Source organism: Pseudorhizobium tarimense, assembly GCF_022968135.1.
Taxonomy (GTDB): domain Bacteria; phylum Pseudomonadota; class Alphaproteobacteria; order Rhizobiales; family Rhizobiaceae; genus Neorhizobium; species Neorhizobium tarimense.
Genome location: NZ_JALJRA010000002.1, coordinates 220924 through 277391 on the forward strand (window position 1 = coordinate 220924; position 56468 = coordinate 277391).

A 56468-nucleotide genomic window follows, 5' to 3' on the forward strand; every position below is an offset into this window, starting at 1 on the left:
GCCAGACCAACATCTTCATCTTCGGCCGCAATGGAGAGGAGATCGTCAGCCTGGATCTGGAGATCGAGCGCGACATTTCCGGTCTGGAGGCAAATCTGCGCCGGTTCCTGCCCGACTCCAACATCAGGGTCGAGATCATCTCGGACAACATCGTCCTGAGTGGCACGGTCAGAACCCCGCAGGACGCCACGCAGGCGACCAAGCTCGCCAACATCTTCCTCACGGGGGGTGAAGCAACCACACGAACGGAAGTCGCAACCAGCCAATCCGCCGGCGACGGTGCCGTCGCGCTTTATGCGGAAGGTCGCCAGAAATCGCAGGTCGTCAACATGCTGACGATCGAGGGCGAGGACCAGGTCACGCTCAAGGTGACGGTCGCCGAAATCCGCCGCGAAGTCCTCAAGCAACTCGGCTTCGACAACACCTTTACCCGGCAGCCCTCGGGCACGAGCTCGGGACTGGATGTGCTGACGATCGGCGCCGGTAGCGCCGGCCTTTCCGGCAACATCGCCGGGACGGTCGGTCGCCTTGGGATCGAGACCGCCTTGAGCGCACTGGAGCAGGCAAAGGCGATCCGAACCCTTGCCGAGCCGACGCTGACGGCAATCTCCGGCCAGTCCGCCACCTTCAACTCCGGTGGCGAACGCCTTTATGCAACCACCAACTCGGACGGCGACACCGAGATCGTACCCTATGAATACGGCATCTCGCTCGGCTTTACGCCGACCGTCCTGTCCTCCGGCCGCATCAGCCTGCGCATCCAGACGCGCGTCTCGGAACCCATCAGCACCGGCAGTGGCGTGGAGTTCCGCAAGCGTGACGCAGAGACGGTCCTGGAGCTCCCCTCGGGTGGCTCGATTGCGCTGGCGGGCCTGATCCGCGACGACATCCAGCAGGGGATGAGTGGTACGCCCGGCGCATCCAAGCTGCCGCTCTTCGGTGCCCTGTTCCGGGCTAAGACGCTGGAGCGGACTGAAACGGAGCTCGTCATCATCGCCACGCCTTACCTCGTCCGGCCGGTCGCCCGCAACGAGCTGTCGCGCCCGGACGACAACTTCAATCCCGCAAGTGACGTCGCAAGCGTCTTCCTCGGGCACGTAAACCGCATCTACGGCCGCAAGGACGCACCACCTCCTGCCCTTCCCTATGAAGGCAATGTCGGATTCATCTACAAATGACGCGCACCGAAGGACACGCCGCGATCGCTCCAATGGGAGCACAGGAGAAACGGCAGAGCATAACCGCCGGGCACGACACTTCGCGAATCGCCAAAGCGAGTCGGATTTCGGCCGCTGCCGTCTTCCTCGGCATCTCCACCCTGCTCGGCAGCTGCGCCAACCCTGACGGCGTGACCACCGGCTCGCTTCCCGACGATTACCGCACGCGCCACCCGATCATCGTCGGCGAGGCGGAGAAGATGATCGACGTTCCCATCGCTCCCGGAGACCAAGGCCTGACGCGGGGCCAGAGCGAAGTCATCGCTGGTTTCGCTTCGGACTACATCAGTTCGTCCAAGGGCATCATCCGCATTATGACGCCGCAAGGGGCGCTGAACTCAGGCGCCGCGGCGGCTGCGGTGGGAGACGTTCGCCGGCTGCTGGTCAGGATGGGTGTGCCGAAGAACCACATTCTCCATGTCGGCTATGCAGCCGCCGGCTACGGCGCATCGGCGCCGATCCGGCTGAGCTATGTTGCCATCACCGCCCAGGCAGGACCTTGTGGTGAGTGGCCGGCCGACCTCACCCTGAACACGGCTGAAAACAAGAACTACTACAATTTCGGCTGCGCCAGCCAGCGCAACCTTGCAGCCCAGATCGCCAACCCGAACGACCTGCTTGGCCCGCGGCGGATGACGCCGCCGGACGCTGAACAGCGCGGCCAAGCGATCCAGCGTTACCGCGAGGGCTACACCGAACTGCAGGACTTCCGGTGATGAATTGTGAGCGTCGACATCAGGAGTGGCCGGTATGAGCGCCGTGGACTACAGCATCCGCAGCCCCGAACCTGACGAGCTGCCGCACAGGGAGGAGAGCTCTGCGTCGGACTTCTCCGCTTTGCGCCCGCTGCCGCGCATCTCCATCCATGCCTTCTGCGAAAGCGAGCAGATGCTGCGAACCATGGATCGCATGGGCCAGGACCGCCGCATGGCCAAGGTGAACATGCGCATCACCAATGGTGGCACAGAGGCGGCGGCAAACATGTTTGCTGGCAGCCCGACGCCGAACCTGATCATTCTGGAAACCGATGCCAACCCGCGCAATCTGATGGCGGAACTGGCGCCGCTGGCCGAGGTCTGCGATCCTTCGACCCGCGTCATCATTGTCGGCCGCTACAACGACATCGCGCTTTACCGTGACCTGATCCGCAACGGCATTTCCGAATATCTGGTGGGGCCGGTCCAGATGGTGGATATGCTTTCCTCCATCGCATCGATTTTCGTCGATCCAGAGGCAGAGCCCCTCGGCAAGTCGATCGCCTTTGTGGGCGCCAAGGGTGGCGTGGGTTCGTCCACGCTTGCGCATAACTGCGCCTTCGGCATCTCCAACCTGTTTTCCACCGAAACCATCCTGGCCGATCTCGATCTTCCTTTCGGCACGGCCAATATCGATTTCGATCAGGATCCGGCCCAAGGCATTGCCGAAGCCGTCTTTGCGCCCGAACGGCTGGATGAGGTATTCCTCGACCGCCTGCTGACCAAGTGCTCGGAACACCTGTCGATGCTGGCGGCTCCTTCGCTGCTTGATCGCGCGTATGATTATGAGGGATTGGCCTTCCAGCCGGTCGTCGAGATCCTGCAAAGAAGCGCCCCCATTGCGGTACTCGACCTGCCGCACGTCTGGTCGGAATGGACGCGGTCTGTTCTTGCCGATGCGGATGAGGTGGTGATCTGTGCGGTCCCCGACCTCGCCAACCTGCGCAACACCAAGAACATGCTCGACGCGCTGAAGAAGCTGCGGCCGAACGACCATGCACCGCACCTGATCCTCAACCAAGTCGGCATGCCGAAGCGGCCGGAGATCGCACCAGCCGACTTCTTTGAGCCGTTGGAAATCGAACCGATCGCGATCCTGCCTTTCGACGCGCAGCTGTTCGGCAATGCCGCCAACAGCGGCCGGATGATTGCCGAGATGGATGGCAAGTCCCCCGTGGCGGAAACCTTCTCCCAGGTGTGCCACATCGTCACCGGCCGCTCGGGGGTGAAGAAGGCGAAGAAGGGCGGCCTGGGCAAGATGCTCGGCCTGCTCGGCCGGAAATAGGGCCGGACCTCTCGGCAGGTCTGGCGACAGCATGAAGACTGGATAGGCAATGTTTGGAAAACGCGGCAGCGAAGGTTTCGGGAAAAGCGCAGGTGGTGCAGGCCAGGCTGTGGCCGCGCCGGCCGCCCCGTCGCCCGCGGCAGCGAAACCCGCTGGTCCGGAGGTTTTCGCAGAGCCGCTCCAGGACAAGAACACGCCCCGCCAGCAAATGGCGCCCCCACCGATCACGCCGCCCGCTGCCCGCAAGAAGCCCGCACGTACCGAGCACTATTACGATACAAAGAGCCAGGTCTTCTCGGCACTGATCGATACCATCGATCTATCGCAGCTCGCCAAGCTGGACGGCGAAAGCGCGCGTGAGGAAATCCGCGACATCGTCAACGACATCATCACCATCAAGAACTTCGCGATGTCTATCTCAGAGCAGGAAGAGCTGCTCGAGGACATCTGCAACGACGTTCTCGGTTATGGCCCGCTGGAGCCACTGCTTGCCCGCGACGACATCGCCGACATCATGGTCAACGGCTCGGGCCAGACCTTCATCGAAGTTGCCGGCAAGACCATCGAATCGGAGATCCGCTTCCGCGACAACGCGCAGCTCCTGTCGATCTGCCAGCGCATCGTCAGCCAGGTTGGGCGCCGCGTCGATGAAAGCTCGCCCATCTGCGATGCACGCCTTCCCGACGGCTCGCGTGTCAACGTCATCGCTCCACCGCTCGCGATCGACGGCCCGGCCCTGACGATCCGCAAGTTCAAGAAGGACAAGCTGACACTCGAGCAGCTGGTCAAGTTCGGCTCGATCACCGCAGAAGGCGCAACACTCCTGCAGATCATCGGCCGCGTCCGCTGCAACGTCGTCATCTCCGGCGGTACCGGCTCGGGTAAAACGACGCTCCTGAACTGCCTGACGCGCTACATCGACGAAGACGAGAGAATCATCACCTGCGAGGATACGGCCGAACTGCAGCTTCAGCAGCCGCATGTCGTCCGCCTCGAAACCCGCCCGCCCAACATCGAGGGCGAGGGTGAGATCACCATGCGCGACCTCGTCAAGAACTGCCTGCGTATGCGTCCCGAGCGGATCATCGTCGGCGAAGTGCGCGGGCCGGAAGTCTTCGACCTCCTGCAGGCGATGAACACCGGCCACGATGGTTCCATGGGCACGATCCACGCCAACACGCCGCGTGAATGCTTGAGCCGTATGGAGTCGATGATCGCCATGGGCGGGTTCAACCTTCCCGCCAAGACGGTCCGCGAGATCATCTCCGGCTCCGTCGATGTCATCATCCAGGCCGCCCGCCTGCGGGATGGCTCACGCCGCATCACCCACGTCACGGAAGTCATCGGCATGGAAGGCGATGTGATCGTGACCCAGGACCTGATGCGCTATGAAATCGAGGGCGAAGACGCCAACGGCCGTTTGATCGGGCGGCACATGTCGACCGGCATCGCCAAGCCGAACTTCTGGGATCGCGCGCGCTACTACAACGAGGAACGTCGACTGGCGATCGCACTGGACGCCATGGACCAGGTTGCGGGGTAGCGGGCGATGTTCGGTCTGGATCTCAACGTCGTCCTGATCATCATGCTGGCTTCTGTGTCCGCGGCGGCGATGTCCTACGCCCTCCTGTTTTCGCGCATCGAAACGGAAAAGAAGACGAGCGCCCGCATCAGCAGGGTCAAGTCTGCCGAATCCGACCTTGCCAAGGTCAAGGCGGCGCGGGATCGGGTGCAGGAGCTTTCCAAGCGCCGGAAGTCGGTGCAGGATTCGCTGAAGGACCTTGAGAAGAAGCAGCAGGAACGTTCGAAGAAGATGGCCGACCGCAGCCTGAAGTCGCGCCTCGTCCAGACGGGCCTGCCCTTGACCCTGCCGCGGTTCTATATGCTGAGCGCCGCCCTCGGCCTTGTCTCCTTCCTCGTTGCGCTTCTTGCCGGTGCTCCATTGATCGCCGCCGTCGGTTCGGGTTTTGCCTCCGCGCTGGGCGCGCCGCGCTGGATCGTCGGCTTCCTGATCAAGCGGCGCCAGAAACAGTTCCTGACGGAGTTTCCGAATGCACTCGACGTCATGGTGCGCTCGATCCGCTCTGGCCTGCCGCTCAACGATGCCCTGCGGCTGATCGCCTCGGACGGCCAGGAGCCGGTCAGAACGGAATTTCGCCGGGTGGTGGAATCCCAGCAGGTCGGCCTGAGCATCCCGGAAGCCTGCATGCGCATGATGCAGACCATGCCGTTGCCGGAGGTCAACTTCTTCGCGATCGTCATTACCATCCAGAGTCAGGCTGGCGGCAATCTCTCCGAAGCGCTCGGCAATCTCGCCAAGGTACTGCGCGAGCGAAAGAAGATGAAGGCGAAGGTCCAGGCCTTGTCAATGGAGGCAAAGGCTTCCGCCGTGATCATCGGCGCCCTGCCGTTTATTGTAGCACTGCTCGTCTACCTGACGTCGCCAGACTATATGACCATCCTTTTCACCGATCCGCGCGGCCACATGATCATGCTGTTTTCCGCCGTATGGATGTCGATCGGGATCTTCATCATGCGCAACATGATCAACTTCGACATCTAGAGGGGCGGCCGTGAAAGATCTCTCCACCACGCTCACGGATCCCGCTCTTCTCTTCGCGGTCTTCGTCGCCATTGCCGTCTTCGCCACCTTCTATTCGCTGGCGAGCCCCTTCCTGGAGCGTGGCAATCTCGACAAGCGCATGAAGGCCGTCTCAACGGAACGCGAGCAGATGCGTGCGCGAGAGCGGGCGCGAATGAATGCGGAGGCTTCGAAGGCGACACTGCGCACGCAGAACAACCAGTCGGTGCGCAACATCGTCGAGCGCTTCAACCTTCGCCAGGCCCTGGTGGACGACAAGACCGTAAACCGCCTGCGGGCTGCAGGCCTGCGGTCGCAGAACGCTCTCAACATCTTCCTCGTGGCGCGTTTCCTGCTGCCCTTCGTTTTCCTCGCTCTGGCGGTGATCTGGATCTTCGTCCTCGGCAACCTCGCCGAGCGCCCTTTCGCGATCCGCATGCTCGCCGCCATCGTCTTTGCCTATGTCGGCTTCTATCTGCCTAACATCTACGTGACGAACCGTGTCAACAAGCGTCAACATTCGATCAAGCGCGCGTGGCCGGACGCCCTGGACCTGATGCTGATCTGCGTTGAGTCGGGCATCTCGATGGAGGCTGCCATGCGTCGCGTTGCGGAGGAGATGAGCAATCAGTCTCCGGAGCTGGCAGAGGAGATGGTGCTAACGACCGCAGAGCTGTCATTCCTTCCGGATCGCCGCGTGGCGCTTGAAAACCTCGGCATCCGCACGCAGCTCGACGCGGTGAAGAACGTCACGCAGGCCCTCATCCAGGCCGAACGCTACGGCACTCCCATTGCTCAGGCTCTGCGGGTGCTGGCACAGGAAGGGCGCGACGAGCGGATGAACGAGGCCGAGAAGAAGGCGGCAGCCTTGCCGCCGAAGCTGACGGTGCCGATGATCCTTTTCTTCCTGCCGGTGCTGGTGGCAGTTATTCTCGGACCGGCCGGCATCCAGGTGGCTGACAGGTTCTAGCCGCTCAGCTCGGTAGGCCGATGATCTTCTCGAACTGCTCCCAGCTTTCGTCCATTGGATAGGCATAGCTCAGGAAGGGCACGCCCACATGCCCGTAAAGAAGCGAAAGCTGCCATTCCGCAGTCTCTTCGTCGACGTTTGCGATCTGCTGCAGATACATGACGGACGCAAGGCCGGTACGGTCTGATCCACCCTGGCAATGGATGAGGATCGGTTTCGGTGCGTCGCGCAGAAGCGAGATGAGCTGGAAGCTCTCCTCCGGCGTCAGCTCCCGGCCGGCGGACATCTTGAAGTCGAGGTGGTTCACGCCGAGCCGCGCGGTGACGGACTTTTCGTCTCGGTACCAGTCGCGCGAGCTTTCGCCGCGAAGGTTGACGACCGTCTTGATGCCATAGGACTGGATGTAGCGTTCAAGCGCCGCGGCCGTCGGCTGTGCGGAGCGGTAAAGCTCACCGGCGATCACTTCATGGAAGTTCCCGGTCAACTGCAAAATCCCGAGATAACTGCCGATAGCCAGGGCAGCCGAAAGGCTGAGCCTGACCGACCACTTCAGAAACCGCCTCATCCATAGCTCCCGCGTCCGTCCGAGGCCATTGTTGAAGCGATTGCGGCAAAGTTCAAGCGGCTCAGTTCGCGGCCGGCTTCGCCTTGGCGTCCTTGTCGGCGAGCTTCGCCCAAGAGTTCTGCTGCGAGAGCATGGAGCGCAGATAGGTCACGTTTGCATCGGCCTGCTGCTGCGACAGTTCGCGCTTGGCGATCTCTTCGGCTTCCGCAAACCGCCCCTGCAGGCCGACGACGAGTGCGAGGTTCTGCCTCACCCGGCTGTCGGCTGCCGGCTGCTGTGCGGCGGAGCGCATATAGGTTTCTGCCGTCCGCAGGTCGCCGGTCAGCACGTAGGACATACCGAGATTGGAGATGATCGTCGGCTCGCTCGGCTGGGCATCGAGTGCCATGCGGTATTTCTGCCGGGCCTCGTCCGACCGCCCGAGCTGGTCGAGCACGGCACCCTCGGCCGAATAGAGGCGCCAGTCGGGACGGTCGGGCGTCTGCGCCCGGCGGATTGTCTCAAGCGCTTGCTCCAGCTGTCCGGCCGCCGCCTGGGCTTTTCCATAGGCAGCCAGAACCTCGCGGTCACTGGGGCTGGCGATCACCACTTGCCGCATGACTGCGAGAGCCTGTGTGTGCTTGCCGGTCATCCCGAGCACCTGTGCATATCGAAGCCCGGTATTGCGGTCTTTCGGGTTGCGTTCATATGCGGCCCCGACGGAGCGCTCGACATCGTCAAGCTGACCGGCACTCAGCGTTCCGAGCGACGCGGCGGAAACCGGAATGGAGCCTGTCGTGGTGGCATCCTTTTTCGTCGCACAGCCCGCCAATGCCACCGCAAGCAGAACGGCAGCCGTGCTTATAGCAAGGCCGATCGTGCGGGTGAGGGAGTGGGTGCTGGCAGTCATGGCAATCGTTCTCGTCGCTTGCACGCCGTAACCCTCTGATCGTTCGGGTGGTGGCGCATTGCTTCCGACAGCAATAGACTGTTAACCCTAACGGAATGTTAAGACCCTGATTCCTCACAAGAAGGTATCCATGACCAGCTATCGTTACATCGACCGCCCCGCCGTTCTCGTGGAACCGTCGGCGGCATCTCTGCCTGTCTACGCAGTCACGCCGGCGGATCTGGAGCGGGCGGCGGTGGAGCCTGCGGCGCTGGCATGGGCGAAGGCCGCAGGGTTCTCGGCAGAACCAGGAAGCCTGCTTCTCATCCCGGGGAAGGATGGGCGTCTTGCAGGTGCATTCTTCGGGGTGGATGGTGAAGGCGAGGGCGCCTTTGCCGCCGGCAAGCTCGCAAAGTTCCTGCCGGAAGGAGACTGGTACCTGGAGACACGCTTCCCGCAAGAAAAGATCGCGCTCGGCTTCGGGCTCGGAAGCTACGGCTTCAGCCGTTACAAGGAGGACAGGCAGAAACAGGTTCGGCTGGCGGTTGCCGGCGATGTGCGGGCGGAGGTCGAACGGCAGCTTGCGGGCATCTTCCTCGCGCGCGACCTGATCAACGTGCCGACGAACGACATGGGCCCCGAGAACTTGGAAGCCGCCTTCCGCGCCCTCGGTGAACACTACGGTGCGACGGTATCGTCCGTCGTCGGCGACGAACTTCTGGCTCAGAACTTTCCGCTCGTCCATGCCGTTGGTCGCGCAAGCATGCAGGCACCGCGGCTTCTGGAAATGCGCTGGGGCACGCAAGGTGCGCCACGAGTCACCCTCGTCGGCAAGGGTGTCTGCTTCGACACGGGAGGCCTCGACATCAAGAGCGCGGCCAACATGGCCCTGATGAAGAAGGACATGGGCGGAGCCGCTAACGTCATGGGTCTGGCGCTGATGATCATGGATGCCGGGCTGGACGTGGAACTGCGTGTACTCGTTCCGGCTGTCGAAAATTCGATCGCCGGCAACGCATTCCGACCCGGCGACATCTACCGTAGCCGCAAGGGCGTAACGGTCCAGATCGACAACACTGACGCCGAGGGCCGCCTCGTGCTGGCTGATGCCTTGGCCTATGGCTGCGAAACGCCGTGCGACCTCCTGGTCGACATGGCGACGCTGACCGGAGCTGCGCGGGTTGCCCTTGGTGCGGAAGTCGCGCCCTTCTTCACCTATGACGATGCGCTCGCCGGCCGTCTTGCGGCGATTTCGGTCGAAGAGCACGACCCGATGTGGCGGCTGCCGCTCTGGAAGGGTTATGACAAGGATCTTAAGTCGCGCGCTGCCGACATCACCAACGCGCCGTCCGGGGGCATGGCCGGATCGATTACGGCGGCCCTCTTCCTCAAGCGCTTCGTTGAAAGCGAAACGCGCTGGGCCCATTTCGACATCTATGGCTGGAATCCTTCCGAGAAGCCGCACGCGCCTGTCGGCGGGGAAGCCTTCGCCATCCGCACGCTCTACCGCTACGTCAAGGAGATCGCAGCGCAATGATCCGGTAAGGCCTCAAGCTTACAATCGCTCCCTCAACGTGGAGGCGCGGCGATGCCGGTGGAACTGACGGCGACGGAAGCACTGACGCTGTGGCATCGCGTGACGCTGGAACAGGTGCGGCGGGAAGGGCCAGACCTCAGCCTTCGGCAGCTGGCGATCCTGCTGCAGGTCTACCTGGTCCCGCCGCCGCACACCGTACGCGGGCTGGCGGCGGAGCTCGGAGTGACGAAACCGGTGATAACACGCGCGCTCGATACCATGGGCGAGCTTGGCCTTGTCGAGCGGGTGCGCGATGAGCAAGATAGGCGCAACGTCGTCGTGAAACGAACGGTGGCGGGATCTCTCTACCTCGAACACTTGGCGGACATGATCCGCAGGGAAGGCAGGCGCTAGCCTGAAGTGCAGATGACGGTGACATTGGACAGACGGCTGCATGCGTTTCGTCCGGATCTCGCGGATGAAGGTCTTCGCGGTCAGGTCGAGGCTGACCGGTTCGTCACCGGCACCGCGGCCCGGATCGGAGTGCCGGTGGCGGCTCTTCGCCCCGCGCCCGACATGAGCCGCGGCATCGATACCGAGCTGTTGCTCGGTGAGACGGTGCGCGTCTTCGACCGGCAGGACGGCTGGGGCTGGGTGCAGGCAGACCAGGATGCCTATGTCGGCTACCTGCCCGAAGCCCATCTTGGCGAACCCGAAACTCCCACGCATATAGTCACTGTTCAGCGCACGTTTCGATATCCGGAGCCGGAACTGCGCCGTCCGCCGGTATCGGTTCTCTCCATGGGAAGTCGTGTGCGCATCACAGGGGAGGCCGAAACCCGTGGGACGCGCTATCTCACGCTCGCTGACGGCTCGGCCTTGATCGCCTCCCACTGTCTTCCCATCGGCGCCAAGACGGCGGAGGACTACGTCGATGTCGCCGTTCGCTTCGTCGAAACACCCTATCTCTGGGGCGGGCGTTCCGGCTTCGGGATCGATTGCTCGGCACTGGTGCAGCTGTCGCTGATGATGACCGGACGCAGCGTCCCCCGAGACTCGGACATGCAAGCGGAGATTGGAGCACCCATCGAACGAGAAGAACTGCGGCGCGGCGATCTCGTCTTCTGGAAGGGCCATGTCGGCATCATGGAGGATAAGAAGACCCTCCTGCACGCCAACGGCCACACGATGACGGTCGCGCGGGAGGATCTTGCAGCGACAATCGAGCGTATCGCCTGGCTCTACAGCCGGCCGACCGCATTCCGCAGGCTCTAGACGATCACGAAAACGTGGCGCCGGCCCGATGGCGCTACAATCGGTCAACTCTTATCTTCAGCGCGAATCGTCGAGGGATTTCCCATGATCAGATCTGCCTGGATCCTGCCCCTGCTGATGCTGCTGGCTATCGTTCTTGCCGCCCTTGCGCCGGCCCGAGCGGCGGAGGATGTCTTCCGCAACCTGTCCGCAACCCACTTCCACGATCTGCCGGGGGTCGTGCCGGAGGCGGAGCGCGTTGAGCGGGACAGCTACACCTGCACGAGCACGATCGAATATGTCTATCGGGGCCACGGCCGCTACGACATCCTCTACGGCGATACTTCGCCCCGCCGCGTCTACCATTGCAAGACCGAGAATGGCCTCACCTATTCCGGTACCGATCTGCCGAACACCCATTGGGTGCCGGGCCTCAACCCGCACCATCTGCCCAAAAATCCCTAAGGTCTCGTCGCTCTTGGGCATCCTACGTCCGCGCATGGCCCAGCCGCTTATGTAAGCCATCACTTGTCTGATGACTTGACAACGCAGGCCCTGCAGTGTCCATGACGGGCCTTGTTTGCGGAATGAAACCGCGTAAGGGAGGCCACCATGTCTGCACAACTCGTCATTCCTGATCTTGCCGGCAAGTCCGTTCTAATTACCGGTGCATCGACCGGCATCGGCGCGGCCCTTGCCCGTGCTTTTGCCGCTCAAGGCGCTTCCGTCGGCCTCCATTACAACTCGAGTGTCGATGCGGCCAAGGTGCTGGCCGGCGAGATCGAGACGGCTGGCGGCAAGGTTGTGCTCATCCGCGGCGACGCCTCCAAGTCGGGCGAGATGACGCGCGTGGTCGAAGAGGCTGCAGGCGCCTTTGGCGGGTTGGACGGCCTCATCAACAATGCCGGCGGAATGGTTGCCCGCGTCCCCTATGCCGAGATGACGGACGAACATTATGATGCGGTGATGGACCTCAACGCCCGCTCGGTGCTGGCCGCGTCCACGGCAGCAATCCCGCACCTGAAGCAGCGCGGCGGTTTCATCATCAACACCACCTCGATCGCCGCCCGCAACGGCGCCAGCAACGGCGCCGGCATTTACGGCTCGTCGAAGGCCTTCGTTTCCAATGTCACCCGCGGCATGGCCAAAGAGCTCATCCCCTTCGGCATCCGCGTCAATGGCGTGGCGCCCGGAGTCATCACGACGCCCTTCCACGATCGCTATTCCACGGCGCAGCAACTGCAGGCGGCACTGGCAACGATCCCGCAAGGGCGGCTGGGAACGGCGGAAGAATGCGTCGGCGCATACCTCTTCCTCGCCTCCGAAATGCTGTCCAGCTACATCATCGGACAGGTGATCGAGGTGAACGGCGGCCAGTTGATGCCGTAAGGCCAGACATTAAGCGCAGGCATGGGAGGAGCAGTCTGATGGGCAGGAGAATCATTTTCACCGGCGGCAGCGGCAAGGCAGGGCGCCATGTCGTGCCGTACCTTCTGCAGCAGGGCCATGAGGTTCTGAATGTCGACCTGGCGCCGCTGGATCATCCAGGCGTCAACACGCTGACGGCCGATCTCACCGACAGTGGCGAAGCCTTCAACGCCCTGTCGATGCATTTCGGCTTCGAAGGGCTGGGGACCGGAAAGGGGCCGGCTCCCGTTGATGCCGTCGTGCACTTCGCCGCCGTGCCGCGCATCCTGATCCGGCCGGACAACGCCACCTTCGCAGCCAACACCGTCTCGACCTACAACGTCATTGAGGCGGCGGTGAAGCTCGGCATCCGCAAGATCATTATCGCCTCCAGCGAAACGACCTACGGCGTCTGCTTTGCCGAAGGTGACAAGGATTACCATTCCTTCCCGCTGACGGAAGACTACGATGTCGACCCGATGGACAGCTACGGCCTCTCCAAGGTGGCCAACGAAAAGACCGCCCGCGCCTTCGCTATGCGGTCGGGGTCGGACATCTACGCGCTTCGGATCGGCAATGTGATCGAGCCACACGAATACGACAAGTTCCCAGGCTTCATCGCGGATCCTCCGTCACGCAAGCGCAATGCCTGGAGCTATATCGATGCCCGCGATCTCGGCCAGATCGTGCACCGTTGCGTCGAGAAGGATGGCCTCGGCTTCCAGGTCTTCAACGCCGTCAACGACACAATCACTGCTTGGGAGCCAACGCGAACCTTCCTGGAAAGGTGGGCGCCGGGTACCCCGATCAAGGGCGAGATCGGCGAGTACGACGCGCCAATCTCCAATCGGAAAATCCGCGAAGTCCTCGGCTTCCGCGAGGAGCACGACTGGCGGAAATACATCCCCAAACCCTAAGCGCACGTGGTTGCGGCGGAGACTTATTCCGCCGCAACCGCCACGGGCGCAGGCTCCTCGGCTTCCGGCTTCACCTTGATCGGCATCGTCCGGCGAGGGGACTGCGCATCGCGGGCGTTGCTCTCCTTCAGCAGCTTGACCAGCCAGTCGACGAAGACTCGCACCTTGTTGCCCAGATGGCGGGTTCGTGGATAGACGATGTAGAGCGGCAGCGGCTCGCGGTCCCAATCCGTCAGCACTTCCACGAGGTCACCCCGCTCGACCGCATCGCGCACCATGAATTGCGGTGCCTGGGCAACGCCCATCCCGGAAAGCGCGGCCGCCACATAACTTCGGCTGTCGTTCACCGAAACGGCATAGCGCGGCGTGATCTCCAGGCTTTCGTCGCCGCGCCTGAACTCCAGCGGCAAGACCTTGCCTGCCTGGGCATTGAGATAGCCGACGGAGAAGAACTTGTCCTCAAGGTCACGCGGGTGCTGCGGTGCCCCGAACATTTCGATGAAGCCGGGCGAGGCATAGGTACGCAGTCCGATCTCACCCACCTTGCGGCCGATCAGTGACTGATCCGTCGGCGCGCCCGCTCGCAAGGCGCAGTCCACATTTTCGGCGATATAGTCGACCAGCCGGTCGCCGACGCCGATGTCCAGCGTGATTTGTGGATAGGTGCAATAGAAGTCGCAGAGCGAAGGGATGACGATGAGGTCCGCAAAGGCACCCGCCATCTCGACGCGCAGCCGGCCGGAAGGCTGGGCTTGCGAGGACGAAATGCTTCCGTCCAGCTCATCGAGGTCGCTGAGGAACTGCGAGGCGCGCTCGTAGTACAGCGCGCCCTCGGTCGTCACAGCCACCTGGCGTGTGGTCCGGTTCAGGAGTTTCGCCCGCAGGTGACCTTCGAGATTCTGGACGAGATTGGTGACCGTCGTCTTTGACATGTCGAGCGACCGGGCGGCGCGGGTAAAGTTGCCGGTCTCAACGACTCGGACGAAGGCGCGCATGGCAGAAAGTTGGTCCATTGTAGCAACTCCGTTGCATTGCAACATTGTCCTGCGATAGTGGACAGTGAAGTACGAATTGCAAGCTTGTGCGGTTTATGCGGAACAATAATATCAGGTGGCGTCACGGAAACAAGAAGCTGCCTTGGGTAAAGAGCAGGCAGAGGTGTGATGGAGATGCGATGGGAACGGGTCGAGCTGGATACGAAGTCCTCCATGCCGATGCGGCTTTACCAGCCTGTGGCGAAGGAGAAGGCTCCCCCTCTCGTCCTCTACCTTCGCGGCGGTGCCTTCCAGCAGGATGAACCTGCGGCCAGGGAGACACCGATTGCCAAAGCCCTTGCCGAAACGGGTGCCGTCGTGGTCGAGGCCGATTATGGCAGCATCTCGCAGAACATGTTTCCGGGGGCGCTGGACTTCGGCCTGGCGGCTCTGCGCTGTCTCGCGTCGCGACGGAAAACATTGGGGGGGGCGAAATCGCCCATCCTGATCGCCGGCGAGGAAGCGGGTGGCAATGTCGCCGCAGGCATCGCACTGAAGGCCCGCGACCAGATGCCCGGCCAGTTGCACGGCCAGGTACTCTTGTCGCCTCTGATCGATCCGACGATGAGTTCGGTATCGATCCGCAAGGCGGATGCCATCGGCATGCGGGATCGCTGGTCCGATGGCTGGATGCACTACCTGCGGGGGTTCTGCGGGTTTTCGCATCCCTATGCGGCACCGTGCATGTGCTCCCGGCTCGGCTCGGTGGCACCGGCGCTGGTGGTGACGTCGGAAGACGATCCGCTGCACGACGAGACGGTCGCCTATGCGGCGCGGCTCTCGGAGGCAGGGGTGAAGGTTCGCCAGCATGTCTTTACGGCAGGCTGTGGCTGGGCAGGAATTTATAACGAGGAAGGCGGCACCTGGCTTCAGGAGCTCTGTTCGCAGTTCGGCCTCTTCGTTCAGGATTTGCGTAAGTAAGTATTTGTTCTTGAAAGCATCTATGGCGGCCTGATCTGGCCGCAAGGAGACTGACCGATGACATCGAAAAACCGTGGCTGGGCCCTGTGGGGCACCGGATTGATCTTTGCTGCCGCCGTGGCGGGATCCGGTCTGTATTTCGAGCTTGGCCAAAGGGCTGAAGCAACGCCGGCCGAGGCCGCGCCGACGCCAGCAATCCCGGTGACGGTGGCGGATGTGAAGCCATCGAGCGTCACGACTTGGCAGGAGTTCTCCGGTCGCCTGGAAGCCGTGGATCGGGTGCAGATCCGTCCCCGCGTGGCCGGCACCATCCAGAGCGTGCACTTCCGTGAAGGTGGCCTCGTGGCTGCAGGCGATCGTCTGATCACCATCGATCCCGCACCTTATGCTGCAGCCGTTGCGCAGTCTGAAGGGCTGGTTGCGTCTGCACAGGCAAGGCTCGAACTTGCGAGCACCGAACTGGAGCGTGGCAAGGTCCTGCTGGCTCGCAAGACGATTTCCGAAAGCGAGCTGGCGCAACGCCAGAGCGCCCAAAGGGAGGCGCAGGCGTCCCTGCAATCGGCCGAGGCTGCGCTCAGGATTGCGCAGCTGAACCTCGATTACACGGAGATCAAGGCGCCGATCGCCGGGCGGGTGGGTAAGTTGGAAGTGACGGCAGGTAACCTCGTCGGTGCCGGCGACGCCGCCCAACCATTAACCACACTAGTCTCCGTCGACCCGATCTACGCAAGCTTCGACGCAGGCGAGGAACTGGTGGCGGGTATCCTCGCCAAGCTTCCGGTCAAGGACGGCGTTCGTGCTCTTGACCAGGTGCCGGTGGAAATCACCACGCTCGCCAAGGAAGCACCGGTGCGCGGAAAGCTGCAGCTGGTTGACAACGAAGTCAGTGCCACCAGCGGCACGATCCGGCTGCGCGCGGTCTTCGACAACCCGGAAGGCCGGCTGATCCCGGGCCAGTTCGTCCGCGTCCGTCTCGGCGAGCCCCGTCCCCAGGAACACCTTCTCGTCAGCGAGCGGGCCGTTGGCTCCGATCAGGACAAGAAGTTCGTGCTGGTTGTCGATGAGGCCAACATGGTCGCTTATCGGCAGGTGGAGCTCGGTGCCGCAGTTGATGGCAAACGGATCGTAGAAAGCGGCCTGGCTGCTGGTGATCGTGTCGTCGTCAATGGTCTGCAGCGCATCCGGCCCGGTGCCGTGGTCGACCCGCAGGCAGAAGCCGAAGTCGCCCACAACTAGATGACATCCGGGCGGTGCTCAGTCGCCGCCCGTCAATTCCCGATGATCGTCCACACCGCTCGCAGCATCCTGCTGCGGGTGCGGACGGCCTACGCATGGTCTTCAGCCCTGGAGAGAGGGTTTACAACATGAACATCTCAAGATTCTTCGTCGACCGCCCGGTCTTTGCGGCGGTTCTGTCGATCCTGATCGTCGTCGCCGGCCTGATCGGCGTCCGTGCTCTGCCGATTTCCGAGTATCCGGAAGTCGTGCCCCCATCCATCGTCGTCCGCGCCACCTATCCCGGTGCCAATCCGACCGTGATCGCACAGACGGTGGCAACGCCGCTGGAGGAGCAGATCAATGGTGTCGAAGACATGCTCTACATGTCGAGCCAGGCAACGTCGGACGGCGTACTGACGCTCACCGTCACTTTCAAGCTCGGCACCGATGCCGACAAGGCGCAGCAGCTCGTTCAGAACCGGGTGTCGCAGGCTGAACCCCGGTTGCCGGCGGAAGTGCGGGCGCTGGGGATCACCACCGTGAAAAGCTCGCCGGACTTCATCATGGTGGTCAATCTCGTCTCCACCGATGACAGCTACGACATCACCTACCTGCGCAACTACGCGACCTTGAACGTCAAGGACCGGCTGGCGCGCATCGAAGGCGTCGGTCAGGTTCAGGTTTTCGGCGCCGGCGATTACTCCATGCGGGTGTGGATCGATCCGCAGAAGGCGGCCGAACATTCTCTCGCCGCAAGCGACATCACCAATGCCATCCGTGCTCAGAACGTGCAGGCGGCGGCCGGCATCATTGGCGCTGCCCCAAGCGTGCCGGGCACCGGGCTGCAGCTGAACGTCAACGCCCAGGGACGCCTCGAAACGCCGGAAGAATTCGGCAACATCATCGTCAAGAGCGGTGCCAACGGCGAAATCACCCGGCTGCGCGACGTCGCTCGTGTTGAATTGGGTGCCGCCGACTACACGCTGCGCTCCCTGCTGGACGGCCAGCCCGCAGTCGCCGTCGCCGTTCTCCAGGCGCCGGGTTCCAACGCCATCGACATCGCCGACAACGTCCGCAGCACGATGGACGAGCTGCAGCTCGCCATGCCGGAGGGCGTGAAGTACGAGATCGTCTACGACACGACGAAGTTCGTCCGCGCGTCGATCGAGAAGGTCATCGAAACGCTCCTCGAAGCGATCGCGCTCGTGGTCCTGGTGGTGATCCTGTTCCTGCAGACCTGGCGCGCCTCCATCATCCCCCTGATTGCCGTGCCCGTCTCCATCATCGGCACCTTTGCCGTGATGTATGCCTTCGGCTTCTCCATCAACGCGCTCACCCTCTTCGGCCTCGTGCTGGCAATCGGGATCGTTGTGGATGATGCGATCGTCGTGGTGGAAAATGTCGAGCGCAATATCGAAAACGGCCTGTCGCCGCGCGATGCGACCTACCGTGCCATGCGGGAGGTCTCCGGCCCGATCATCGCAATTGCGCTGGTGCTCGTGGCGGTCTTCGTGCCGCTCGCCTTCATCACCGGCCTGTCCGGCCAGTTCTACCGCCAGTTCGCTCTGACGATCGCGATCTCGACCGTCATCTCGGCGATCAACTCGCTCACCCTGTCCCCGGCGCTTGCGGCGCTGCTGCTGAAGGACCACCACGCGCCAAAGGACTGGCTGACCCGGCTCATGGACACATTGTTCGGCTGGTTCTTCCGTGGCTTCAACCGGGCGTTCGGGACCGCCTCCAACGGCTATGGACGCACTATCGGTGGCCTCTTATCGCGTAAGAGCCTAGTGATGCTAGTCTACCTCGCGCTTGTGGGAGCGACCTACAGCCTCTTCACCGTGGTCCCCGGCGGCTTCGTGCCGGCGCAGGACAAGCAGTACCTGATCGGCTTTGCGCAGCTCCCGGATGGCGCCACCCTCGACCGCACGGAAGAGGTGATCCGCAAGATGAGCGATATCGCCCTGGAACAGCCGGGCGTCGCGCACGCCATTGCCTTCCCCGGGCTTTCGATCAACGGCTTCACCATCGGCTCCAATGCCGGGATTGTCTTTGCGGTTCTCGATGATTTCGAGGAGCGCGAGACACCGGAGCTTTCCGGCGGCGCCATCGCCATGGCGTTGAACCAGAAATATGCCGGCATCCAGGAAGCCTTCATCGCAATGTTCCCGCCGCCGCCGGTCAACGGCCTCGGCTCGACCGGTGGCTTCAAGCTGCAGATCGAGGATCGCGCCGGCTACGGCAACCAGACACTCGACGAAGCGACGAAGGCGGTGCTTGCCAAGGCCTACCAGACACCGGAACTTGCGGGCATCTTCTCGAGCTTCCAGATCAACGTGCCGCAGCTCTATGCCGATGTCGACCGGGCCAAGGCGGAGCAGTTGGGCGTTGCCGTGACGGATGTCTTCGAGACGCTGCAGATCTATCTCGGCTCATTCTACGTCAACGACTTCAACGCCTTTGGCCGCACCTACAGCGTCCGGGTCCAGGCCGACGCCAACTTCCGCGCCGAAGCAAAGGACATCGGTCAGCTGAAGGTCCGCTCCGCATCAGGAGAGATGATCCCGCTTTCAGCGCTGCTGAAGGTGCAGGAAACGACAGGGCCGGAACGGGCGACACGTTACAACGGGTTCCTGTCCGCCGATATCAACGGTGGCCCAGCGCCGGGCTTCTCCTCCGGTCAGGCCCAGGCGGCGATCGAGAAGATCGTGCGTGAGACGGTGCCGCAGGGGATCGATTTCGAGTGGACGGATCTCACCTATCAGGAGATCCTGGCCGGCAACTCCAGCATCGTGGTCTTCCCGCTGGCGCTGCTGCTCGTCTATCTCGTGCTCGCCGCCCAGTATGAAAGCCTCACTTTGCCGATCGCGATCATCATGATCGTCCCGATGGGTGTGCTGGCGGCTCTGACGGGCGTCTGGCTGACTGGCGGCGACAACAATATCTTCACCCAGATTGGTCTCGTCGTCCTGGTGGGGCTATCAGCGAAGAACGCCATCCTCATCGTCGAATTCGCCCGCGAGCTCGAACTGGAGGGGAGGACGCCTTTCGAGGCCGCGGTCGAAGCAAGCCGCCTGCGCTTGCGCCCGATCCTGATGACCTCGTTGGCATTCATCATGGGCGTCGTGCCCCTGGTGATCTCCACCGGCGCCGGTGCAGAAATGCGCTCAGCCATGGGTGTCGCCGTCTTCTCCGGCATGATCGGCGTCACCTTCTTCGGCATCTTCATGACGCCGGTCTTCTACGTCCTCGTCCGCATCCTGACCGGAAGCCGTCCCCTGCGGCGGTCCGGGATGGAGGAGGTCCCCGCTCTCTCTCCAGCGGAGTAGAACCTCCAGGCCGCGCGGGTCAGGCCCTTCCCGCGCGGCCCCTTGATGACCAGTCCGGCAGTGTCTGCCGTGCAACAGTTTACTTGTCTGGGGCGTTCTGTAGTCTTCGATCAAGCGCAAAGGCTTCAGGTTCTACGAATGAGCGATATTTCAATCATTGCAAATACCGTCTCGGATCTCGCGACGCCGGGCATGACACCCAAGGAACTCCTTCGGGCCGTCCGAAAACACCATCCGCGTGCTTCCAAGAAACAGGTGACGCGGGCGGCTTTCTACGCCCTCATCATCAGCGCGGAACAAGGCAGCCAGCATGCCAAAGACATCCACGGCGTCGCCATCCGAACCCGCAACAGCCCGGAACCGGAAGCGTCCGAACGAATCTGAGCGGATGAGCCGGCGCAGGCTGCCGGCCTAGCCGGCGCGGACGCTCGGAGCCTGGGCGATGTCGTTGCCAGGGCGGCCCAACCGCTCTCGACCAAGTGGGATCGGCTTGCCGTAGAGATAGCCCTGGAAACGCCCCGCGCCCGCAAGCTTTGCCAGCATGGCGTGCTCCTGCGTTTCCACGCCTTCGGCAACCACAACGTAAGACAGAAGCTTTGCAACCTCCCCCACGGCGGTCACGAAAACCTGCGAAATGCTGTCCGTCTTCAGCTGCTGGGTATAGCTCTTGTCGATCTTGATGATGTCGACCGGCAGCGTCCGAAGAAGCGAGAACGAGCTGTTGCCCGTGCCGAAGTCGTCGAGCGCGATGAGGAAGCCCATCTCCCGCAGCTCGCGGACAGTCGAAAGCACCTCCGGTGTCGCGTTCATGATCACCGTTTCTGTGATCTCGAGCGCGAAATCGGACGCCGAACGCCGCGTCTCCCGCAGCACTTTGCGCAGCATGGGAACGAGCTTGCCCCGCTTCAGCTGTGCGCCCGAGACGTTCACGGAGATCGTCCCGAACCCGCGGTTCGCGTCGCTCTCGCAGACGCGCCGGAACACCCACTCGCCGAGCCGGTCGATCAGCTCGGATTGTTCGGCCACCGGAATGAACCGATCAGGCGCAATCGCGCCGCCCACCGGATGGTTCCAGCGCACCAGCGCTTCCGCCGATACAGTCCGGCCACCAAAATCCACGATCGGCTGGTAGTAGACGTCGAGCTCGTTGAGCAGGATTGCGGCGTGGAGATCGCGCGCCATCTGCCGCGCATCCGTCTGCTTGCGCTGCATCTCCTGGTTATAAAAGGCGATCTTGCCGCGGCCGTTCCGCTTGCAGTCGTAAAGCGCGACGTCGGCGCAGTGCAGGAGCTCGCGAGCGGATGTGGCGTCGGAGGGCGCCGTTGCAATCCCGATCGAGATGCCTTGGTAGCCTTGCGTCCGGTCGCTCGTTCGCAACACCTTCATCAGGCGTTCGGCATAGCGGCTCGCATCGTCGTAGAGGGCGCGGTGGTCGGTGCTTCCCACCAGCATGGCGAATTCGTCGCCACCCAGCCGGCCGATGATCCAGTTCGGCTGCTCCGCGGCGCAGGCAACGAGCGTCCTCAGCACCTCATCCCCGACGCTATGACCGAAGCTGTCGTTCAGATGCTTGAAATGGTCAACATCAAGCAGCATCAGAGTGAACTCGCTGGACGGTTTTCCCGAAAACTGCGCGGCGCGGATGCGCTCCAGCCGACCGTCCAGTTCCTCCAGAAAGCTGCGCCTGGAAAGTGCGCCCGAAAGCTCGTCGATATTGAGCAGCTGGTCGAGCTGCCGCTCGCTTTCCTCAAGCCGCGTCCCGGCCTCGCCCATCAGCTTGGTGGCGGACGCCAATGCGGCGAGCGTCAGCAGCATGAGCAGGAGGGCTGCTCCGCCCATCAGCCGCTGGTCTTGCGCGGGCAGTCCTTCCGCAAGCCAGGAAGCGCCCAGCAGCGCCGTTGCGGGCAAAAGGGCAACAAACTCAAGAAGCTGGCGTCGGCTGATCTTGGTCAGAAGCTGATGATGTCTTTTCATGAATGAAGTCGCGCACGGCTGGCGTCATCGGGCATTCCTCGGAGTGCCGACGTCATGCCGGCCACTATTCGCTATCAGGCACAGTTTGAAGGGAGGTTAATGCCGCAGGAGTGTCGGTGGACTGCGGCATCAGCGAACCTCGCTCGCCGGAGCAGCCGCTCTCAAGGAGGAGCAATCCGCGAATGATTTCTTACTGCAGCGAATGTATCGGAGTTTGATCGTGGCAATGATCAAATGGAATGGTGCCCAGAAGAGGACTCGAACCTCCACACCCTTGCGAGTACCAGCACCTGAAGCTGGCGCGTCTACCAATTCCGCCATCTGGGCGACGGAGAGCCATGTACGGGGGCGGCCACTGAGTGTCAACTGGCATTCGTGAACTTTCTGTGGCGGCAAGGATAAAAGTTTCGAAGTCCAGATTTAGGCGTCTCCGGCATCGCCGTCCGGCGCTGCCGCGCGGTCGAGATGGCCAAGGTCGCGCTCAGGATCGATCAGGTTGCGCACCCGCTGTTTCAGCTCCTTCGGTCCGGGAAAGCCGCCGTCGCGCTTGCGCTCCCACAGCAGTTTGCCGTCGATCCTGATCTCGAAGCTGCCGCCCGTGCCGGGCAGCAGCGCAACCTCTCCCAGGCTGTCGGGAAACGTCTGCAGCAGTTCCTGCGCCATCCAGCCGGCGCGCAGCAGCCAGTTGCATTGCGTGCAGTAGAGAATGGTGATGCGCGGCTTTGTCATCTGTCCTCCAGAAAAGAGCGTCCGGTTCCCATGGCCATTGCCGCATCTTATCGAGCGGGTTGCGCGGGCTCCGCAAGCGCTTTCTGCGAACTTCCAGATGGCGATGGAGCGCACGCGGCAGGCAGATGACGTCTAACGGGTAAAGCCCGTTGCGGCCACCACGTAGGCTAGACGCGAAAAAAGGCTCCCGCAGCCACGCGGGAGCCTTTTCCTAGTAACGGTCATTCTACGCCTTAGTTCGCGCGCGTGTCCCGGCCGTCGCCGTTTGCACGCTGGTAGTTGCGTGCTTCGTCGGCGATGCGGTCACGGGCCGTGTCGTGCATCTCCGACGCAACATTGGAGGCACGGTCATAGACATCGGCCGCAGCCTCCTCGACCTTGTGCATGGCCTTGGATGCTTCGCCCGCCATCTGCTTGCGGACACCTTCCGCCGTTTCGCCGAGAGCCTCGTTTTCGCGACGGGTGTTCGGCAGGGCCGCGCCAATCGCAGCGCCGAGAGCGAAGGCGAGTGCCCCGCCGATCAGCGGCTGATCCTGGAACTGCCGTGCAATGGTGTCGTTCAGGTGACCCGCCTGACCCCGGACGGAACTGCCCATCGACATGGCGCTATTGCCGACGGATCGGGCGCTGTTGCCCACGGAGCGGGCGCCGCCCATGACGGAGCTGCCGGCGCGGCTCGCTGAAGAGCCCATTTGCCGCCAGGTCTTGGAGATCCAGCCGGAGGCCTCGTCGAACAGACGACCCGCTTCGTCGCGGATATCGTGCACCTGACGGCCGGTCGCGTCGGCAAAGCCGCGATAGGTCTTGCCGGCTTCGTCCATGAAGTGGCCAGCGCGTCGTCCGCTCTCGTCGGTGAGCGCACGGTAGCGTTTGCCGGCTTCGTCGGTGAAGTGGCTGTAGCGGCTTTCGCCGTCGTGCTTCACCGGGCCGACCCGACGCACCGTCCCGGTGACCTGCGCCAGCGGATACTCGTCGTCATGGTACTGAACTTCCTCGGTCCGCCGGGTAGCGCCGGGATTGGCCATCAGCCAAGCCATGCTGATGCCCATCAGGGCGACAGGAATGGGATTGGTCTTCATGGCATTGCCGAGGTTGGAGATGTATTCGCTGCCACCGCTCGACTTGGCATACTGGATCGCTTCGTCGAGTATCTGGCCGGGCGACATCTTGGCCTGGATCGCGTCCATACGCTCTTCGATGCGGAGACGGTCCTGGGCGATCTCGTGTTCGAGCTCTTCTGCCCGTTTGGTGTCACTGCTGGTCATCAGACACGCTCCTTGATCATCTGTGCATCTCGACGAAGCGACGACGAGGTGCGGTCAAACTTGAGATTTTCGCCACGCAAGGTGGAAAGGCCGCGCTTGATCATGCCATAGGCAAGCAGCGCAACGATCACGCCGACGATCACGGACGAAAGCGCGTCCGCACTGGTCTCACGCATGCCCTGCGCCACGAAGAAGGCGGCTAGGCCGTTCACAAGCGCGGCAAGCAGAACGCCGACGGCGGCGATGGCAAACACCAGACCGGCGGCGAATGACTCGATCCCGGTAATCGCCTGCGACATCTTTTCGGACGCCTCGGTCTTGGCAAGATTGATTTCCTTGCGGAAGAGACCGGTGATGTCCGAAACAAGCCCGCTGACCAGTTCGGAGAGGGGCCGGTTTTCCATTTCATTAGCCATTGCGGTTACCCTCCGGAGAATAGCCCGTCGGATAGCCGGCCCCTGTGGCCGGGCGGACAGGCGTCGCTGCTGTGGTTGTTGTCGTTGCAGTCGGCGTCGTGGAGACGGTCGACGGTGTCGTGACCGTTGTACCGGCGCTCGCTGCCCGGGTGCTGGCGGACGTATCGACGCTCGCGCGGCGATCGGCGGAAGCGGTCAGGAAGCGGCTGGCGGCAAAACCGGCCAAAGCTGCAAGGCCGATGAAGGCTGCGGGTTGGCGGCGGCCGAAATCCTCGGCCATACCGGCAATCTCGCCCATGTCCTTGCCCTTCATGTCATCGGCGAAGCTATGAATGCTGGCACCGATCTGCTTGGCATAGCGGCCGATTTCGCGCTGGGCGCGCTCATCACCCTGTTCAAGCTCGTCGCCCACCTTCTCGATCGCGGATGCAAAGCCGCTGACGCGCTCGGCTGCAAAGTTCTTCTGGTCGTCCGCGGCGTCGCGCACGCGGTGCGTGGCGTTGCTGATCTGGCCTTGGGCTGCGGATTTGGCATTCTGCCAATCTTCGTTCACCTTATCCTTAAAGCTGCCGCTCGTCTGCTTGGCGGCCGAGGAAGCCGCATTGCCGGCATCGGACGCAGCCGCCTTCATGTCGGAAGACGGCGATTGGGCGGTCTTGCTGCCGCCCGGGGGGGTGCTGGAGCCGGGGTTGAATCCGGATCCTCGATTCAAATCTCGTTCGGTCATTGGACTCTCCCAGTGGTAAGGGTCGGCGTCACGTCATCATTTCGATGCGATCCGACTCTGAACCTTCCTTGGGGCCAAATTGTTCCGAAAGTGTCGGTTGTTCGGCATGCAACAGGCATTCGCGCCCTACGTTCACGTTTTCGCGAACGCGTCCTCATATCCGCGGATAGAGCTATTGGGCTGGTGCCGGATTAAGATTGGATTCAGTCTTTCCCGGTAATGTTCCGTTAGTCTTTCCGCTTGGTGACGAACCGAAGCGGGCTCCCAAGGTTCTGTTTTGCGTACGGGTTCTCATGCGTCTCTCGGCTTTGCCTGCACTTCTCCTTGCCGGCCTCACTCTCACCGGCTGCACATCGAGCGCCGGTCCGGAAAGCCTGGTTGCCGGCCTGCCGTCGCAGGAAATCGCCAATTCGGTCGCACCCGCGGTTCCAGTCCCCCAGCCAACGGTCGCTGACGCCAGCCCCGTGCAGGAGGCATCCCCGCAGGAGGCGCTGGCCTGGGCAGGCGAGGTGCCGCAGCCTCAGGCCTTCGGGCCGATCACGACCACGGTCGGAATGCCGGTGCCGAGCGAGCGTCCGGTTGCCATGCTCTCGCCGCAGGATCCGATGGGCACTGCACCGCAGACCCGCGCGCGCATCTACAGCCAGCGTTTCCGCGACGCCAAGCCGATCAACTTCGGCAAGGTGCAGCCCAAGCACTATGCGGTCCATGGCGTGGACGTGTCGCGCTGGCAGGGCGATATCGACTGGCCGAAGCTGAGGACCCAGGGCGCCAACTTCGCTTATATCAAGGCAACGGACGGGGGCGACCACCTCGACCCGATGTTCATGACCAACTGGCGCAAGGCCAAGCAGGCGGGGATCCGCCGCGGCGCCTACCACTTCTTCTATTGGTGCCGTCGCGCCAGCGAACAGGCTGACTGGTTCATCCGCAACGTGCCGCGCGATCCCGATGCCCTCCCGCCGGTGATCGACGTGGAATGGAACGGCGATTCCGCCTGCAAGCGTCGCCCGTCGCGCGCCGACGTGCTGGAAAAGATGCAGGTCTTCATGGACAAGCTGGAGCGCCACTACGGCCAGCGGCCGGTCATCTACACGGCGCCCGACTTCTACGAGGATAATCTCGTCGGCGCCTTCGAGGACTATCCGTTCTGGCTGCGCGCCGTGGCGGAGCATCCCTCCAAGGTTTATCCGGGCCGCAAGTTCGTGTTCTGGCAGTATTCCGGCTCGGGCCTGTCGCAGGGCGTGAACGGCAAGATCGACCTCAACGTCTTTAACGGCAGCGAAGATGGCTGGCATAACTGGGTAGCGCGGCAGAGCAGCTGATCTCATCGCGGCGGCTATCTCGCAGCCGCCTCCGCCAGCAGCCATTCCGTGAGTCGGTCGACATTGCGATCCCTCGATGCCGAGGGAAGTACCCAATACCCGCGGTCCTCGTCAGCAAGTTCCGGCCCGGCGGTTACCAGCATGCCGGAGGCAAGCATGGAATCCACCAGTCCCAGCCATCCGATGGCAAGCCCCTGGCCGCCAAGCGCCGCCTGCACCACCATCGCATAGTTGTTGAAGCTCACGTCGCCGCTCGCCGGCTCTGTGCTACGGCGAATGCCGAAGGCCGAGAGATAGCTTGCCCAATCGAACCAGGGGGAGGCGAGCGCAGTGTCGAGGTGGATGAGCGGCTCGAGCGACAGCCACTGAGCAGGGTCGTCATCCTTCCCTTGGAAAAAGCTGTGCGAGCAGACCGGCACGACCCGCTCCGACATGATCATCTGCCCGCTATGTCCGAACTGCGCCCGCGAGCCGAAGGCAACCGCAATCTCTGCGCCTTCCGCCCAGTCTGTCTCCAACCTCTGCGTCGAAACGATCTGGATGTCGAAATCTGGGTAGAGCAGGCGGAAGGCGTGCATGCGGGGAATGAGCCACAACGTTGCAAAAGCGTAATCGGTACAGAGCCGAAGCGCGGGCCGCTTGACCTCCGCCCTCAGGTCCTCGGCCAGCGCGTCGATATCGGCCACCGCCCTGCTGGCGATGTCGAGGAGCCGTTTTCCTTCATCCGTCAGTCCAACACCGCGATGCTTGCGATGGAGGAGCGAGACGCCAAAGGCTTCCTCCAACTGGCGGATTTGGTAGCTCACGGCGGGCTGGCTAAGCCCCTGCAGGCGCGCTGCCGCAGAAAGCGAACCTTCGCGGGCGATCTCGACGAACAGTCGCAGCCATCCTATGTCGATCGGCAGATTGCTCATAAATGCTCTTTATGGCCATTATTTAAAATCAGCGGCTTCACAACGATGTTTTGGGAAGCTTCAATAAGTTTAGCAAATAGAAGAAGGGGAACAAGCATGACTCTGCGTTCCACATGGGCCGTTCGCGCACTCGCCTGCTCGGCTGCAATCTCTACGCTCACCCTCGCGCCTTTCGCCGCTCTTGCGGCTGATCCGGCCGAGTGCAAGGCAATTACGCTATCTGATCCGGGCTGGACGGATATCACCGCTACCAATGGCGTTGCCGCCTATCTTCTGGAAACGCTCGGTTACGATCCGGAGGTGAAGACGCTTTCCGTGCCGATCGGCTACCAGTCGATGAAGAACGGTGAGATCGACGTCTTCCTCGGCAATTGGATGCCGGCCCAGCAGGCCTTCATCGACGACCTCAATTCCGTCAATGCCGTCGAGGTGCTGAACAAGAACCTCGAAGGCGCAAAGTTCACGCTCGCCGTGCCGACGGCCGCTGCCGAAAAGGAAGGCGTGAAGGATTTTGCCGACCTTTCCGAGCATGCCGACGCCTTTGATCAAAAGATATATGGCATCGAGCCTGGTGCGCCGGCCAATACGAACATCCAGAAGATGATCGATTCCGGTGATTTCAATCTGAAGGATTGGGAACTGGTCGAGTCCGGGGAGCAGGCCATGTTGGCGCAGGTCGAGCGTGCCAACAATGCGGGCGACGCTATTGTCTTCCTTGCCTGGGCTCCCCATCCGATGAACGAGCGGTTCGACATCACCTACCTGTCGGGTGGCGACGAATACTTCGGCGCGAACTACGGCGGCGCGGAAGTCTACACGCTGGCGCGCACCGGCTGGCCGGAGCAGTGCCCGAATGCTGCGAAATTCCTGAGCCAGCTCACCTTCTCGGTGGTGATGGAAAACGTCCTGATGGGCGAGATCCTCGGCGGCGAAGACCCGCAGGATGCCGCCAAGGCCTGGCTGAAGGAAAATCCTTCTGCGTATGAACCCTGGCTGGCCGGCGTCACTACCTTCGAAGGCGAACCCGCCAAGGAAGCCGTGGACCAGTCGCTCGGGCTCTGAGGAAGGCATACGTGCAGGCAAGACCGAATGTGCTGATCCTGATGGTCGATCAGCTGAATGGAACCCTGTTCCCCGATGGGCCGGCGGATTTCCTCCACGCGCCTCATCTGAAGTCCTTGGCGAAGCGCTCCGTGCGCTTCGCCAACACCTATACGGCAAGCCCGCTCTGTGCGCCTGCACGCGCTTCCTTTATGTCGGGGCAGCTTCCCAGCCGCACGCGGGTTTATGACAACGCTGCGGAATTTGCCTCCGATATCCCGACCTTTGCCCATCATCTCCGCCGCGCCGGCTATCAGACAGCGCTGTCGGGCAAGATGCACTTCGTCGGCCCCGACCAGCTGCATGGCTTCGAGGAGCGGCTGACGACGGACATCTACCCCGCCGATTTCGGTTGGACTCCGGACTACACCAAGCCCGGCGAACGCATCGACTGGTGGTATCACAATCTCGGCTCCGTCACCGGCGCAGGTGTCGCCGAGATTACCAACCAGATGGAGTATGACGACGAGGTCGGCTACAACGCTACGCGCAAGCTCTACGATCTGTCGCGAGCCCAGGACGCGCGCCCGTGGTGCCTGTCCGTCAGCTTCACCCACCCCCACGACCCCTATGTCGCCCGTCGCCGCTTCTGGGACCTTTACGCGGATTGCCCGCAGCTCGATCCTGCCGTCGCTGCCATTCCCTACGAGGAGCAGGACCCGCATTCAAAGCGGCTGATGGATGCCTGCGATCACACCGCCTTTGACATCACGGATGAAGAGATCCGCCGCGCCCGCCGCGGCTATTTCGCCAACATTTCCTATGTGGACGAGAAGATCGGCGAGATTCTTGAGGTCCTCCAGCGCACCCGGATGATGGACAACACCGCCATCCTCTTCGTCTCCGACCACGGCGATATGCTCGGCGACCGCGGCCTGTGGTTCAAGATGAGCTTCTTCGAAGGCTCGGCCCGCGTGCCGCTGATGATTGCGGCCCCCGGCTGGCAGCCGGGAACGGTGACGGACCCCGTTTCCACGCTGGACGTCTGCCCGACGCTCGCCTCGATCGCCGGCATCGACATAGCAGAACTTGCGCCATGGACCGACGGGGAGGATCTTTCGGCCCTGGCGCGCGGCGAATGGACCCGTGACCCGGTTCCGATGGAATACGCGGCAGAGGGATCCATCGCGCCAATGGTGGCGATCCGCGACGGCAACTACAAGCTGACCCTTTGCGAATGCGACCCGCCGATCCTGGTGGATCTGGAGGCGGATCCGGCGGAACTGCGAAACCTGGCTGATGACCCGATGCATCTTGAAACCATGGAGCGCCTGTCGAGGCTGGCTGCCGAGCGATGGGATCTTGGTCGCTTCCATTCAGCCGTGCGCGAAAGTCAGGCGCGCCGGCACGTGGTCTATGAAGCCTTGCGCAACGGGGCCTACTACCCCTGGGATTACCAGCCGCTGCAGCGGGCGTCGGAGCGCTACATGCGCAACCACATGGATCTAAATGTCCTGGAGGAGAACCAGCGTTTTCCGCGCGGAGAATGAGTGATCTCACCACGTTCTAGACCCACGGAACAAATTTACGTGACTCCTCGTTACCTGTGCCAGGTTTAACGGAGGAAGACTCATGACCTATGACCCGAATGACAATCGCCCGGATCTGCGCGACCGCCGGACCGACCATGTGACGACCAATGTCGATGCACGCAGCCGCGGCGCGTCCTGGATGCCCTGGGTCGTCGTGCTTGCCGTTCTGCTGATCGGCGCCTTCATCTGGAGCAACATGGGGGCGGAACCGGGTACTGATCCTGTTCCGACAGCCTCGACCACGCCTGAGGCAACCGATACGGCTCCGGACCCCGTTCCCGCCGCTCCGGAAGGTGTCGTCAATGATGCTGCTCCGGCTTCGCCGGCCCCGGCTGCCCCGGCAGGTAACGGCGGCTAACCGTTCCATAGCACAACAGGAGCCGTCCGCCCGTCGGCGTGCGGCTCCTTGCCTTTCGCGGCCACGGCTGGAGAACGCGATTCTCGATGGCGCCGTCAACGCCCGCGACGCCATGCCTGGCGGTGGGCATCTGACCATCGAGACCGCCAACGCCCAAATCTACGATGCCTATGCCATTGATCATGGGATCGGCGCGGGGCAATATGTGATGGTCGCCGTCACCGATACAGGAACCGGCATGGCGCCGGACGTGATCGATTGCGCCTTCGATCGTTCTTCACCACCAAGGCCGTCGGCAAGGGCACCGGCCTTGGCCTGAGCCAGGTCTTCGGCTTCGTCCGCCAGACCGGCGGCCACATCAAGATCTATTCGGAAGAGAGCATTGGCACGACGGTCAAGATCTACCTGCCGCGCTTTCATGGTGAAGAGGCCGCACCGGCCCCTGCCGCCGGGGCCCCTCAACCCCCACGCGGTCCCCGCCAACGCATTCTCGTTGTCGAGGACGACGACCGCGTCCGCTTCTTCACTGTCGAGACACTGCGCGATCTCGGCTATGACGTGACCTTTACATCGGGCGGTGCCGAGGCGCTGGCCATACTCCAGGACGGTCGCGGCTTCGACCTTCTGTTCACCGATATCGTCATGCCCGAGATGAACGGCCGAAAGCTGGCGGATGCGGCGCTGGAGCTGCAGCCCCGGCTCAAGGTCATCTTCGCCACCAGCTATACCAGCAATGCGGCGGTGCATAACGGCATCATCGGTCCGGGCACGAACTTCCTGCAGAAGCCGTTCAACATGGAACAGCTGGCGAAGAAGCTCTACGAGGTCCTCGGCGCGCGATAGGATGAGCTGTCCGCGTCGCAGCGGGCAGGCGGGAACTTCCGCACCGACGCGCGGGTTGCACTGGTTCTGCCGCAACCGGAACCTGCCATGCTCGCGCCGCTCGAACTCCTCTCCGTCTTGCTTCTCCTCACGGCCATCTTCAGCTGGCTGAACGAACGCTTCTTCGGGCTGCCGGAGACGGTCGGCGTCCTGATCATGGGCCTCGTTGCCTCCATCCTGCTTCTCCTCGTCGAGCTGATGTTCCAGGACGTGCGGCTCTATGAAGACGTGACGCAGATCGTCCGGCAGATCGATTTCCAGGAGGCGGTCCTCGACGGGATGCTGGCCTTCCTGCTGTTTGCAGGTGCCCTGCATGTCGACTTCAACGCCCTGCGCAGCCGGGCTTGGGTCGTTGGCACCATGGCGACCGTCGGCGTTGGCATTTCCACGCTCATCGTCGCCGTTTCGGTTTGGTACTTCGGTGCTCTTCTTGGCACGCCGATCTCCTTCGTTTGGGCCTTGGTGTTCGGCGCGCTGATCAGCCCGACCGATCCCGTCGCCGTTCTTGCCACCTTGAAATCGGTGAAGGTGCCGGTCTCTTTGGAAGCGGACATGAGCGGGGAATCCCTCTTCAACGATGGCGTCGGCGTCGTGCTCTTCACCGTCATGCTGACGCTGGCGGTCGGCGAGGGGCATAGTGCTGCCGGCTTCAGCGGTGCGGCCAATCTTCTGGCGCTAGAAGCGCTGGGCGGTGCGGCACTCGGATTGGGCGGCGGCTATCTTGCGTTCTGGGCCATGCGGGAGGTCGACAATTACTCCGTCGAGGTGCTGATATCAATTGCGCTGGTGGCGGCGCTCTACGCCTTTGCCACCCGGCTCGGCACCAGTGGCCCAATCGCGGTCGTCGTCGCTGGCCTCTTTATCGGCAACAGAGGGCCGCAGCGCGCGATGAGCGACCTCACCCAGCGCTACCTCTTCGGCTTCTGGACGCTGGTCGACGAGATCCTCAACGCCATTCTCTTCCTGCTGATTGGGCTGGAGGTGCTGGTGCTGCGGCTTGACGCCTCCCTCGGCTGGCTGCCGCTTCTGGCGATCCCGATCGTGCTCGTCGGCCGCTTTGCCGCCGTCGGTGCACCCTATCTTGCTATGTCTCGCTTTGTATTCTTCGTGCCGGGGACGGTCCGGACGCTCACCTGGGGCGGCCTGCGCGGCGGCATCTCGGTCGCATTGGCGCTTTCCATTCCCGAAGTTGCAGAGAAATCCATCATCCTTGCCGCTACCTATGTGGTGGTGATCTTCACGATCATCGTGCAGGGCCTGACGCTGAAGCGCCTCGTGCAGGCGGCGGTGCGGTAGAGCACAGTCCGCTTGAGGACGCGCAGCTTCGGCCGGGAACAAGTCTCTGCTATCGGCATTTCGCCTCCATAAAACACGTCCTCGCTTCCGCTTCCGCCGCTTGTCTTCTCCTCGCCGCATGGGGTGCCGGCGCCGCCGAACTGACGGCGGACGCCGTTAATCGAGCCTCGATCCGCTCGCTCCCGCAGACACGTCCGCAAGAGCTTTCACCTGATCCGGATCCTGCGGTTATCCGCCTTCAGATCCTGCTCGACCGGGCTGGCTCCTCGCCCGGCGTAATCGACGGCTTCTACGGCGAGAATGTCAGCAAGGGCGTTGCGGGGTTCGAAGCCATGCATGGGCTGACCTCCGATGGCGAACTCGACAAGGCGGTTCTGGATCGGCTGTCACAGGACGGAACGGTCATGAAGGACTACGAGATCAAAGCGGAGAGGACGCTCAGGATCTCGTCGACCGCATCCCAGACGATTACGAAAAGAAGGCGGAGATGGAGCACCTCGGCTTCACCAGCGTCGACGAGCGTCTGGCGGAGCGTTTCCATATGGACCTGGACCTTCTGCGGACTCTGAACCTAGACGCGAACTTCCGGCCCGGCGAGACGATCTCCGTCGCAGCGCCGGGAGAGCCCGTCGAAGGAAAGGTGGCCCGCATCGAGGCGGATCGAAAGGCGAAACAGGTCCGCGCCTTCTCAAGCGACGGCAAGCTCATCTCAGTTTACCCAGCGACCATCGGCAGCGAGGAAAACCCGTCGCCTTCTGGCACGCACGAGGTCAAGGGGGTTGCTCCGATGCCCGTCTACACCTATCGCCCAGACGTCAACTTCCAGCAGGGCGACAACGACGAGGTGCTCCAGATACCCGGCGGCCCGAACAATCCCGTCGGCACGATCTGGATCGATTTGTCCGAACCCACCTATGGCATCCACGGCACACCGGAGCCGGCGCAGATCGACAAGGTCAGCTCGCACGGCTGTGTGCGCCTGACCAATTGGGATGCCGAGGAATTGGGCGCAATGGTCGATCCAGGCGTCACCGTCGAGTTCGTCAACTGATGCCGCACTTGCGGATGATCGGCAGGACCAAAGGCAGACGCGGCCTGATCCGGCGCGGCCGCAAGTGGAAACGACCGGCATGCTGCTGATCCTCACAGGCATCGTCCTGCTCCTCATCGTCCAGACCGACTTCATCATCACCGCTTTGAGTGGCGGGCGGCAGGGCGCGTTGACTGACCGTCTCTCCTTCGGCTGCTGGCGCCTTTTGCAGCGACTGCACAACCGCTTCGGCGGAGAGTTCCTGCACGATTATAGCGGGCAGATCATCATGTCGCTTGTGACGCTGACCTGGCTGCTGCTGACGGCGCTCGCCTGGTTGCTGATCCTCGTTGGCGGGACCGCTCTCGTGATGCAGTCGACGGGGGAGCCTGCGAACTGGGTCCAGTCGCTTTTCTATGTCGGTAACGCCCTTCAACCATGGGTGCCGCCAACGCCCAGCCGTCGAATGGCTGGTGGGGGATCTGTAGCGCGATTGCCGCGGCCAACGGCTTCGTCCTGTTGACGCTTTCTGTCACCTATATCCTGACCGACATGCAGATGGTGGCATCCGGGGCGGAGCTTTGCGCTGCTCGTCAACGTGCTCGGCGCCTCCGACCCAGCAGCACCTCCACCTTCGCGGGAAATCTGTCCAAGCTCGTGTCCCAGTTGACCTCCGTCCCCATGGCATTCGTCCGTGCGGGAGGACCTTCGTCTGACGCTGGCGATCAGCCGCTTCGCGCAGCAGGTCGCCGTTTCGCCGAGACTCTGGCAAGTCTATGCGCCGATCTTCAAGGCGCTGTGTGTCACCAGCGCAAACGGCAAGGAGCCGGATGTGGAAGACGTGCACCATTGGGCGGCCAGCTTTTCGTTGACGCGCGACCTCCAAGAAGAGGTTTGAAACCGCCATTGAGACGGCGAGTCGCATAAATATGAGCCGAAAAATCTTGTTTTTGCGCCGGCCTCGGGTCTATAGGGCGGGCAAACGCAACGACAGGATCTTTCCCGTGACCCTTGCTAGGACCTTCCTCGCCGCATCGGCTGCTGCCGCACTCTCGTTCTTCGCTGCAGCCTCCGTGTCCGCGGCCGCAACCAAGTATCCGCTGACGATCGAAAACTGCGGCGCGCAAGTCACCTTTGAGAAAGCGCCGCAGCGGGCAATCGGCCTTGGGCAGAACAGCGCGGAAATCCTGCTGATGCTGGGCCTTCAGGACAGGATGGTCGGCACCGCCTTTTGGCCGAGCAAGGTCATGCCGCAGCTGCAAGAGGCGAACGCCATGGTCAAGCTGCTCACGGTCGAGTTTCCTACCTTCGAATCCCTGCTGGCAGAAAACCCGGACTTCGTCGCCGCCGCCCTGCCGAGCCTGATCGGCCCGACCAGCAAGGTCGCCAAGCGCGAGGACTTCGAGAAGGTCGGTGTTCCCACCTACCTCTCGCCAAGCACCTGCCTCAGCACCGAGAAGGTGCACGACCAGTACGGCAGCCGTGACACGCTGTGGAGCATGGACCTCCTCTACAAGGAGATCGACGAGCTGTCGCAAGTCTTCGATGTTGCCGATCGCGGCCAGGCCCTGATCGAAGACCTGAAGCAGCGCGAGGCAGCGCTTCGTTCGAGCGTCGCCAAGGACGGCAAGAAGCTCTCCTATGTCTTCTGGTTCTCCAGCCCCGCTCCTTCCGCGGACGCCTATCTCGGCGGCAAGAACGGCGCCTCCGGCTTTATCGCCGATGTGCTGGGTGGCGAAAACGCCATCGATGCGGAAGCCGAATGGCCGACCCTTGGCTGGGAAGGCATCATCGCCGCCAATCCGGATGTCATCGTCGTCGCCAGCCTCGACCGCAACCGCTGGGAGCTCGATAAGCCGGAAGCCAAAATTGCCTTCCTCAACAGCGACCCGGCCGTCAGCCAGATGCCGGCGGTGAAGAACAAGGCGATCGTGGTCATGGACGGCCAGGCGATGAACCCGACCATCCGCACCATCTATGGTGCCGAAGAGGTGGCGAAGCAACTGAAGGACCTCGGTCTCCTAAAGTGACGCAAGCCACCGGCACCGCCCGCGGGCTTGGCGCCCTTCTCGCGCTGCTGGTTCTTTCCGGCGGTGCGATCGCGCTTGTGGTTGCGGTCAGCGTCGGGATCGGCGACCTGCCGATCCCGCTGTCGACCACCTTTGCCGCCGTCACCAATCGGCTGGGCTGGACAGCCGTCGAGCTCAACCCGATCCACGAGACGGTGATCTGGGATTACCGCCTCAGCCGCGCGCTGGTCGCCGCCTTCTGCGGCGCAGGCCTAGCGCTTTCGGGCGCCATCATGCAGGCGCTGCTGCGCAATCCGTTGGCCGAGCCCTATGTACTGGGCATTTCCGCCGGCGCGTCCACCGGGGCGGTGGCAATCGTCATCCTCGGCCTCGGCGCCGGTGCCGTCTCGCTTTCGGCCGGCGCCTTTGCCGGCGCCTTTGCCGCCTTCTTCTTCGTCGCGCTCCTCACCAACGGCACGCGCGGGGGCGCCGACCGCACGATCCTCGCCGGCGTTGCCGCCTCGCAGCTTTTCAATGCGACCACCTCCTATATCGTCACCACCTCCGGCAACGCGCAGCAGGCGCGCGACGTGATGTTCTGGCTGCTCGGCAGCTTCGGCGGCGTGCGCTGGCCGGAATTCATGCTGGTCGCCACCGTCGTCGGCCTCTGTCTCATCCCCTGCCTCCTCTATGCCCGGGTCCTCGATGCCTTTGCCTTCGGCGACGAGGCCGCCGCCTCGCTCGGCGTCAATGTCGCGCGCGCCCGCATCGCACTTTTTGCGCTGACGGCGGTGATGACGGCAACGATCGTCTCGATGGTCGGCACCATCGGCTTCGTCGGGCTCGTCGTGCCGCATGCCGCTCGCTTCCTGGTCGGCCCGCTTCATATCCGCCTCCTGCCCGCCTGTGCCGTCGCCGGCGCGATTTTCATGGTCCTCGCCGACATTGCCTCGCGCATCCTGATCCCGCAGCAGGTGCTGCCGATCGGAGTGGTGACGGCGCTCGTCGGCGTGCCCTTCTTCTCCTTCGTCCTGTACCGGTTCCAGCGCCCATCATGAGCATCACCGCCGACAATCTAGTCTGGAAGATCGGCAAGCGCACCGTGCTCGACGGCGTGTCGCTACAGGCCGAACCCGGCCGGATGCTCGGCCTGCTCGGTCCGAACGGCTCCGGCAAGACCTCGCTGCTCCGCCTGCTCGCCGGGCTGAAGACCCCGTCTGCCGGGCGCATCACGCTCGACGGCCGCGACATCGGCACAGTCGGCCGCCGGTCGCTCGCCAGGCGCGTCGCCTTCGTCGAGCAGCATGCCACCACCAATGCCAACCTGCGCGTCATCGACGTCGTCAAGCTCGGCCGGTTCCCGCACCGCTCGATGTTCTCCGGCTGGTCGGCTGCGGACGATACGGCGGTGGAGGAGGCGCTGGCGCGGGCAGGCATGGTGGAGAAGCGCCACGACCTGTGGCAGAGCCTTTCGGGCGGCGAGAAGCAGCGCATCCACATTGCCCGCGCGCTCGCGCAATCGCCGCAGGAGCTCATCCTCGACGAGCCGACCAACCACCTCGACGTCCAGCATCAGATCGGCCTCCTGCGCCTCGTCGCCAGCCTGCCGGTCACCAGCGTGATTGCGCTGCACGATCTGAACCACGCGGCGATGTTCTGTGACCACCTGATCGTGCTCGACCACGGCCGCGTCGCCGCCGCCGGCACGCCCGAAGCGGTGCTGACGGAAGAGCTGCTGCGCGACGTCTTCCATGTCAGCGCCCGGGTGGAGCGCTCGACCCACCACGGTCGGCCGCACATTCACTACCTTGCGTGAGGCGCGGTCGGGTGCGACGCACTCGACACCGGAAGCTCTCACCCTGAGGTGGGAGTGAAGCGACCCTCCATGCCCTCGCGTCAGGCCCGAGGGTGACGATAAGACAGAATCCTCCCTTGGCGATCTCCGAATTTCAAATCGGAATGGGCACTGAAAGCTGCCTCGTAAAATAAGTTTATGTGGCACTTCTCAGCGCCCCGTTCACGGCGCGGCCCCGTCACCCTCTGTGCCCCACAGGCACGCCCGGCGCGCGATAACGGGAAATCGGAAGGAACGGCGGTCCAACTGCGCTTCTTCCGCCCCGGTCGCCGGAGGGAGACCATTTTCCGCGGACCCCCATGGTGAAGGTGCACGTCGTCCCTCCACCACCAGCGCCGGCCCCGCCTCGCCAGGACGCCTCCTGGTGTATCCGCGGCGGGACGGGGGGAAGTGTAGGCACGGTGCACGGGAGGGGGATGAAGGTGGACGAGATTCCGAACAAGCTGTTGAGGTTGTTGATGCAGGCGGCCAGAAACGTCCCCCTCGCCAGATCAGGACGGTGCGATCAGCGATACCGTCGGAAAGTAGGATCGGAAGCGCCCGACATCGCGGGTCAGCACCGGCAGGTTCTGAACCGCCGCCTGGGCGCCGATCAGGAAATCTGGCAGAACGCCGGTTCGGGACCCACCGGCGCGGCGATAGCCGGTAAACACCTTGCCGGCCAGAAATAGTGCTGCTCTAGGCAAGGGCGCAAGCACCAGCTCCGCCTGTTCAACGAAAGCGTCCAGATCCTCGATACGTGCGTAGCGGACGGACAGTTCTGCATAGATGATGTCGTTGATCATGAGCGGCCCAGAAAGGCTTGCCGCTTCCAGTTGCGCCACGGCCCAATCCGCCCAGACGGGATCGTTCGTCACGAGATCCAGCAGGACATTGGTGTCGACAAGCGTCATGCCTCACCGCGGGTGAGTGCCATGATCGCTTCCGTGCTGAGACCTTCACCGGCATGTCCCCGAAGCCGCTGAAAACGGCTGGCCGGACTGTTCTTCTTGTCGGCCCTCGTCAGCACCACGCTGCCATCCGCATTTCTTTGAAAGTCGACCTCCGTCCCCGGCACGATCCCGAGCAGATCGCGAACCGCCTTGGGAATGGTGACCTGCCCTTTGGTCGTCACTGTCGTTGTCATGCTGGATCCTGTAATACCCTTTGGTTGAAAGGTATTACTTTCCGACGATGATTTCAATCAGCCTGCCGGCAGATGGTGCCTCTCCTATCTAGGCCTGATCTCTATGCCTTCTGGTGGGTTAGGTTAGCGCTCAGGAACGGGAAGGCTTGGTTTTGGATCCTCGGGTCAAGCCTGAGGATGACGAAGGCGGGGGTGGGGCAGGACGTTCCACGCTCTCCTCATCCTGAGGTGGCCGGCAGAGCCGGCCCTCGAAGGATCCTTCCTGCTATGCCAAGCGGCGGCTCATAGTCGAATAGCCGTCTCTTCTTTGGCGGTGCGGATCACCATCATCGTAAAGAAGCGCGCGACGTTCGTCTGGTCGCGAAACAGACGCTGGCAAAGAAGGTCGTACTCTTCCATGTCCCTCAGGCGCAACATCAGGACAACATCGGTCTCACTGGATTCCGGAGCCCAAAGCTAGGGCTATGAGACAACCCTTGTGGAGGTCTCACATGCAGCTCTGGACAATCCTATTATGCACGACCCGCGAAACTCTCGGGATCTATTAGATGCTGGCTCGGATCATGATTCCAATTGCGCTTCTAACGGAACTTCTGGCGAGGGCGGGCGCAATCAAGGCCATGGCACCAGCATTCGCTCCCCTAATGCACCTAATCGGCCTGCCACCAGAGCTCGGGTTGGCCTGGCTAACTGGGATGTTGGTCGGAATATGGGGTGCCATCCCTCTAGTTTTCACGCTAGTTCCGGTATCAAGTCTAAGCGCGGGGGACATCACCGTCTTCTCGGCGCTGATCCTGTTCGCCCATGGCCTGCCGACGGAGTAGAAGATCATCCAGCAGGCAGGGCCGGGGATGGCCGCGACGACGCTGCTGCGCATTATTGGCGGGTTGCTCTACGCTTTCCTCCTGCATCATATCCTGGCAGCTACCGGCTGGCTGTCCGGTCCTGCCGGGCCCACCTGGGTGCCAATGAGCGCCACAGTCAGCTGGCTTCACACATGAGGACTTATCGAGACAATGGCACGGATACTGGTGATCCTGATCATCCTGTCGTGGAGCCTTGAGCTCCTCCGTGCGACAGGCTTGTTGGGTCTGATGATGAAGGCTCTGTCGCCGTTGTTGAGATTGGCCGGTATTCGTGGAGAAGCAGAGCATCTGACGGCCGTCGAATTGTTCCTGGGTATCTCCTATGGGGCCGGCCTACTCATCCGCGAAGCACGATCAGGGGCAATCTCGCCTCGCCAAATCTTTCTCTCATGTGTTGTCATGGGCTTCGCGCATAGCGTGACCGAGGATGCGATCCTGATGATTTCGCTCGGTGCGGACGTGTACGGAGTTCTTGTGGGGCGTATCGTCTTCGCAATCGCTGCAGCCGCAGCGATTGCCGCGCTGCTACGACGCTATCCGACGAAGCCTTCTTCGCGCGAATTTATCGGGCGCCGCATGCGCAGCCAGAGGCGGGTGACCTAGTTCGAAGCGAAAAGGTCGGTGACCCCCTCACTCATCCCCCATCTTCAGCGCCGCGATGAAGGCTTCCTGCGGGATCTCAACCTTGCCGAACTGTCGCATGCGCTTCTTCCCTTCCTTCTGCTTGTCGAGGAGCTTGCGCTTGCGGGTGGCGTCGCCGCCGTAGCACTTGGCGGTCACGTCCTTGCGCAGTGCGCGCACCGTCTCGCGGGCGATCACCTTGCCGCCGATGGCGGCTTGGATCGGGATCTGGAACATGTGCGGCGGGATGAGTTCCTTCAGCTTCTCGCACATGCCGCGGCCGCGGCGGTCGGCGGCGGAGCGGTGGACGAGCATGGAGAGCGCGTCGACCGGCTCGCCGTTGACGAGGATCGACATCTTCACGAGGTCGCCGGCGCGGTAGTCGATGATGTTGTAGTCGAAGGAGGCATAGCCCTTGGAGATCGACTTCAGCCGGTCGTAGAAATCGAAGACCACTTCATTGAGCGGCAGCTCGTAGGTGATCATCGCGCGGTTGCCCACATAGGTGAGCTCGGTCTGGATGCCGCGCCGGTCCTGGCAGAGCTTCAGGATGCCGCCGAGATAATCGTCAGGCGTCAGGATCGTCGCCTTGATCCACGGCTCGCGGATCTCGTCGATCTTGACGACGTCCGGCATGTCGGCCGGGTTGTGCAGCTCCTTCTCCGTTCCGTCGGTCAGCGTCATTTGGTAGACGACGGAGGGGGCGGTCGCGACGAGATCGAGGTTGAACTCGCGCTCCAGCCGCTCCTGGATAATTTCGAGATGCAGCAGGCCGAGGAAGCCGCAGCGGAAGCCGAAGCCGAGGGCGGCCGAGCTTTCCATCTCGAAGGAGAAGCTCGCGTCGTTGAGGCGAAGCTTGCCCATGGCCGATCGCAGGTCTTCGAAATCGGCAGCATCGACCGGGAAGAGGCCGCAGAAGACGACCGGCTGGGCGGGCTTGAAGCCCGGCAGGGCAGAGGTTGTCGGCTTCTTGTCGTCGGTGATCGTATCGCCGACGCGGGTATCGGCGACTTCCTTGATCGAGGCGGTGATGACGCCGATCTCGCCGGGGCCCAGTGAATCCACCTGCAGCATTTTCGGGGTCAGCACGCCGACGCGCTCGACGCCGTAGCGGGCGCCGGTGCCCATCATGCGGATCTGCTGGCCTTTGGTCAGCACGCCGTCGATGACGCGCACGAGAACCATGACGCCGAGATAGGTGTCGTACCACGAGTCGACGAGGAGGGCCTTCAACGGTGCCTTTTCGCCGCCCTCGCTCTTCGGCGCCGGCAGGCGCTGGACGATCGCTTCAAGCACGTCGGGGATGCCGAGCCCGGTCTTGGCGGAGATCATCACCGCGTCTGAGGCATCGATGCCGATCACTTCCTCGATCTGCTCCTTGACGCGGTCGGGCTCGGCCGCCGGCAGGTCGATCTTGTTCAAGACCGTGACGAGCTCGTGGTCGTTGTCGATTGCCTGGTAGACGTTGGCGAGCGTCTGGGCCTCGACGCCCTGGGACGCGTCGACGACCAGCAGCGAGCCCTCGCAGGCCGACAGCGAGCGCGAGACTTCGTAGGCGAAGTCGACATGGCCGGGGGTGTCGATCAGGTTCAGGACATAGGTCTCGCCGTCCTTGGCCTTGTAGTGCAGGCGCACCGTCTGCGCCTTTATGGTGATGCCGCGCTCGCGCTCGATATCCATGGAATCGAGCACCTGGTCCGACATCTCGCGTTCGGCTAGACCTCCGGTCGTCTGGATCAGCCGGTCGGCAAGGGTCGACTTGCCGTGGTCGATATGGGCGACGATGGAAAAGTTGCGGATATGACTCAGGGGCGTGCGATCAGTGCTCATGGCCCGCGCATATAGCAGCGCTCAAAGGCGCCGCATAGCCGGTAGTCACCGGCATTTGCGACAAATGCGCGGCTTTTGGGTGCCAAGTGGCGCCCTTACCTGCGGCGGGGGAGCAGCTAGGCCCTTGGACGCTCGTTTGCCGCCGTTTCGCCGTGCTCGCCCCGTTGCAGCCGCAATGTTCCGCAATAGGGCTGGACGATGGCGCCGTCCTCAGAAATGTTTGGCGCGAGCGGGGATAGCAAGGATAGGGCGAACTGAAGAGGCTGAGGGGACAAAGGATCGGGCCGCTGATCGCAGGCGCGGTCGTGCTGCTGCTTGCGGTTGCTGCCGCAGGCGTGATGGAGCGTGCGCGCTCGCAGCAGGAGCTTCACGATCTCGGCATGCTGGCCGACCGCATCGAGGGCCGGATCGACAGCCAGACATCGCTTCTCTCCTTTCTCCGCTCCTTTCTCGTCGCCGATGACTACCGGGTCGATATCGCCGACATCCGCGATTTCCTCGATCTCGGCGACGAGCATGACCTGAAAGGCGGGATGCAGGGCATCGGCGTTGCGCTCTTCCAGCCGGCGGGCGAGACCGGCGAGGCGCTTTCGATCCTCCGCTCCTCCTATGGCGGTGACCAGCGCGTCTGGCCGGAAACCGATCAGCCCCACCGCTTCCCGATCGTGCTTCTGGAGCCGCCGGATGCCCGCAACCAGGCGGCAATCGGCTACGACATGTATTCCGAACCGGTGCGGCGCGAGGCGATGGATCGCGCCTGGCGCTCCGGCCGTGCGGCGGCGACTGCCCCGGTGGAGCTGGTGCAGGAGATCACCGAGGAAAAGCAGAGCGGCTTCCTGATCTACCAGCCAGTGATGAGGAAGGACGGCCGCTCCATCCACAGCATGGTCTATGCCCCATATAGATCAGGGGACCTAATGCAGACGGCGCTGTCGCTTCCGAGCGACCTTGGCGTCGTGGCGCGGGTGGTCGATGCTGCGACGGGTGAGGTGATGCTGGAGCCGGAGGGCGATATCGCCTGGCAAGGGCGTTTTCCCATCACGATCGCGGACCGGGAATGGCAGGTGGACCTTGCCTATCGCGACCGTGGCAACCTGCTGCTGCAACCTTCCTTCGTCACGCTGCTGGTCGGCGGTCTGGTGGCGATCCTGCTGCAGCGGCTGCTGCAGCAGCGCGAGCAGCGCATCGCCGCCGAACGCGAGACGGCCCGCGAGGCACGGCAGGCGGCGGAACTGCGCGGCCTCCTGCTCGACGAGACCAAGCACCGGCTGAAGAACTCGATCGCCCGCATTGCCGGCATCGCACGGCTGACCGCACGCGAGGCGGAAAGCAAGGACGAGTTCCTCGCCGCGCTGGAGCGGCAGCTGAAGGCGCTGGCGGCTGCCCAGGATCTCCTCAACCCGTCGCTCGACGGCCGGGTCGACTTCAAGGCGCTGCTCGAGGCGGAACTTGCTTCCGTCGGCGGCAGCATGGACGGGCTCGTCATCGACGGCCCGCCGCTTCTGCTTGACGCCAATCAGGCGCAGGCGCTCGGGCTGGTGACGCACGAGCTTCTCACCAACGCCTTAAAATACGGCGCCCTCGGCAGGGCCGGCGGGCGGCTTGAGGTGCGCTGGACAACGGGCCCGACAGCGCGTCTGGAGTGGCTGGAATGGAGCGACAGCGTCGTCGACCTTGCCGCAAGCGGCTTCGGCACGCGGCTGATCGAGACGTTGGTGAAGCGCCAGCTCGGCGGAAGCCTCACCCGCACGGTGGGCGAGAACGCGTACAGGCTGGTGATGGAATGGCCGCTGGAGCGGCGGGGCGCCAGCTGACGCCGGGACGGCTCAGAGAAAAGCCAGCCCGATGCCGCCGAGCGCGCAGAAGACCACGACAATCCACGGCGGCACCTTCCACACCACAAGCAGCAGGAAAGCCGCAAGCGCCAGCGCGAAGTCGTAAGGACTGAGCACTGCGCTCGTCCACACCGGGCTGTAGAGGGCTGCCCCCAGTATGCCGACCACCGCGGCATTGGCGCCGCGCATGGCCGCCTGGGCGCGCGGCCGGCGGCGGAACCGGTCCCAGAAGGGCAACACGCCGAGAAGCAGCAGGAAGCCGGGAAGAAAGATGGCGATTAGCGCGATGACCGCGCCAGCCACGCCGTTCGGCGCCGGGTCCGTGACGGCGCCGAGATAGGCGGCGAAGGTGAAGAGTGGCCCGGGAACCGCCTGGGCCGCTCCATAGCCTGCAAGGAAGGCATCCTCGCTCACCCATCCGGGTACAACGACCTCCGCTTGCAGGAGCGGCAGAACCACATGGCCGCCGCCGAAGACAAGGGCCCCGGCGCGGAAGAAGGCATCGGCCAGCGACAGCCCCTGCGCATCCAGAGCATTTGTCAGGAGCGGCAGGCCAAGCAACAGCGCCAGGAAGACGAGCAGACAGGCGGCGCCGACCCGCCGAGGCACCCGGAAGGAGAGGTGGGTGGCCTCGACCGCCGCGCCGTTGCGGCAAAGCACGAGGCCGGCGAGTGCACCGGCGGCGATCGCCGCAATTTGGCCGACTGATTCGGCGGTCGCGACCGCGATCAGCACGGCCGCAAGCGCGATCCCCGCCCGCGGCCGGTCTGGCGTCAGGCTCTTCGCCATGCCCCAGGCGGCCTGGGCAACGACGGCGACGGCCGCCAGCTTCAGCCCGTGCAGCAGGCCTTGGCCGAGCGCCCCGTCGAAGGATGTGGCGGCGAAGGCAAAGGCGAGGAGGAGCAGGGCCGAGGGCAGGGTGAAAGCCGTCCATGCTGCAAGTGCGCCAATCGGCCCGCCGCGCAGGAGGCCCAGCGCAAAGCCCACCTGGCTCGACGCCGGCCCGGGGAGGAACTGGCAGAGCGCCACGAGATCCGCATAGCCCGCCTCGTCGATCCACTTGCGGCGCACCACCAGCTCGTCGCGGAAATAGCCCAGATGCGCAATCGGCCCGCCGAACGAGGTGAGCCCGAGCTTGAGGAACGCGAAGAAGACTTCCCGTGGTGTGCCGTGGGCGGCGGTGCTGGCGGCTTCCGAGCTGGACGATGCGACGGGCTGCGGCACGGGCGGGTCCTTTGCGAGATGTGGCTTCACGGGACTTTGCCCGTGAAGCGGTACCGGTAGGACGGCTTCATGACAAGCGATTGTGGGTGCGGTCAGAAGTGCCCGTCCGGAGAATGCCACGTCTGCCTCCTGGCCTCAGATCGTCTGTCCACCGGAGACTTCGATGCGTTGTCCGGTAACCCACCGGTTTTCCGGGCCGAGCAGGCTTGCCACCATCGGCCCGATATCGTCCGGGACGCCGACACGCCCAAGGGCTGTCATCCCGGCGAACTGGCTGTTGAGGTCGGGCATGTCGCGAACGGCACCGCCGAGGAAATCTGTCTCGATGGCGCCGGGTGCCACAGTGTTTGCGGTAATGCCGCGGGAGGCAAGTTCCTTGGCCATGTAGACGGTGAGGATCTCGACCGCGCCCTTGGCGGCCGAGTATGCCGAGAACCCGGCTGCCGAGACGCGCGTCAAGCCAGAAGAGAAGTTTACGATGCGGCCGCTTTCCACAAGAAGCGGCAGAAGCGCCTGCGTCAGGAAGAACACGCCTTTGACATGGGTGTCGAAGAGTGAATCGAATTGCGCCTCGGTTGTCTCGGCGAAGCTTGCCATTTCGCCATGCCCGGCATTGTTGACGAGATGGTCGAAGGTGGCGCGGCTCCACGTGTCCGCCAGCACCTCGTGGACTTTTTCGGCGAAAGCGGAGAATGACGAAACATCCGTCACGTCGAGCTGCAGGGCTACTGCTTTGCGACCGAGAGCCTCGACCTCGGCAACAACCGCTTCGGCCTCTTTTGTGCCGCTGCGATAGGTTACGATGACGTCTCCGCCATGCCCGGCAATGCTGATTGCGGTATTGCGGCCAAGCCCGCGGCTGCCGCCGGTCACGATAGATACTGTGGTCATGTCTGGTTTCCCTTGTGCGTACGGGGTGAGGATCGTTGCGAAAGGCGGGTGTAGGCACTGCCGGATTGGTGATCGTTTGCCTATTCATGCAACCGACGCCGCTGTTCATTGCTTCCGCGGACAGATCCATCGCTCGTTCGGCCGGATCGGGGTTGCCAGAATCTCCCGTTGTTTTGCCTAATCCGCCGACCTTGCTTGTCTGTGGGAAACGAAAGCGCTTTACTGCTCGCTGCACTGGCTACGAAAGCAGATCATGTTGAACAGCACGCTCCTCGATTGCGTCCGCCGCTTTGCCGATGCCAATGCCGACCGGTTCGGCGTCGCCCGCACGCCGATTCCGGGTCTCTTTGCCATGCGGGCCACGGCTCCAAGCAAAATGCAATATGCCATCTCGAAGCCGCTCGTGGCGCTGGTCCTGCAGGGCAGCAAGCGTGTGACGATGGGCAGCTCGACCTTTGACTTTGGTGCGGGTGAATCTCTGCTGATCGCCGCCGATGTTCCGAATGTCAGCCAGATCACTCGGGCAACGGCGGGCAAGCCGTATTACTCGCTGGTGCTCGATATCGATCCGGCTGTGACGCAGTCGCTTGTTCTGGAAATCGGCATTGCTCAGGCCGAGACAGGCGCACCCATCCACGTTGATCCCACCGAAGCGGAGGTTGCCGACGCTGCACTTCGCTTGATGCGTCTTCTGGATCGGCCGAAGTCGATCCCTATCCTGCAGGACCAACTGATCAGGGAAATGCACTATTGGCTGCTGACCGGTCCCCACGGCGCCGGCATTCGCGCCCTTGGCTTTGCCGACAGTCATGCAAACCGCGTCGCGCGGGCAGTTGCCGTCATCCGGAGCGGGTATAGCGAGGCGATCCCTGTTGAGCGCTTGGCTGCGGTGGCCGGGATGAGCCCGTCATCCTTCCATCAGCATTTCCGTGCGTTCACCTCGCTCTCGCCGCTGCAGTTCCAGAAGCAGCTTCGGCTCATCGAGGCGCGGCGGATGATGATCTCGGAAGGCGCAACCATCAGCAACGCGGCTTACGCGGTCGGCTATGAAAGCGTGCCGCAGTTCACCCGCGAATACGGGCGAATGTTCGGGGTCTCTCCTGCCCGCGATGTTCGGGAGAGCAGCGGAAAGATCCAGCTCGCTGCCTGAGAAGACGGTCGGGTGCCCGAAGTTCAAGGGAGGCCGTGGCCACAGGAAGTGGCATGGCCACGAAAGGTTTACGTCCATGCCCAAGACCGCAGGATGTCCCGCATTCGTCTGCCGAATTGCAGACATTACGGCAGTTTCGGAAGTATCCTCTTTTTTAGCAGATACTCATGAAAAAGCCTGATTTCTGAAAGATGGCGCATTCGTGCAGCTCAAGGTCCGTCAGGCGGTCATCAGAGAGCATCATCATCCTACTCTCGTCGATGGTCTTACTTGAGCATGTCGAATACCGCTTTGATGGCGCCGATCGCCCTTTTCTCTGCAGGCCTCCTGGTGAGTGGCTGCTCCGGCGGATCGGGCGGATCCGGCGATGGAGGTTCCGGTAGTTCTTCGCCGCCCGCGGTCGCAGCTCCAGCACCGGTTTCGCCCAGCGCGCCCGCACCCGCTCCGGCACCCACCCCGCCATCACCCTCGCTCTCCCAGGGCAATTGGGCATCAGGCGGCGTGACCTTCAATCCGGCGCGGGCGGAGCAAATTCGGACATCCGCCGAGTTTCGCGCGGCTGACGCCAACTGCACTTATGTCGGTTGTGCATCCTCCGGTGCGCCCGCGACCAACCAGTCCAGCGCGTTTGAACTGCACAACCTGCACACGGCCTTGTCCTCGGGCATCAGCGGCGCAGGCCAGCTCGTTGCAGTCGTCGACAGCGGCTTTCGCACGACGCATCAGGAGTTTGCGGGCAAGACGATCTATCGGTACGGCACGCTTCCGAGCAGCGATCACGGCACGCATGTGGCCTCGCTGATTGCAGGCGTTCAGGATGGCAGGGGAATGCACGGAGTGACCCCTTCCGCCGGCTTGCATCTGACCGCCATCAATCCGGCAGGCGGCACCAATCTTAACCTGGACAACGTCATTGGTGGCACGCTTGACGCAGCTTCCCGCGGGGCGGTCGCGCAGAACAATTCCTGGGGCTTCGAACTGCCAGCCTCTGATCTCGCGTCTCACCTTCAGGCCAATCCCGGCCGGACCGTGGCACAGGGACTGAACGCGCTGATCGGCAATTATGGTGCGGCGAAGTGGCAGACCTATCTCGATGCGCTGGACGGCTTTCAGCGTGGAGGCGTCATCGTATGGGCACTGTCGAACAACGAGGCCTTGGCGTCCGGCGACGTGATGGCGGCCCTTCCGCATTTTGACCAGCACTTGCAGGAGGCCTGGGTCGCTGCCGCCAATGGCTATTTTGAGGTGGACGCGGCAGGAGAGATCACGAAGGCTGTCCGCCTTTCGGCTCCCTGTGGATTGGCTGCAAGCTTCTGCATGGCCGGAGATGGAACAACGAGTGCAGCGAGTGCGACTTCCGATACGTCCTATTCTGCTGGCACGGGCACATCCTACGTCGCACCGCAGATCGCTGGGACGGTTGCGCTGCTGGCGGAGGCTTTTCCGGATCTCACACCGGAGGAGTGGACAAAGAGACTTCTGGCGAGCGCGGACAATAGCTGGTTCAGCAAGCTCGGCGTTGCGGTCAGCGGCACCAGCGACTTCGGCAACGGCGTTTCCCATGCCTACTCCGAGGAATGGGGGCACGGGGTCCTGGACGTCGCAGCGGCACTCAGCCCGATCGGAAGCGTGTCTTATCTGTCTGGAGATCACGTTCTGACCAGCGATCGGACGAGCCTCACGGAGATGACGGTTGCTCCTTCGCAAAGCTTTGGCAATGGGATCGAAGCGGCCTTGGCTGGGACTCAGGTCGCGGTCTTCGATGCCCTAAACCGCAGCTACAACGTCGAAGGATCACAGCTCGTCCAAGCGTCGAGCCCCTCCATGCTCCCCGACCTGATGCAGTGGGTTGCCGTTCCCCCTTCGCACGCGCTGCCCAAGCCGGGCCTGCTCCTGCCAGACGACGCATACGCCGCAACGGCGGGCCTCTCGGTTGCGGCCGATGCCACCGGCATCTTCGAGACCAGTCCCGCATCCGCGTGGCACAGTCAGAGCTCTGTTCTCTCCCTTGTGGGTGAAAACGTTGCAGCCATCTCCAGTCGCGAACTGGGGCCTTTCGCAGTCACGGCCGTTGGGTTTGCAGGGGAAGGCACGCATGAGGAGGAGCTGGGATCTGTTGCAGGCGGCGCCATCAACGTCGCAATCGGCGAAGCGACCCGCGTCAGTTTCGGAGCGAGCTATCTAGATGATCAGGAAAGTCTTCTCGGGATGGAGCCCAGCGCGGCGTTCGCCTGGGGTGCCGGAAGCAAGGTTGCGACATTCCACGCCGGTCTCGATCATCAACTGGCGCCGGACCTGGGGCTGTTTGGCCGGTTCGAACACGGGACGGCGAGAGCTTCTGGCGGCACCGCAGGCTTGGTCGGGTCGATCAGCGACGTCGATTTCTTGGCCTTTCAGGTCGGAGTACGCGTAGGCAACCTGATGAAGGAGCAGGATTCACTCTCCTTCTCCGTTGCTCAACCCTTGCGCATTGAAAGCGGCTCGATGCAGCTGAATATCCCGACCGGCCGCAATGCTGCCGGAGAGATCCAGCGGCGCCAGATGGCGGCTGACGTCGAACCGACCGGCCGCGAGCTAGACTTCGGTATGGACTACAGTGTCCCGTTGGCAGAGGGGCATCTGCGAGTGGGCCTACAGTATCGCGTCGATTCGGGCCATGTGCCGGATGCTTCTGCCGCTGGCATAGCGGTTGGATTTCGCAAGACTTTCTAGCGCAGGCTCCCGTTCTCCGGTAACGGATGGAGGCAGCGATCATGTCGCAAGCATGGACGCGAAGGTTCGTGTCCATGCCAAGACCGGTAGATCGGGTGGCCGAAGCGAAGAGGCCGTGTCTCGGCATCCGCCAGCCGTCCATTCGTCTCGAAGACGCAACGACGAGGTCGCGAACACGTTCTTGTGATTGATCCTGATGCATGACAGCCTGCGGCGCGCAGTTTGGTTCCGATACCGATGGGAGTCTTCGCGCCACTAGCCTCCCTGCGCACAAGCAACTAGGCTGCATGTTCCCGCCACCGGAACCCACTCATGGCCGCATCTTCTTTTCCCACCGGCATTCACCACGTCACGCTGATCACCCGGCGGGTGCAGGAGAATGTCGATTTCTATGTGGGCTTCCTGGGGCTCCGCCTCGTCAAGCGCACCGGTGGTTTCGAGGATGCCGAGCAGTTGCATCTGTTTTACGGAAATGCGGAGGCCGAGCCTGGCACGCTCGTCACATTTCTCGTCTGGGAGGATGGCGCTTCGGGGCGGGTGGGGAACGGGCAGGTGTCCGAGATCGCCTTTTCCGTGCCGCGCGATGCGATCGGTGAATGGCTGACGCGGGCGATCACGCACCGCGTGCCGGTGGAAGGCCCGCTGCATGAGTTTGGCGAAACGGTGCTGCGGCTGAAGGACCCCGACGGCATCATCGTCAAGCTAGTGGGACATGGCGACGCTATGGCTTTGGCGGCAGGGCAGGAGCCGGCCGTGACGCGGCTGCGGGCGGTGACGCTGTTGACCGAGACGCCGGAGGAGACGGCAACCTTTTTGTCCCGCTTCGGTTACCGGCCGGGGCCGGTCATGGGTAATCTGCAGCGGATGCTGTCCGACACCGATGCGGTAGACGTGCGCGACGCCACCGGCTACGTGCCCGGAATTCCCGGGACGGGAACGGCCGATCATGTCGCCTTTCGCGCCGGGGACGTCGAGGCGATCAGAAAGATGGAAGGAGACCTTTCGCGGCTGAACTCCTCGCCGACCAATCTCCATGACCGCAAGTACTTTATCTCGCTTTATGTGCGCGAGCCGGGCGGCACGTTGATCGAATATGCGACTGACGGGCCGGGCTTTGCTATCGACGAGAAGCCCGGACATCTGGGCGAGCAGCTCTTCGTGCCGCCGGGCGACGAGGCGCGTGCGCAAGACCTCAAGGTGTTCCTTCCGCAATTCTCGCTTCCCGGTGAGCAACGCATGCCGCGCCGCGACCTGCCCTTCGTGCACCGTTTCTTCGTGCCGGATGCGCCGGGTGAGGAGACGCTGGTGCTCATGCACGGCAGCGGCGGTAGCGAGGGGGACCTGATGCCGCTCGCGCACCGGATCGCACCGCAGGCTATGCTTCTTGGTCTGCGCGGGCGTTCGGTGGAGGATGGCTCGCCCCGCTGGTTCCGCCGCCTGCCGGGCGAGCATTTCGACCAGGGTGACATTCGCTCAGAAGCGGAAGCCTTTGCCGCTTTCGTGGAAGGCGCGGTGGAAGGCTATCGGCTGGACGCGGAGCGCCTGACTTTTCTCGGCCTGTCGAACGGCGCAAACTTCCTGGCGGCGGTGATGGCACTGTACCCGGGGTTGATCCGCCGGGCGGTCCTGCTGCGGCCGGCGATGGTGCTGGAGGACCCGCCGGTGGTGGATCTCTCGGCAACCTCGGTTCTGATGGTGAGCGGCCGGCAGGACCTGGCAGCCCCCTTGGCTCGGCGGCTGGAGGCATGGCTGCGGGACAGCGGCGCGAACCTTACCAGCCACTTCATCGACACTGCCCATCAGCTCTCGGATGAGGATCTGCCGCTGGCGAAAGCCTGGGTAGACAAGCACCGACAGTCGCATCGGCTGCTGTTGACTCCATCATCCGAGAAATGCATTCTCGAATAATGGAAGATGCCCTCTCACTGGATCGATCGATCGGGGAGCGGCTGCGTGGCCTGAGGGACGCGCAGGCGCTGACGCTGGATGAGCTGGCGGCCCGTTCGGGCGTCAGCCGCGCGATGATCTCACGGATCGAGCGCGCCGAGGCGAGCCCGACGGCGGCGCTCCTGGCGCGGCTTTGCGAGGCGTTGGGGCTGACGCTTTCCACCTTCTTTGCCGAGAATGATGAACCGGCATCACCGCTCAGCCGCAGGGGTAGCCAGCGGCTGTGGCGCGATCCGCATACCGGCTACCTGCGCCGCTCCGTTTCGCCATCGGGCATGCCGAGCCGGGTGGATATCGTCGAGGTGGAGTTTCCGGCCGGCGCGCGCGTCAGCTTTCCGCCGCGGGAGGAAAGCCGTGTGATGACGCAGCATGTCTGGCTCTTCGAAGGCGAGCTGCAGATGACGATCGGCGAGACGATGCATCGGCTCGAACCCGGCGATTGCCTGTTCATGGACATCGGAGACGCCTTCGACTTTCACAATCCTGTCGACCGGCCGGCCCGCTATGCGGTGATCCTCGACCGGGGACGCTGAAGCCACACAAGGAGAAACAGCACGTGACGGCCATCATCCGTATCGCCGATGCCAATGCCGCCCGGGAGGCGGTGCCCGATCTTTGCGAGGTTCTGGCGGATTGCATCAACGGCGGCGCCTCGCTCGGCTTCATGCTGCCGTTCTCGCCGGACGATGCCGCGGCCTACTGGCAGGAGATCGCCGCCCAGGTGGAGGCGGGCCAGATCATCCTGGCGCTTTTCGAGATCGACGGCAAGGTGGTGGGAACGGTGCAGGTGGGGCTGGCGACCAAGCCGAACCAGCCGCACCGGGGCGACCTGATGAAGCTCCTCGTCCACCGCTCCGCCCGCGGCCTCGGGCTGTCGCGCCGGCTGATGCAGGCGGTCGAGGCGGAGGCGTCGCGCCGGGGGCGGACGCTGCTGGTGCTCGATACGGCAACCGGCAGCGAAGCGGAAGCGATATACCCGCGTTTCGGCTGGCAGCGGGTGGGCGTCATCCCGGATTACGCCCTGTGGCCGCAGGGCGGGTTCTGTGACACGACGGTGTTCTACAAGCGGATCGGCGAACCTCAGGCGCCCTCGCGGGCCGCCTGATCCGCCACAACATCGCGCCGTTCGGTGAACGCATAGGCGAGTGCGATTGCCGGCAGGGCAAGCCCAATCATCGAGGCAAACAGCCAGCCGCCCTCGGCGAAAGCCCAGGCGCCGACGGCCGAGCCGATCGCGCCGCCGCAGAAGAAGGTGGCCATGAAGAGGCCGTTCAGCCGGCTGCGCAGATCTGGCCCGAGGCCAAAGATCGCCCGCTGTCCAATCACTAGCGTCATGGTGACGCCGAAGTCGAGCAGGATTGCAGCCACCGTCAGCAGCGCAAGGGCAATGGTCGAGCCTTCCGGGGCGATATGGGTGATCATGAAGGCGACGCCGACGGAAGCGATGCCGAAGAAGGTGGCGGGGCGACCGAGGTCCCGGTCGGCCAGGCGCCCGGCAATGGGTGAGGCGATGGCGCCCGCAACGCCGGCGAGCGCGAAGAGCGCGATGCCGGCCTGGGTCAGGCCGAAGGCGGGCCCGGCCAGCACGAGCGGCGTTACCGTCCAGAACAGGCTGAAGGCGGAAAACTGGCAGGCCTGATAGAAGGCTCGGCGGCGCAGAACCGGTTGCGAGGCATAAAGCTGTCCCATGGAAGCGAGCAGGCCGCCATAGGACAGCTTCGTCTGGGGCACCCGCTTCGGCAGCCGTGTGGCGAGCACGAGCGCCAGCGCGATCATGACGCCTGCGGACAGGAAGAAGACGAGGTGCCAGGAGGAGAAGCGGGCAACAAAGCTCGACACCGGGCGCGCCATCATGATGCCAACCATCAGGCCGCTCATGACGTTGCCGACGACCCGCCCGCGTTGCGCATCCGGCGCAAGGCTGGCCGCGAACGGCACGATCATCTGCACGGCGGTGGACGCAAGGCCGATTGCGAGCGAGGCCGCGAGGAAGGGCAATGCGGAGGTCGAGGCGCCGGCGGCAAGCAGCGCCAGCGTCGCAGCCCCGATCATGGTCAGGATCAGCCGGCGGTTTTCCAGAAGGTCGCCGAGCGGCACGACGAGCAGCAGGCCGAAGCCGTAGCCGATCTGCGTCAGGGTCACGATCAGGCCCGTCAGGTGCGGCGGCAGGCCGATCGAGGCGGCGATGGGGCCAGCCAGCGGCTGGGAGTAATACAGGTTAGCGGCGATCAGGCCGCAGGCAGCGGCCATCACGAAGGTCATTGCCGCTGACAGGCCTAGAGGTTGGGCGGATGCGGCTGTCGGGTTCTGCACGGTCATCGAAGGTTCCTTGGGAGGGAGGAGTGAGGAGGCGCTGGTTGATCTGCGGCCGGATCAGTCGAGGAGTTTCAGGGCGGCTTCGACGGAGGCCAGCAAGGGCAGATCGGGACGCCCGGTCTTGCCGGCGATCCGCACACCCATCAGGTAGGAGAAAACGGCTAGCGCAGTCGCGGCCGGATCCACGCTCGCGGAAACGGACCCGTCGGCCTGGCCATCGCGGATAAAACCCTCGATGCGCTGCACGAGCCGGGCGTTGTGCCCCTCGACGCGCTCTGCGACCACGGGATCAAAGAGTGAGAGTTCGACCGCAGCACCGATCGCCAGACAGCCGCGCCGGCCGGTCTCGCCGCAGGCGGCTTCGGCGTAGAACCGAAGAAGTGCTGCGATTTTCTCGCGCCCGGTGTTCGCTTTAGCAAGCTGAACATTGAGCAGGTCACCGCGCACCTGCTTGTAGCGGTCGAAAGCGGCGAGGAAGACGGCATGCTTGTCCTTGAACGCCTTGTAGATGCTGCCGGCGGTGAGCCCCATCGCCTCCTTCAGCTCGTTGATCGAGGTGCCATGGTAGCCGCGTTCGGAGAAAACGCGGATGGCGGCGTCCAGCGTCTGGCCAACATCGAATTCGCGGGGTCGCCCGGGTGAACGCGAGCTTCTTGCGGCGAGGGGGGCATCTGTCATTGTGCAGACCAGCAGATGGGAAACGATCATTTCCAAATAGACTGACGCGGCGCAAAGTTCAAGGCTTCTAACGGCGACGCGATAGATGGGAAAAAAGAAGGAACGGAAAGCGGTGAGACGGGTTAGCCCTCTTGTCCCCCATCAAGAAAACGGAGGCATTATGAGCAAGACCGATGTGAAGGAAGCCATCAAGCGCGCCGAAAAGCAGGTGGAAAACACCAGCGCCGGCGGTCATCTCGGCGGCACCTATTACGGGCAGGAGCCGGACGGCAAGACGTCGTCGAGCAACTCCAATGTCGGGCGAAACCGCCCGAACTCCGGCGGTGCCTGATCATTGACGACAGGATTGACGAAAAGCCCCGCCGCGAGCGGGGCTTTTTTGTGCTGATTGTTATTTGCCCTGGATCAATCTCGGAGACGTCTGCAGCCGCTAGACTCCGTTCATCTCGTGCGATGGACGGAGGCACCTGTGCTGAGGCTGATCTCGCAATTCATCCTTTGAGGAGCAGGGCTTCTCGCGGCGTTCTTCGTCTCCAGAGAGGATTCAGCCTCCCCCATCTATCAGCTCGTGGCGGCACTGCTGATAATGGCCGCGGCCTCTGTGCTGATCTGGTATGGACCTGCCCTTTGGCGACGCTTGCGAGGATAGACGTTCTGGCCTGCCGCTTACTGAACGGCAGCGGCCTGCGCCGTCAGATCCTGTGCCAGGTAGACACGCGCCGCGGACGGGCCGCTTTCCATGGTCGCCGCAACGTAGCCGCCGCCGGCGAGAAGAAGAACCAGGAACAGGACTGCTGTGCCCAGGCCGCCCTTGGCCTGGCGCGGAGCGTGGTGATATGCCATGAATTGCCTCCGTTTGGTCTCACAAGAACGGATGAGCTGCCTGGCGGTTCCCGTCTTCCTGCCCGTAAAATTAGACCGTGCTAAACAAAAAAAGCCCCGCAGGGCGGAGCTTCTAATGTCAGGATGAGGCGCGGCTCTTTTCAGAGCTTGCCGTTGCGCTGCTGGATCATCATGAAGGTGTCGTAGCTGTATTCGGCAACCTGCGCCCACAGGTAGGCGTCCTTCTTGAAGGCCAGCTGGCTGTCGTAGAGTGTCTTGAAGGATGGGCTCTTTTCCGACAGTTCCGCATAGGTTTCCATGGCGGCCGCATAGCAGGCCTCCATGATCTCCTGGCTGAACGGCTTCAGGATCGCGCCATCGGCCACCAGCTGCTTCAGCGCCACGGCATTGCGGGCATCGTAGTTCGCCAGCATGTTGTTGTTGGCCGAGGCACAGGCATTAGCCAGGATCTGCTGATAGCTCTTCGGCAGCGCGTTCCACTTCTCCAGGTTGAAGAAGGCATGCATGGCCGGGCCGCCTTCCCACCATGCCGGGTAGTAGTAATACTTGGCGACCTTCTGGAAGCCGAGCTTCTGATCGTCATAGGGACCGACGAACTCCGTGGCGTCGATCGTGCCCTTTTCCAGCGCCGGATAAACATCGCCGGCGGCGATCTGCTGCGGCGTCACGCCGACCTTCGTCATGATCTGGCCGGCCAGACCGGCGATGCGCATCTTCAGACCCTTGAGGTCTTCCAGCGTGTTTATCTCCTTGCGGAACCAGCCGCCCATCTGCGTGCCGCTGTTGCCGGCCGGCAGCGCATAGAGGCCACGCGGGGCGAGGAACTCGTTGATCAGGTCGTTGCCGCCGCCGGCGGTGAACCAGGCATTGGTCATGCGGGCATTGAGACCGAAGGGAATGGCGGTTCCAAGCGCGAAGGCGGGATCCTGGCCGATGTAGTAATAGGAGCAGGTATGAGCCATCTCAACGGTTCCAGCCGCAACGGCATCTGCCGCCTGCAGGCCGGGCACAATCTCGCCGGCCGCGAAGATCTCGATGGTGAACTGGCCGTCCGTCGCATTCTTCACGCTTTCGGCGATCTCGTTGGCGGCGCCGAAGATGATGTCGAGGTTCTTCGGGAAGGACGAGGTGAGCCGCCAGGTGACCTTGGGCGTGTCCTGCGCGATTGCGGGAGCTGCG

At 63.1% G+C, this 56468-nt stretch carries 53 protein-coding genes, 1 tRNA gene and 3 pseudogenes (2 of these 57 only partly in view); 37 read left to right on the forward strand and 20 right to left on the reverse strand.

Translation table 11 applies throughout. From position 1 onward, the window contains the following. The 6 genes in view from MUU54_RS03425 to MUU54_RS03450 are tightly spaced (at most 49 nt apart) and all read left to right on the forward strand, a layout consistent with a single transcriptional unit that may run on beyond the window. Positions 1-1178 carry the 3' portion of a type II and III secretion system protein family protein gene (locus tag MUU54_RS03425; protein ID WP_247242634.1) on the forward strand. It extends 304 nt beyond the left edge of the window, so 1178 of the gene's 1482 nt are visible here — the last part of the coding sequence; its start codon lies beyond the left edge, outside the window; it ends in the stop codon at positions 1176-1178. Then, positions 1175-1933 carry a CpaD family pilus assembly protein gene (locus tag MUU54_RS03430; RefSeq protein WP_247242635.1) on the forward strand — a complete coding sequence of 253 codons (759 nt, stop codon included), beginning with the start codon at positions 1175-1177 and terminating at the stop codon, positions 1931-1933. The genes MUU54_RS03425 and MUU54_RS03430 overlap by 4 nt, the downstream gene beginning before the upstream one ends. Before the next feature lie 34 nt (positions 1934-1967). After that, positions 1968-3257 (forward strand): CpaE/TadZ family protein, encoded by a 1290-nt coding sequence (locus MUU54_RS03435; protein WP_247242636.1) that lies wholly within the window; start codon positions 1968-1970, stop codon positions 3255-3257. Between the two features lie 49 nt (positions 3258-3306). Then, the gene (locus tag MUU54_RS03440; protein WP_247242637.1) at positions 3307-4800 is read left to right on the forward strand and encodes a TadA family conjugal transfer-associated ATPase; all 1494 of its coding nucleotides are present in this window, start codon (positions 3307-3309) and stop codon (positions 4798-4800) included. 6 nt (positions 4801-4806) lie between these two features. Then, entirely contained in the window at positions 4807-5820 is a 1014-nt protein-coding gene (locus MUU54_RS03445) for a type II secretion system F family protein (RefSeq protein WP_247242638.1), read from the forward strand. A gap of 10 nt (positions 5821-5830) precedes the next feature. Next, positions 5831-6808, forward strand: coding sequence for a type II secretion system F family protein (locus MUU54_RS03450; RefSeq protein ID WP_247242639.1), 978 nt, complete (start codon positions 5831-5833; stop codon positions 6806-6808). A gap of 4 nt (positions 6809-6812) precedes the next feature. On the opposite strand, the gene MUU54_RS03455 is transcribed toward MUU54_RS03450, so the two are convergent. Together MUU54_RS03455 and MUU54_RS03460 are read right to left on the reverse strand one after the other, a co-directional pair. Further along, a complete protein-coding gene (locus tag MUU54_RS03455; protein WP_247242640.1) occupies positions 6813-7373 on the reverse strand; it encodes a dual specificity protein phosphatase family protein in 561 nt (186 codons plus the stop codon). A gap of 61 nt (positions 7374-7434) precedes the next feature. Further along, positions 7435-8262 carry a tetratricopeptide repeat protein gene (locus MUU54_RS03460; protein ID WP_247242641.1) on the reverse strand — a complete coding sequence of 276 codons (828 nt, stop codon included), beginning with the start codon at positions 8260-8262 and terminating at the stop codon, positions 7435-7437. Between the two features lie 130 nt (positions 8263-8392). Here MUU54_RS03460 and MUU54_RS03465 point away from each other — a divergent pair, with 130 nt between their 5' ends. From MUU54_RS03465 to MUU54_RS03490, 6 genes are all read left to right on the forward strand, one after another. Then, the gene (locus tag MUU54_RS03465) at positions 8393-9778 is read left to right on the forward strand and encodes a leucyl aminopeptidase family protein (RefSeq protein WP_247242642.1); all 1386 of its coding nucleotides are present in this window, start codon (positions 8393-8395) and stop codon (positions 9776-9778) included. 51 nt (positions 9779-9829) lie between these two features. After that, positions 9830-10171 carry a MarR family winged helix-turn-helix transcriptional regulator gene (locus MUU54_RS03470; RefSeq protein ID WP_247242643.1) on the forward strand — a complete coding sequence of 114 codons (342 nt, stop codon included), beginning with the start codon at positions 9830-9832 and terminating at the stop codon, positions 10169-10171. An 18-nt stretch (positions 10172-10189) separates the two neighbouring features. After that, the gene (locus MUU54_RS03475; protein WP_376742044.1) at positions 10190-11032 is read left to right on the forward strand and encodes a C40 family peptidase; all 843 of its coding nucleotides are present in this window, start codon (positions 10190-10192) and stop codon (positions 11030-11032) included. Positions 11033-11116: 84 nt separating this feature from the next. Continuing rightward, positions 11117-11476, forward strand: a complete 360-nt coding sequence (locus MUU54_RS03480) for a hypothetical protein (protein WP_247242645.1) — start codon at positions 11117-11119, stop codon at positions 11474-11476. A 147-nt stretch (positions 11477-11623) separates the two neighbouring features. Continuing rightward, complete coding sequence (locus MUU54_RS03485; RefSeq protein ID WP_247242646.1) at positions 11624-12400, forward strand: SDR family NAD(P)-dependent oxidoreductase; 777 nt, start codon at positions 11624-11626, stop codon at positions 12398-12400. Positions 12401-12438: 38 nt separating this feature from the next. Beyond that, positions 12439-13335, forward strand: coding sequence for an NAD-dependent epimerase/dehydratase family protein (locus MUU54_RS03490; RefSeq protein ID WP_247242647.1), 897 nt, complete (start codon positions 12439-12441; stop codon positions 13333-13335). Between the two features lie 23 nt (positions 13336-13358). Here the strand turns inward: MUU54_RS03490 and MUU54_RS03495 are convergent, their stop codons facing one another. Beyond that, a complete protein-coding gene (locus MUU54_RS03495) occupies positions 13359-14348 on the reverse strand; it encodes a LysR family transcriptional regulator (protein ID WP_247242648.1) in 990 nt (329 codons plus the stop codon). Between the two features lie 150 nt (positions 14349-14498). Here MUU54_RS03495 and MUU54_RS03500 point away from each other — a divergent pair, with 150 nt between their 5' ends. From MUU54_RS03500 to MUU54_RS03515, 4 genes are all read left to right on the forward strand, one after another. Beyond that, entirely contained in the window at positions 14499-15290 is a 792-nt protein-coding gene (locus MUU54_RS03500; protein WP_247242649.1) for an alpha/beta hydrolase fold domain-containing protein, read from the forward strand. A 57-nt stretch (positions 15291-15347) separates the two neighbouring features. Further along, a complete protein-coding gene (locus tag MUU54_RS03505) occupies positions 15348-16526 on the forward strand; it encodes an efflux RND transporter periplasmic adaptor subunit (protein WP_247242650.1) in 1179 nt (392 codons plus the stop codon). A 128-nt stretch (positions 16527-16654) separates the two neighbouring features. After that, entirely contained in the window at positions 16655-19837 is a 3183-nt protein-coding gene (locus tag MUU54_RS03510) for an efflux RND transporter permease subunit (RefSeq protein ID WP_247242651.1), read from the forward strand. A 69-nt stretch (positions 19838-19906) separates the two neighbouring features. Continuing rightward, a complete protein-coding gene (locus tag MUU54_RS03515; RefSeq protein WP_247242652.1) occupies positions 19907-20221 on the forward strand; it encodes a response regulator in 315 nt (104 codons plus the stop codon). Positions 20222-20248: 27 nt separating this feature from the next. Here the strand turns inward: MUU54_RS03515 and MUU54_RS03520 are convergent, their stop codons facing one another. From MUU54_RS03520 to MUU54_RS03545, 6 genes are all read right to left on the reverse strand, one after another. Beyond that, complete coding sequence (locus MUU54_RS03520) at positions 20249-21811, reverse strand: putative bifunctional diguanylate cyclase/phosphodiesterase (RefSeq protein ID WP_247242653.1); 1563 nt, start codon at positions 21809-21811, stop codon at positions 20249-20251. A gap of 240 nt (positions 21812-22051) precedes the next feature. Then, a tRNA-Leu gene (locus MUU54_RS03525) sits at positions 22052-22138 on the reverse strand. A 93-nt stretch (positions 22139-22231) separates the two neighbouring features. Further along, the gene (locus MUU54_RS03530) at positions 22232-22540 is read right to left on the reverse strand and encodes an Rdx family protein (protein WP_247242654.1); all 309 of its coding nucleotides are present in this window, start codon (positions 22538-22540) and stop codon (positions 22232-22234) included. Between the two features lie 233 nt (positions 22541-22773). After that, on the reverse strand, positions 22774-23805 hold the full coding sequence (locus MUU54_RS03535; protein WP_376742042.1) for a DUF3618 domain-containing protein: 1032 nt from the start codon (positions 23803-23805) through the stop codon (positions 22774-22776). After that, positions 23805-24221 carry a phage holin family protein gene (locus tag MUU54_RS03540; protein ID WP_247242655.1) on the reverse strand — a complete coding sequence of 139 codons (417 nt, stop codon included), beginning with the start codon at positions 24219-24221 and terminating at the stop codon, positions 23805-23807. Before MUU54_RS03540 ends, MUU54_RS03535 begins: the two co-directional genes overlap by 1 nt. Next, positions 24214-24948 (reverse strand): nutrient deprivation-induced protein, encoded by a 735-nt coding sequence (locus MUU54_RS03545; protein WP_247242656.1) that lies wholly within the window; start codon positions 24946-24948, stop codon positions 24214-24216. Before MUU54_RS03545 ends, MUU54_RS03540 begins: the two co-directional genes overlap by 8 nt. Before the next feature lie 293 nt (positions 24949-25241). Here MUU54_RS03545 and MUU54_RS03550 point away from each other — a divergent pair, with 293 nt between their 5' ends. Continuing rightward, the gene (locus tag MUU54_RS03550) at positions 25242-26273 is read left to right on the forward strand and encodes a glycoside hydrolase family 25 protein (RefSeq protein WP_247242731.1); all 1032 of its coding nucleotides are present in this window, start codon (positions 25242-25244) and stop codon (positions 26271-26273) included. Positions 26274-26287: 14 nt separating this feature from the next. On the opposite strand, the gene MUU54_RS03555 is transcribed toward MUU54_RS03550, so the two are convergent. Beyond that, positions 26288-27187 carry a choline sulfate utilization transcriptional regulator gene (locus tag MUU54_RS03555; protein ID WP_247242657.1) on the reverse strand — a complete coding sequence of 300 codons (900 nt, stop codon included), beginning with the start codon at positions 27185-27187 and terminating at the stop codon, positions 26288-26290. Positions 27188-27283: 96 nt separating this feature from the next. Here MUU54_RS03555 and choX point away from each other — a divergent pair, with 96 nt between their 5' ends. The 12 genes and pseudogenes from choX (at position 27284) to MUU54_RS03615 (ending at position 37211) form a co-directional block, all read left to right on the forward strand. Next, positions 27284-28249, forward strand: coding sequence for a choline ABC transporter substrate-binding protein (gene choX, locus MUU54_RS03560; RefSeq protein WP_247242658.1), 966 nt, complete (start codon positions 27284-27286; stop codon positions 28247-28249). 11 nt (positions 28250-28260) lie between these two features. Then, the gene (betC, locus tag MUU54_RS03565; RefSeq protein ID WP_312038799.1) at positions 28261-29778 is read left to right on the forward strand and encodes a choline-sulfatase; all 1518 of its coding nucleotides are present in this window, start codon (positions 28261-28263) and stop codon (positions 29776-29778) included. Between the two features lie 82 nt (positions 29779-29860). Beyond that, positions 29861-30178 carry a hypothetical protein gene (locus MUU54_RS03570; RefSeq protein WP_247242659.1) on the forward strand — a complete coding sequence of 106 codons (318 nt, stop codon included), beginning with the start codon at positions 29861-29863 and terminating at the stop codon, positions 30176-30178. Next, entirely contained in the window at positions 30123-30497 is a 375-nt protein-coding gene (locus tag MUU54_RS03575) for an ATP-binding protein (protein WP_247242660.1), read from the forward strand. The genes MUU54_RS03570 and MUU54_RS03575 overlap by 56 nt, the downstream gene beginning before the upstream one ends. Beyond that, a complete protein-coding gene (locus MUU54_RS03580; protein WP_247242661.1) occupies positions 30437-31021 on the forward strand; it encodes a response regulator in 585 nt (194 codons plus the stop codon). Before MUU54_RS03575 ends, MUU54_RS03580 begins: the two co-directional genes overlap by 61 nt. Positions 31022-31108: 87 nt before the next feature. Continuing rightward, complete coding sequence (locus tag MUU54_RS03585) at positions 31109-32356, forward strand: cation:proton antiporter (RefSeq protein WP_247242662.1); 1248 nt, start codon at positions 31109-31111, stop codon at positions 32354-32356. Between the two features lie 68 nt (positions 32357-32424). Further along, positions 32425-33407 (forward strand): annotated as a pseudogene (locus MUU54_RS03590) (L,D-transpeptidase family protein). Positions 33408-33486: 79 nt separating this feature from the next. Further along, positions 33487-33909 carry a hypothetical protein gene (locus tag MUU54_RS03595; protein WP_247242663.1) on the forward strand — a complete coding sequence of 141 codons (423 nt, stop codon included), beginning with the start codon at positions 33487-33489 and terminating at the stop codon, positions 33907-33909. 171 nt (positions 33910-34080) lie between these two features. Then, positions 34081-34284, forward strand: coding sequence for a hypothetical protein (locus tag MUU54_RS03600; RefSeq protein ID WP_247242664.1), 204 nt, complete (start codon positions 34081-34083; stop codon positions 34282-34284). A gap of 175 nt (positions 34285-34459) precedes the next feature. Continuing rightward, on the forward strand, positions 34460-35416 hold the full coding sequence (locus MUU54_RS03605; protein ID WP_494338233.1) for an ABC transporter substrate-binding protein: 957 nt from the start codon (positions 34460-34462) through the stop codon (positions 35414-35416). Next, entirely contained in the window at positions 35413-36453 is a 1041-nt protein-coding gene (locus MUU54_RS03610) for a FecCD family ABC transporter permease (protein ID WP_247242665.1), read from the forward strand. The genes MUU54_RS03605 and MUU54_RS03610 overlap by 4 nt, the downstream gene beginning before the upstream one ends. Next, entirely contained in the window at positions 36450-37211 is a 762-nt protein-coding gene (locus MUU54_RS03615) for an ABC transporter ATP-binding protein (protein WP_247242666.1), read from the forward strand. The genes MUU54_RS03610 and MUU54_RS03615 overlap by 4 nt, the downstream gene beginning before the upstream one ends. A 530-nt stretch (positions 37212-37741) precedes the next feature. On the opposite strand, the gene MUU54_RS03620 is transcribed toward MUU54_RS03615, so the two are convergent. The 3 genes and pseudogenes from MUU54_RS03620 to MUU54_RS03630 all read right to left on the reverse strand — a co-directional run. After that, complete coding sequence (locus MUU54_RS03620; protein ID WP_247242667.1) at positions 37742-38143, reverse strand: type II toxin-antitoxin system VapC family toxin; 402 nt, start codon at positions 38141-38143, stop codon at positions 37742-37744. Further along, positions 38140-38376: an AbrB/MazE/SpoVT family DNA-binding domain-containing protein gene (locus MUU54_RS03625; protein ID WP_247242668.1), complete on the reverse strand. Its 237-nt coding sequence runs from the start codon at positions 38374-38376 to the stop codon at positions 38140-38142. Before MUU54_RS03625 ends, MUU54_RS03620 begins: the two co-directional genes overlap by 4 nt. Before the next feature lie 282 nt (positions 38377-38658). After that, positions 38659-38817: pseudogene (locus MUU54_RS03630) on the reverse strand (Lrp/AsnC ligand binding domain-containing protein); the annotation flags it as partial. 107 nt (positions 38818-38924) lie between these two features. On the opposite strand from MUU54_RS03630, the pseudogene MUU54_RS03635 reads away from it, so the two are divergent. Next, positions 38925-39904 (forward strand): annotated as a pseudogene (locus MUU54_RS03635) (nucleoside recognition domain-containing protein). On the opposite strand, the gene lepA reads toward MUU54_RS03635, so the two are convergent. Next, entirely contained in the window at positions 39873-41693 is a 1821-nt protein-coding gene (gene lepA / locus MUU54_RS03640) for a translation elongation factor 4 (RefSeq protein ID WP_247242669.1), read from the reverse strand. The pseudogene MUU54_RS03635 and the gene lepA overlap by 32 nt on opposite strands. Before the next feature lie 305 nt (positions 41694-41998). Here lepA and MUU54_RS03645 point away from each other — a divergent pair, with 305 nt between their 5' ends. Next, the gene (locus MUU54_RS03645; protein ID WP_247242670.1) at positions 41999-43507 is read left to right on the forward strand and encodes a CHASE domain-containing protein; all 1509 of its coding nucleotides are present in this window, start codon (positions 41999-42001) and stop codon (positions 43505-43507) included. 12 nt (positions 43508-43519) lie between these two features. On the opposite strand, the gene chrA is transcribed toward MUU54_RS03645, so the two are convergent. Both chrA and MUU54_RS03655 read right to left on the reverse strand, forming a co-directional pair. Further along, positions 43520-44752 carry a chromate efflux transporter gene (gene chrA / locus MUU54_RS03650; protein WP_247242734.1) on the reverse strand — a complete coding sequence of 411 codons (1233 nt, stop codon included), beginning with the start codon at positions 44750-44752 and terminating at the stop codon, positions 43520-43522. 135 nt (positions 44753-44887) lie between these two features. Next, positions 44888-45643 carry an SDR family NAD(P)-dependent oxidoreductase gene (locus MUU54_RS03655; RefSeq protein WP_247242671.1) on the reverse strand — a complete coding sequence of 252 codons (756 nt, stop codon included), beginning with the start codon at positions 45641-45643 and terminating at the stop codon, positions 44888-44890. Positions 45644-45896: 253 nt separating this feature from the next. Between MUU54_RS03655 and MUU54_RS03660 the strand changes: the two genes are divergently transcribed. The 5 genes from MUU54_RS03660 (at position 45897) to MUU54_RS03680 (ending at position 52557) form a co-directional block, all read left to right on the forward strand. Continuing rightward, complete coding sequence (locus tag MUU54_RS03660) at positions 45897-46793, forward strand: AraC family transcriptional regulator (protein ID WP_247242672.1); 897 nt, start codon at positions 45897-45899, stop codon at positions 46791-46793. A gap of 276 nt (positions 46794-47069) precedes the next feature. Further along, the gene (locus MUU54_RS03665) at positions 47070-49505 is read left to right on the forward strand and encodes a S8 family peptidase (RefSeq protein ID WP_247242735.1); all 2436 of its coding nucleotides are present in this window, start codon (positions 47070-47072) and stop codon (positions 49503-49505) included. Between the two features lie 312 nt (positions 49506-49817). After that, on the forward strand, positions 49818-51413 hold the full coding sequence (locus MUU54_RS03670) for a VOC family protein (protein WP_247242673.1): 1596 nt from the start codon (positions 49818-49820) through the stop codon (positions 51411-51413). Then, positions 51413-51985, forward strand: a complete 573-nt coding sequence (locus MUU54_RS03675; RefSeq protein WP_247242674.1) for a helix-turn-helix domain-containing protein — start codon at positions 51413-51415, stop codon at positions 51983-51985. Before MUU54_RS03670 ends, MUU54_RS03675 begins: the two co-directional genes overlap by 1 nt. A 23-nt stretch (positions 51986-52008) precedes the next feature. Further along, positions 52009-52557, forward strand: coding sequence for a GNAT family N-acetyltransferase (locus MUU54_RS03680; protein ID WP_247242675.1), 549 nt, complete (start codon positions 52009-52011; stop codon positions 52555-52557). Here MUU54_RS03680 and MUU54_RS03685 read toward each other — a convergent pair. Continuing rightward, a complete protein-coding gene (locus MUU54_RS03685; protein WP_247242676.1) occupies positions 52533-53771 on the reverse strand; it encodes an MFS transporter in 1239 nt (412 codons plus the stop codon). The two genes, MUU54_RS03680 and MUU54_RS03685, sit on opposite strands and share 25 nt — an antisense overlap. A 54-nt stretch (positions 53772-53825) precedes the next feature. Next, complete coding sequence (locus tag MUU54_RS03690; RefSeq protein WP_247242677.1) at positions 53826-54446, reverse strand: TetR/AcrR family transcriptional regulator; 621 nt, start codon at positions 54444-54446, stop codon at positions 53826-53828. 160 nt (positions 54447-54606) lie between these two features. Here MUU54_RS03690 and MUU54_RS03695 point away from each other — a divergent pair, with 160 nt between their 5' ends. Continuing rightward, positions 54607-54777, forward strand: a complete 171-nt coding sequence (locus MUU54_RS03695; RefSeq protein ID WP_247242678.1) for a hypothetical protein — start codon at positions 54607-54609, stop codon at positions 54775-54777. 335 nt (positions 54778-55112) lie between these two features. Here the strand turns inward: MUU54_RS03695 and MUU54_RS03700 are convergent, their stop codons facing one another. Further along, the gene (locus MUU54_RS03700) at positions 55113-55289 is read right to left on the reverse strand and encodes a hypothetical protein (protein ID WP_247242679.1); all 177 of its coding nucleotides are present in this window, start codon (positions 55287-55289) and stop codon (positions 55113-55115) included. 140 nt (positions 55290-55429) lie between these two features. Beyond that, on the reverse strand, positions 55430-56468 hold the 3' portion of the coding sequence (locus MUU54_RS03705; RefSeq protein WP_247242680.1) for a TRAP transporter substrate-binding protein. It continues 68 nt past the right edge of the window; the window shows 1039 of its 1107 coding nt (coding positions 69-1107); the start codon falls outside the window, past its right edge; its stop codon occupies positions 55430-55432.

Excerpts from the sequence above, each read along its gene's own strand:
- MUU54_RS03430 (WP_247242635.1), top strand. The coding sequence starts at position 1,175 with ATGACGCGCACCGAAGGACACGCCGCGATCGCTCCAATGGGAGCACAG.
- MUU54_RS03435 (WP_247242636.1), top strand. The coding sequence starts at position 1,968 with ATGAGCGCCGTGGACTACAGCATCCGCAGCCCCGAACCTGACGAGCTG.
- MUU54_RS03440 (WP_247242637.1), top strand. The coding sequence starts at position 3,307 with ATGTTTGGAAAACGCGGCAGCGAAGGTTTCGGGAAAAGCGCAGGTGGT.
- MUU54_RS03445 (WP_247242638.1), top strand. The coding sequence starts at position 4,807 with ATGTTCGGTCTGGATCTCAACGTCGTCCTGATCATCATGCTGGCTTCT.
- MUU54_RS03455 (WP_247242640.1), bottom strand. The coding sequence starts at position 7,373 with ATGAGGCGGTTTCTGAAGTGGTCGGTCAGGCTCAGCCTTTCGGCTGCC.
- MUU54_RS03460 (WP_247242641.1), bottom strand. The coding sequence starts at position 8,262 with ATGACTGCCAGCACCCACTCCCTCACCCGCACGATCGGCCTTGCTATA.
- MUU54_RS03465 (WP_247242642.1), top strand. The coding sequence starts at position 8,393 with ATGACCAGCTATCGTTACATCGACCGCCCCGCCGTTCTCGTGGAACCG.
- MUU54_RS03470 (WP_247242643.1), top strand. The coding sequence starts at position 9,830 with ATGCCGGTGGAACTGACGGCGACGGAAGCACTGACGCTGTGGCATCGC.
- MUU54_RS03480 (WP_247242645.1), top strand. The coding sequence starts at position 11,117 with ATGATCAGATCTGCCTGGATCCTGCCCCTGCTGATGCTGCTGGCTATC.
- MUU54_RS03485 (WP_247242646.1), top strand. The coding sequence starts at position 11,624 with ATGTCTGCACAACTCGTCATTCCTGATCTTGCCGGCAAGTCCGTTCTA.
- MUU54_RS03490 (WP_247242647.1), top strand. The coding sequence starts at position 12,439 with ATGGGCAGGAGAATCATTTTCACCGGCGGCAGCGGCAAGGCAGGGCGC.
- MUU54_RS03495 (WP_247242648.1), bottom strand. The coding sequence starts at position 14,348 with ATGGACCAACTTTCTGCCATGCGCGCCTTCGTCCGAGTCGTTGAGACC.
- MUU54_RS03500 (WP_247242649.1), top strand. The coding sequence starts at position 14,499 with ATGGAGATGCGATGGGAACGGGTCGAGCTGGATACGAAGTCCTCCATG.
- MUU54_RS03505 (WP_247242650.1), top strand. The coding sequence starts at position 15,348 with ATGACATCGAAAAACCGTGGCTGGGCCCTGTGGGGCACCGGATTGATC.
- MUU54_RS03510 (WP_247242651.1), top strand. The coding sequence starts at position 16,655 with ATGAACATCTCAAGATTCTTCGTCGACCGCCCGGTCTTTGCGGCGGTT.
- MUU54_RS03520 (WP_247242653.1), bottom strand. The coding sequence starts at position 21,811 with ATGAAAAGACATCATCAGCTTCTGACCAAGATCAGCCGACGCCAGCTT.
- MUU54_RS03530 (WP_247242654.1), bottom strand. The coding sequence starts at position 22,540 with ATGACAAAGCCGCGCATCACCATTCTCTACTGCACGCAATGCAACTGG.
- MUU54_RS03535 (WP_376742042.1), bottom strand. The coding sequence starts at position 23,805 with ATGACCAGCAGTGACACCAAACGGGCAGAAGAGCTCGAACACGAGATC.
- MUU54_RS03540 (WP_247242655.1), bottom strand. The coding sequence starts at position 24,221 with ATGGCTAATGAAATGGAAAACCGGCCCCTCTCCGAACTGGTCAGCGGG.
- MUU54_RS03545 (WP_247242656.1), bottom strand. The coding sequence starts at position 24,948 with ATGACCGAACGAGATTTGAATCGAGGATCCGGATTCAACCCCGGCTCC.
- MUU54_RS03550 (WP_247242731.1), top strand. The coding sequence starts at position 25,242 with ATGCGTCTCTCGGCTTTGCCTGCACTTCTCCTTGCCGGCCTCACTCTC.
- MUU54_RS03555 (WP_247242657.1), bottom strand. The coding sequence starts at position 27,187 with ATGAGCAATCTGCCGATCGACATAGGATGGCTGCGACTGTTCGTCGAG.
- choX (WP_247242658.1), top strand. The coding sequence starts at position 27,284 with ATGACTCTGCGTTCCACATGGGCCGTTCGCGCACTCGCCTGCTCGGCT.
- MUU54_RS03570 (WP_247242659.1), top strand. The coding sequence starts at position 29,861 with ATGACCTATGACCCGAATGACAATCGCCCGGATCTGCGCGACCGCCGG.
- MUU54_RS03575 (WP_247242660.1), top strand. The coding sequence starts at position 30,123 with ATGATGCTGCTCCGGCTTCGCCGGCCCCGGCTGCCCCGGCAGGTAACG.
- MUU54_RS03585 (WP_247242662.1), top strand. The coding sequence starts at position 31,109 with ATGCTCGCGCCGCTCGAACTCCTCTCCGTCTTGCTTCTCCTCACGGCC.
- MUU54_RS03595 (WP_247242663.1), top strand. The coding sequence starts at position 33,487 with ATGCTGCTGATCCTCACAGGCATCGTCCTGCTCCTCATCGTCCAGACC.
- MUU54_RS03615 (WP_247242666.1), top strand. The coding sequence starts at position 36,450 with ATGAGCATCACCGCCGACAATCTAGTCTGGAAGATCGGCAAGCGCACC.
- MUU54_RS03620 (WP_247242667.1), bottom strand. The coding sequence starts at position 38,143 with ATGACGCTTGTCGACACCAATGTCCTGCTGGATCTCGTGACGAACGAT.
- MUU54_RS03625 (WP_247242668.1), bottom strand. The coding sequence starts at position 38,376 with ATGACAACGACAGTGACGACCAAAGGGCAGGTCACCATTCCCAAGGCG.
- lepA (WP_247242669.1), bottom strand. The coding sequence starts at position 41,693 with ATGAGCACTGATCGCACGCCCCTGAGTCATATCCGCAACTTTTCCATC.
- MUU54_RS03655 (WP_247242671.1), bottom strand. The coding sequence starts at position 45,643 with ATGACCACAGTATCTATCGTGACCGGCGGCAGCCGCGGGCTTGGCCGC.
- MUU54_RS03660 (WP_247242672.1), top strand. The coding sequence starts at position 45,897 with ATGTTGAACAGCACGCTCCTCGATTGCGTCCGCCGCTTTGCCGATGCC.
- MUU54_RS03665 (WP_247242735.1), top strand. The coding sequence starts at position 47,070 with ATGTCGAATACCGCTTTGATGGCGCCGATCGCCCTTTTCTCTGCAGGC.
- MUU54_RS03670 (WP_247242673.1), top strand. The coding sequence starts at position 49,818 with ATGGCCGCATCTTCTTTTCCCACCGGCATTCACCACGTCACGCTGATC.
- MUU54_RS03675 (WP_247242674.1), top strand. The coding sequence starts at position 51,413 with ATGGAAGATGCCCTCTCACTGGATCGATCGATCGGGGAGCGGCTGCGT.
- MUU54_RS03685 (WP_247242676.1), bottom strand. The coding sequence starts at position 53,771 with ATGACCGTGCAGAACCCGACAGCCGCATCCGCCCAACCTCTAGGCCTG.
- MUU54_RS03690 (WP_247242677.1), bottom strand. The coding sequence starts at position 54,446 with ATGACAGATGCCCCCCTCGCCGCAAGAAGCTCGCGTTCACCCGGGCGA.
- MUU54_RS03695 (WP_247242678.1), top strand. The coding sequence starts at position 54,607 with ATGAGCAAGACCGATGTGAAGGAAGCCATCAAGCGCGCCGAAAAGCAG.
- MUU54_RS03700 (WP_247242679.1), bottom strand. The coding sequence starts at position 55,289 with ATGGCATATCACCACGCTCCGCGCCAGGCCAAGGGCGGCCTGGGCACA.